Genomic DNA, 55,659 nt, shown 5'->3' with positions numbered 1-55,659 from the left:
CTTGGCGGTGCGGCCGGCGCGGGCGAGATTGCCGAGCTTGTTCATGGCCATACCGACACCGCGGTAGAGGATGAAGGTCTTGGCCATCTGGCCGAGCAGGCCGGGCTGCGCCGCGCCCCAGATGCTGCGCGCCACCCATCCCGGAATTTTGATCATCACCAGGAGCAGGGCGATGACGAGGAGGATGTCGATCGCGTCGGCCTTGGCTGTCGGTACTCCGAGGAACGGGTCGTTGTTCTTGGAGGAGGCGAACAGCACCTGCAGCGCGGTGATCAGGACCAGGGCTTGGCAGACCTGGATGGCGAGCATTCCGGCCATCGCCCGCCACCACAGCCGCGCGATGCCGCCCGTGGCCGGGAGGGCGTGGCAGATCAGAGCGAGGGGTGCGGCGGCGATGAGGACCATCGTGATCGCCAGCCGTGACACGTAGATGAACGCCACGATCAAGGCCAGGATCACCGCGACCAGCGCGACCAGGACCAGGAAGGTTCCGCCGGTGGCGAGGCTGGCCTCGATCCCGCCGGTCAGCGTCTTCCCGGCCTCCTTGGGGTCGATCTTCGCTCCGCCGGCGTGCAGGAACGCGGCCGCAAGGCCGTTGGCGAACCCGATGGCGTACTTGATCGCGATCAGGCTGAGGTTGGCGGCCAGGAACGCCGTCACCAGCCGGGGCAGCACCTGCTTGGGCTCGTGCTCGCCCGGCAGCGCCTGCCCGGTGACGAGCAGCACGCCCGCCGCCGTCACCAGCAGTACGAAGACGGTGTTGGCGATGGTCTGGGAGGTGCTCCAGATCTCGCGCGGGCGCTGCATCTGGGGCGAGTTCAGTTCGGGCGTGCCCAGGATGGTGACGGTCAGGAAGGCGAAGACGGGCTTGCGCGCCGACTCCACCAGCCGCTTGAACCAGCCGGTCACCGCTTCTCCGGCTTTGCAGCCCAGGTCGATGGCGTCGCAGTGGTCGGGGTCCAGGTCCATGACGGTGTTGGAGGGAGGCAGCAGCGAGGAGGGATCGCGGACCCACTTGTGGGGGCCGAGCTGGCACCAGGTGTCGGGGAACGGCGACATCGGGTTGTAGACGAACTTCTGCTTGCCGTTGCACTGCCCCGGCGCCGGGATGCTCCCGGCCGGAGGATGCGTTGGCGCGGGGTTCACCGGTGCGCCGGGGGCGCCGCCCGGCGCCTCGATCCAGGGCGCCTGCGTCGGCCCCGGCACCCAGGCGCCCGGAGAGGCGGCCGAGGAGGGTTCGGGGGCCGGCGGCGCGAAGGGCGCGGCGGGCGAGGCCGACGCCTCGGCCCCGCCGCACAGCAGCAAGGCCAAGGCGAGCACGGCCATCACCAGCGCCGCCACCGGGACCGCGCCAGGTACACCGCTCGGGCGATGCGGGCGGGCGGGGCGCGGGGGCATCAGCCGACCACCCGGCGCAGCAGCTCGACCAGCACGGGTGCCAAGACGGCGACGCCGTAGCCGATCCCGGCGCTGCGCAGGGAGCGCTTGGCGCCCTCGACCTCGCCGGGGTCCAAGCCGCCCAGCAGCATCCGCACGCCGCCGACGGTGGCGAACAGCGTCGCCAGCCCGACCAGCAGACCGACCATGACGTCGCGCAGGTTGGTGATGACCTGGTCCAGGCTGGCGGCGGCTGCGATGCCGGTCGCGGCCATCGCCACTCCCGGCACCATCACGCTCGCGCCGACACAGCCGACCACCCAGGCGGCCGAGGCGACCAGCAGCCGCCTCGTGCCCGGCCCGCGCCGCCGCGCCCGGTGCCTGCCGCGCGCCGCGCAGTGCGGAGCGCGGCCCAAGCCCGGGGCGTTGGTGTTGCCGAAGGCCGCCGGGGGCGCGGGGACGGGCGAGGCCGGGCGCGGCGGGCACGGCAGCCGGGGCACCAGCGCGAACGGCAGTCCGGTCGGCAGGCGGGTCGGAAAACCGGTGGGGAGAGCGGGCAGGAGACGGCGGATGTTCATGACGGTGACCTCCGGCGGGCGCGGTCGAGCACGGTGGATGAGGTGCGGGGCGGGTGAAGGGGCGGCGGCGGAGCCGGACCGGCGGGGCTTCTGGGCCGTCCTCCTTCGAGGCGTCTCAGATCCGGTGAGCGGTGGGGACCGGGTGAACCGTGCGCCCGGCCAGTCCGGCTCCGCCGCCGCGCCCTTCAGCAGGTAGAAGAGGGCGCCGAAGCCCGATTCCCGCCGCGCCCGCCGGGCTTTACCGGGACTTGACCGTCGAGGATCGCCGCCGCGAGGCGGGCCTCGGCGCGCTCGCGCTGCCCGTACAGCCGCCGCCGCGGCACCTCCAGGCGCTTGGCCAGGTCGGTGACGTTCACCTTGCCCAGCCGCGTCACGGTGATCAGGTCGGCCTCGTGCCGGGTGAGCACCCCCAGCTCGACGGCATCGGCGATCGCGGCCGAGGGATCGATCTCGGTGTCGTGTCGGTGCGCCTCGGCGGGCGTCGGTTCGTGCGGCGCGGGGGCGCGCAGCAGTTCCCCGGTGACGGGGTCGTCGGGGTCGGTGGGGTCGAAGACGTGCTCGCGAGTGAGGCGCTGGCGGGTGCGGTTGGCGGCGTGGCGGGCGCTCCACACCAGGCGGGAGATGATGCCGGGCCGGTCCAGGTCGACGGTGGCGAGCGCGGCCACGAACGCGGTGACCATCTCGGCGGTGATGTCGGCGGTGGTGTCGCGGTCGCAGCCGCGCACGGCGCGGGCGGCGGCGCGCCGCAGTCCGGGCAGGGCGACGCCGAAGCATCCGATCACCCAGGCCGCCTTGCCGGTGCGGGCGTGCTGCACCAGCGCGCGCCAGACCGCGTCGATCGCCTCGCCGTCGGCGGTGGTGCCGCCGGCGCGGCGCAGCAGCAGGCCCTCCAGCTCGTGCAGCCCCATCACCTGGCACGGCAGGCCGTGACCCAGGGGCGTCAGGTCCAGGGAGAGCGGGGCGGGGCCGGTGGTGAGCAGCCGGAAGGCGTGGGCGACCTGCTCGATGGCGTTGCCGAAGCACCGCTCACTCCACAGCAGGGAAGGGACGAACGTCAGGGCGGAAACCGTGGCGGGGGTGGGGAGCGGGAACGGGGGGCAGATGTCGCGGTCGGGCAAGGCAACCTCCGAGGTGAGCCGGATGAGTTGCCACCACAGATCCACCACGACCAGGAAGGCACTAGGAGGGGTGAGGGAGGAAACAGGGAAGGATGTGGCGGAGCGGCTTCACTCGAAGACGGCCTTCCATGAGACCCCTGACCTGCACGAACGAGAGAAGACCGCGCTGAGGTGATGCCTGATGGGTAAAGGCCACCTCAATCCTTCATGAGGACGCCGAACTGGGCCGACACCCCGAGCTTGGGGTCGTCGGCAAAGAGATGTTCAACGATGAAGTCGTGCTGGTGAAGGGCTTGCCGACGCCGTGTGCGAAGGCACGACACCACCCGTGCCCTCGTCGCCGATCTTCCTCAAGGGATAGCACTTGTGATCATCATTGAGTTGGTTGACACCTTCGCCGGCTGCTGGGCGTGAAGCCAAAACGGGCATCTTTAGCAGCGGCGAAGTCTCAGATGGCATCACCGGTTTGTAAGTCGAGGTCCATCGGCGGACCGTCCACTCGGTGTCGATCGCTTACTCGAAACCCTCAACTACCCGATCCCGCGTTGCCCGGTGACGGCTGGCTCAGCGGCTGGAGCCTCGGACCAGAGTGGACAGGAATCGAATCGAATCCTCGACACGGTGCTTGATCGTGCGAAGGGCGGGGATGTCGTAACGTCCGGCCGTGCCATGTGTGCCCTTGTTGAACTGGGAGAACAGGTTCATTACGTCATTGACGTTGGTCTCTACGAAGTCGCCCAGAGCTTCGTAGTCAGCCCCGTTCAAATCGAGCAGGTAGCCGATCTTCTCTCGCCGCGCGACCGCCTTGCCATCGGGTCCTCGCTCGCAGTTGGGCTTGGCTTGCAGCACCGCGGCGTCGGGAGCCTTCATGTTGATCAGCTCTACGATGACCTCGCGAGCACTGGTGCAGAAGTGTCGTGCAGCGTCAGGATTTCGTGGATTGATTGCGAACCGGGCGCCCTCCCAGCGGTTATGCAGGTCTAGTGACAGGGCGGACAACTCGTCAGTGAGTGACGTTTCCTCGATCTCTTCCTCGTGGGCGGCTGTCTCGCCCAGAAGGGCGTTAGCGACGTATGCGCTGTTGGCCGTCTCGGCTTCCGCCAAGTCGGCCAGCTCTTGCCCGCGCTCATTCCACAGTTCAGACTGTTCATCGACGTGAGAGTACGCGGTGTGCAGCGCGATAGTAGAGGTCTGCACCGTGATGTAACGGGTCGTTGAGCGCTGACGGTTGAACCGCGAGATCTCGGCGGCGAGTCGCTGTTGATTGGATCGCACGCGCGCGTTGTGCGCGCGTACTTCGCGGTTGTAGTCGTCGATGGCGCGGTTCACTTTGCGGTTGTGTGCGGCGGCCTCGCGGTTGTACTTGTCGATGGCCTGTTTCTGCTTACGGTTGTAGTCGTCAACCATGCGTTTGTACTGAGCAGGAGTGACCTTTCGCGGCATATCAACCCTCCATGCGTAATGGTATCGACTGACGTACGACAGAAAACAGTGGGCAGCGCTCTGGAGCGCTTCCCGCTCACTACGTCACTCAGAATAACTCTCCGTACCGACAGTCCGCCGCTGGTTATCGAGCGGACCACTCGGCTTCAGGCTCGGCCTGCTGACGATGGTCTCTACAGCCCGGCGCCGAGCATGAAGTAGTCCTCGAACCCGTCAGCACCGTTCCACCGAGATGGAGGACTCGGGACCACTGACCAACGATCTGGCTCCCGACCTCAGCGGGATAGCTACGGGTGGAAGCTCAGGAGCCTGCAAGGTTTTACCCGGCTGGCGCGGGAATCGGGCCGACCGAGGTGCTTCTACCTGACAGGGACCGGGTGACCGTTGCGGGTCACTCACGATGAACACCACACCGCCCGACCAGCCCGACCCGACCAATCCCTCCAACCCACCGGAGCGATCCGGCACCGGCCACTCCGGCCGCGCCGTCACCGCGCGGAGTCTGCTGCCGCTGACCGTTTGGCTCGCCGCCGACACCTCGCCCACCGCGCCACCCGCCTCCTCGTCCGCTTCACCTGACGGCGGACCGCGTGGACAGGGCACCGCACGGCTGTGCGGGCTGCACCAGCGCGCCGTCGGCGCCGAACTGGCCCGCCAGCTCATCACCACCTGCACCGCCCCCGGCGACGTGGTCGCCGAAGGGTTCACCTGCAGCGAGGCGACCCTGATCGCGGCCGCGCAGACCGGCCGGCGCGGTGTGGCGCTGGTGCCGCACTTCCCGCTCGCCCAGCACATCGGCGCCCGCCTGCGCGCGACCCTGCCCGCCGAACAGCTCGCGGCGGTGGCGATGCGCCCCACGCGCCCCGACCAGATGGCGCGCGGACTGGCCGACCACCTCGGCGAGGTCGCCCTCGTCGTGGCCGCCCCGCCGCCGTACGAGGTCGGCGGGCAGCACAGCGCCAAGGGCGGCGACCTGCGGTGCCCGGCGTGCCGCGCCGAGCTGTGGATGCTCTCGCACGAGCAGCTCGCCTTGTTCCTGGCCGGGGCGTGGAAGGTGCTGCGGCCCGGCGGAACCCTGGCCGTCATCACCACCGCCCGCCACGAGCCCACCGGACGTCTGGCCGACCCCGCGCCGCGCGTCATCCGCCAGGCGAGCTTGCTGGGGTTCCACTACATCCAGCACGTCATCGCGCTGCGCGTCCCCATCGACGGCGACGCCTTGGTCGTACAGGCCGGCCCCGACCAGATCGCCGAACTGCGCCCACCACACTCGCCCGCACTGCCGCCCATCGCGCGCGTGCATGCCGACGTGTGCCTGTTCACCAAACCCGCCACCGCCGGACAGCAGGGAGACGCGCGATGACCGGCGACCTCACCCCGCCCAGCCCCTCCACCCCCGGCGCCGGGGAGCGGCTGCTGCTGTCGGTGCTGGCCACCGCGCAAAAGCCCTCGCGCGACCAGCGCAAGGGCCGTTACACGCCCGAGTCGATGCGCCACCCGGGCAAGATGCTGCCTGCCATCGCCGCCCAGGTCATCACCGCCTTCACCCGGCCCGGCGACCTGGTCGTCGACCCCATGTGCGGGATCGGCACGACCCTGGTCGAGGCCGCTCACCTGGGACGGCACGCCATCGGCATGGAGTACGAGGCCGACTTCGCGCGCATGGCCGCCGCCAACATGGCCCGCGCCTACCACCAGGGCGCCTGCGGCACGGGATCGGTGGTCTGGGGCGACGCCCGCACCATCACCGGCGTCTTCCCCTACCACCACCGCCAAGCCGCGCTCGTGCTCACCTCACCGCCCTACGGGGCGCACACGCACGGGCACGTCACCACCGGTCGCGACAACGGCGGCAAGGTCACCAAGGCCAACCACCGCTACTCCCGCGACCGCGCCAACCTCGCCCACCAGCCCCTCCCCGGACTGATGGAGGGCTTCGAGCGCATCCTGACCGGCGCCGCCGAACTGCTGAAGCCCGGCGGCATCGCCGCGATCACCGTCCGCCCGATCCGAGTGCGCGGCGTACTGGTCGACCTGCCCGGCGCCGTCATCGAGGCCGCCGAACGCGCCGACCTGGTCCTGACCGAGCGACTGGTGGCGCTGCTGGCCGGGCTGCGCGGCGGCGGCCTGGTCCCGCGGACCTCCTTCTTCCAGGGCCTGGAGACCCGCCGCGCCCGCGACCGCGGCCTTCCGGCCTGCGCCACCGCCCACGAAGACCTGCTGGTCTTCCAACGCCCCATCTACCCCAAGGGAGAGCGGTGATGAGCCGCCGTATGCGGCTGAGGCGTGGCCAGGCGCCTCGGCGCGCCGGCACCGATGAGAGCTTCAGCAAGACCACCGAACTGGTCGCCCGCCTGCAGATGGGGGCCTGCGGACGATGCGGAAGCGCCAAGTACCTCTCCCGCCGCGACGCCCGCAGGGCCGCCCGCATCGCCTCGCCCGGCACCCGACTGCGCGCCTACCGCTGCGGCGTCTTCTGGCACCTGACATCCCCATCCGGCCGTACCCAGCACACCGCCTCCACGGTCACCGCGCATCCGCGCAGGTCGGCGGTATCTCGCGGGCTTGACAATCCGGATGAAGGGGAGCGGTCATCGACCCGCCACGCCCCCGGCCGAACCCCGGCCGCGACGGCGCGGCCCGGCCACCGGAACCCACCGGCGACCGGACACCTCCGGCACACCGGCCGCCCTCGGGCGGGCGGTGACCGCCTCCGACCACGAGCCACACCCAGCAAGCCGCCGCGCACGGTCACGTCGGACGAGCCGCCTCGGCTCACCCCCGCCGCGGCCCGCGCACTGCGGCCCCTGCGCGGCAACTCGTCCGCACAACTCCACCCACCGCACCCGCAAGGAGACCCGACCATGCCCCAGCTCCGCCCCGGCGACCAGCACCGCCCGGCACCGACCCGGTTCGCCTTCTACGGCTACACGTGCACCGGCCCACTGGTCGAAACCCCCGGCCGCGACCAGCAGTTCTGCGACCTCACCCGAGCCCAGACCCTGACCGAACAGCTGGGCGGCCAGATCATCACCCAGTACTACGACATCGACTCCGACCACCGCCTCCACCCCCGACTCCGCCCCTGGACACAGCGCCCCCAGGCCCGCCTCATGCTGGACGCCCTGCCCAGCCACGAGTTCGACGCCCTCATCGTCGCCAACATCACCCCCTGGCTCTTCGCCGGGGACGACGTGTGGGACGTGGTCGCCCTGCTCGCCCGCCACGGCATGACCTTGTGGACGCCCGGCATCCACCGCCCCTTGGACCCGACGAACCCCGAACACGCGTTGATGGCGAGCATCTACACCGGCACCGCAGGTGAGGGGAACGGCCCAACATCCCGCCCGGATGCCGACGGCTCCTCGGCCGGAGGCCGATCGTGACGCCGAGGCCGACCGCCGCCGACGTGAAGAATCTGCCCGCCGCCGTCGACCTGGTGACCGCCGGACGCGCCCCGGGCATCGGCCACACCCGCGCCCACAAGCTCGCTCAGACCGGCGACCGGACGCGCGCAGGCGATCGACCGCCTTCGGGCGGGCGGTGAAGGCGCCTGACAGGAAGGCACCGCGCGTGGTCGTGCCGGACGAGCCGCCTCGGCTCACCCCCGGCGCGGCCCGCGCTTTGCTTGCCCTCCTGCGCACCGCACATGACCAGCTCCACCCCGATCACAGCGAGGAGAAGGCCGAGTGTCCCGACCGAACTCACCGTCGCCAGAGCCCATGATGCGATTCGCCCTCTACGGACACGCGATCATGCGCGGCACCGAGAGGTTCACACCCCGCTTCCACGAATGCCGCTGCCTGGCCGCGGCCGAAGAACTGACCGCGCCCCATGGCAGCATCGTCGCCCGCTACTTCGATCTCGATCGCGAACAGCAGCCGGGCACGAGCCGGCGCGGCCGACCGACCTGGGACCAGTGCCCGCAGGCCCGCGCGCTCACCCAGGCCGTCGGCACCGACCTGTTCGACGCCGTCGTCATCCCCGAACTCAACCGCCACACCTTCCACGGCGTCACCCTGTGGGACTTCAACGCCTACCTGCGTCTGCACGGCAAACAGCTCTGGACGCTGGGAACCGCCGGACCCGTCGACCCCACCAACCCGACGCACGTCCTCTACCTCCTGCTGTTCGCAGGAGTGGCCGCACCGTCCCCGCCGGTCTGCCCGCAACACATCACGGACTGTGGGAAGGACGGTGACGCTCGATGAGCGGACGCTTCGCGTTCCTCGGCAGGGTCTCCACCGAGGACAAGCAGGACCCCGACGCCTCGCACGCCTGGCAACTGGGCCGGGCGCGCGCGCTCATCGAACCCCGCGGCGGGGAGATCGTCGCGGAGTTCTTCGACATCGACAAGTCCCGCTCGATCCCCTGGCAGCGGCGCCCGCACGCCTCCGCCCTGCTGGCCGAACTGGCCAATCCCGATCGCGGCTATGAGGCCGTGGTCATCGGCGAGCCGCAACGCGCCTTCTACGGCAACCAGTACAGCCTGACCTTCCCGGTCTTCGAGCACTACGGCGTGCAGCTGTGGGTGCCCGAGGTCGGCGGCCCGATCGACCCGGCCAACGAGGCCCACGACATGATCATGGGCGTCTTCGGCGGCCTGTCCAAGGGCGAACGCAACCGCGTCAAGCTGCGGGTGCGAGCCGCGATGAACGCCATCACCGCCACCGAGGGCCGCTATCTGGGAGGCCGACCGCCTTACGGCTATGAGCTCATCGACGCCGGCCCGCATCCCCATCCCGCCAAGGCCGCCGACGGGAAGCGGTTGCACAAGCTGAAGGCGCACCCGGCCCACTCGCTGGTGGTCACGTGGATCTACGAGCAGTACCTCAAAGGGCGCGGCCTGCTCGACATCGCCGAGGAGCTCACCCGCCGCGGCGTGCCCTCGCCCTCGGCCGCAGACCCCGACCGCAACGGCCACCGCTGCCAGATCGCCTGGTCCAAGAGCGCCATCCGGACGATCCTCACCAACCCGCGCTACACCGGCCACCAGGTCTGGAACAAGCAGCGCAAGGACGAGGTCCTCATCGATGTCACCGACGTCGCGCTCGGGCACGTGACCAAGCAGCGCTGGAATGACAAGGAAAAGTGGATCTGGTCCCAATCTCCCGTGCACGACATCCTCGTCCCGCTCGAACGATTCGAGCAGGCGCAGCAGCTCCGCGAGTCCAAGGGTCGGGGCCCCACCAGGCACAAGCTCCATGCAGCCACCCACCCCTACACCTACCGGGGCTGCGTGCGCTGCGGGTACTGCGAACGCAACATGGAGGGCACCTGGAACAACGACCAGGCGTACTACCGGTGCAAGTTCCCCCAGGAGTACGCCCTGACCAACAAGATCGAACACCCCAAAACCGTCTACCTGCGCGAAGCCGAGATCGGAAACGAAATCGACGGATGGCTCGCCACCGTCTTCGCCCCCACCCGCATCGCGGCCACCATCGAGATCCTCACGGCCGGCGACGACGCCGGAGAACTCGGCACCGCCGCGCTCCGCAAGGAGATCAAAAAGTGCGAGACCAAGCTCAGGCAGTACCGGGCCGCCCTGGACGCTGGTGCGGACCCCGCCGAGGTCAGTGAATGGATCAACAACACCAAGCAGGTACGCGCCCGGCTGGAGGGGCAGCTCCGCAGCTCAGAACACAACCGAGCGCCGCGGGAACGCATCGCGGAGATACTCCACCACCTCGGAGACCTCGCGAAAGTCGTCGCGTCGGCCGACCCGCACGACAAGGCGGACCTCTACAACCGGCTCGGCCTCCGGATGACCTACTACCCCCAGAAACACCTAGTGGAGGCCCGGCTGGCGCCTGACCTCCACATGGGGGAATGGTTTGTGTCCGAGGGGGGACTTGAACCCCCATGCCCCGTAAAGGGCACTAGCACCTCAAGCTAGCGCGTCTGCCTATTCCGCCACCCGGACAGGTGTGCTCGCCGCGGTGCCCCGCAGCGTGCTTCACCATACCAAAGGTCAGGAGTCGCGGCGAAGTCGATCGAGCGGGCACCATGGTCGGGTACGTGTGTTCCCAGGCGCGAAGGTGATGAACGTGGGCCAGCAGCCGACCGCGGAGGACGAGGTCGTCCGGATCTGCCAGGAACTGATCCGGATCGACACGAGCAACCCCGGCGACAACTCCGGGCCGGGGGAGAGGGCCGCCGCCGAGTACGTCGCCGAGCAGCTGGCCGAAGTCGGGCTGGAGCCGCAGATCTTCGAGTCGCACGAGAAGCGGGCCAGCCTCGTCGTGCGGCTGGAGGGCGAGGACAGCGGGCGGGACGCGCTGTTGCTGCACGGGCACCTGGACGTCGTGCCGGCGCGCGCGGAGGACTGGACGCGCGACCCGTTCGGCGGGGAGATCGCCGACGGGTGCGTCTGGGGGCGCGGCGCGGTCGACATGAAGGACATGGACGCGATGATGATCGCGGTCGTCCGGCAGCGGATGCGGGAGGGGCGGCGGCCGCCGCGGGACGTGGTGCTGGCCTTCCTCGCCGACGAGGAGGCCGGCGGGTCCTGGGGCGCGCAGTGGCTCGTCAAGGAGCACCCCGAGCTGTTCGAGGGCTGCACCGAGGCCGTCGGCGAGGTCGGCGGGTTCAGCCTGACGGTCCCCGGCGACAAGCGGATGTACCTCATCGAGACGGCGGAGAAGGGCATCGCGTGGATGAACCTGACCGCGAAGGGCACCGCCGGGCACGGGTCGATGGTGCATCCGGACAACGCGGTCACCGCGATCGCCGAGGCCGTCGGGCGGCTCGGGCGGCACGAGTTCCCCGTCCGGCTCACCGGGACGGTGCGGGCGTTCCTGGAGCGGGCCTGCCTCGCCTACGGCGTGGAGTTCGATCCGGAGGACCCGGAGAAGTGCCTCGAGGAGATGGGGCCGCTGGCGCGGATGATCGGCGCGACGCTGCGGCACACGCTGAACCCCACGCGGCTGGACGCGGGATACAAGACGAACGTCATTCCGCAGACCGCCGGCGCGCAGGTCGACGGGCGTTATCTGCCGGGTTATGAAGCGGAATTCTTCGCGACCGTGGACGAGCTTCTCGGTCCGGATGTCCAGCGCGATTTCGTCTATAACGACATGGCGCTGGAGACCGGGTACGACGGCGCCCTCGTCGCGGCCATGGAGGCGTCGCTGACCGCGGCGGACCCGGGCGCGCTGCCCGTCCCGTACTGCCTGAGCGGCGGGACGGACGCCAAGCACTTCGCCAAGCTCGGCATGCGCTGCTTCGGGTTCGCGCCGCTCCGCCTCCCCCCGGAATTGGACTTTTCCGGAATGTTCCACGGGGTGGACGAGCGCGTCCCGGTCGACGGATTGCGCTTCGGCGCACGGGTTCTCGACGATTTCCTCGGACGCTCTTGAGAATTCCTTGGTGAAATGCCGCCGGGGGTGCGATGCGTGGTGCTAGCGTCACCGAACGTGAGGAGCGGTCGACCCGCTCTCGATGATCGGTGACGGCGAGGGAGAGACCACGTGGCGAGCGACCCGGTGGCGAGGGCGATCATCGCCCTGCCGCGCCGTGTCGCGTCCGGCCGCCTGGCTCAGCGCCTCCTCGTGGTCGCCGGCATCCTCGCGGCCGGGTGGCTGCTCGGCGGCGCCGCGCAGGCGGCGCACGCCGACACCACGCCCGTCGCCGACGCCGTCGGCGTCGCGGCGGACACCCCGGTCGTCGGCGACGCGCTGCGCGCCGTCGACCCCGGCGGCGCCCTGCGCGCCGCCCGCGGCGGCGCCGAGCGCGCCGCGCACGACGTGACCGCCGGTGCCGCGCAGCGGCAGCCGGTCGCGTCGCTTCCGCCGGTTCGGGACGAGGCCGGGCGTCCGGCCGCGGACGTGCCCGCGAGGCACGCCGCGCCGCGCGCCGAACGGCCCGAGGTCCCGAAGCGGGTGCACTCCCCGGCCCAGCGGCGCACCGCGCACCAGCGGCGCGCGGTCACGCACCGGCGCTCCGCGCACGGGCGTCCCGCGCACCGTGTCGCGCACCGCGCCGTGGACCGTGCTGCGTCCATGGCGGGGATCCCCCGCCCCGGGCTCGACCCGATCGGTGCGGACGCCTCGTCCTCGCACCAGGCTGAGGCCCCGCTCGCACCCGTTCCGGCTCCCGCGCAGGCGGGCCCGGCGCTGCCGGCCCCCGGGCTGATCATGCTCGGCGGCCTGGCCGGCGCCGTCACCCGCCGCCCGCCGGCGCTCGCGCGCCCGTCGGGTGTGCTCCTGCGCGTCTTCGGTGCGCTTCCGCCGGCCGTCCGCACCGCCGCGGACGAGCCGTCCTTCGCGCCCGACTAGTTCCCGACCGCCGACCCCCGGCACGGCACCCGAGCGGCTTCGGGTCCGGCGCCCCGGGGTCCGTCGCCGTCCCCTGGCGGCCGTAGGTCACCTTCCCGATCGAGACGAGCGCGCGAGCGTGCGCTGACGCGCGCCTCCACATCTCGATTCGTCCTGAAAAATCATCTCCCCCGAACGGAGCATCATGCGTACCTGGGCTACTGGCACGGCGCGTGCCACCCTCCTCACCGCCGGTTTCGTCGCGCTCGGCGTCTCGGTCGTCCCGACCGCGGCGCTCGCCGACACCACCTCGGGCGAGTCCGGCGTGCTGAGCGGCAACCAGATCAACGCGCCCATCTCGGCGCCCATCAACGTCACCGGCAACTCCGCCGCGGTCGCCGGCAAGGCCGCCGGCGCCTCCAAGGGCGGGGCGACGGTCGGCAACGGCGGCAGCGGCGGCGGACAGACGACCTCCGGCAAGTCCGGCGTCGGCTCGGGCAACCAGGTCAACGCCCCGGTCTCGGCGCCGGTCAACGCCTGCGGCAACGCCGTGGCGGTCCTCGGCAAGTCCGGCGCGGGCTGCGAGGGCGGCGCGTCCGTCAAGAACGGCGGCGGCCACGGCGCCGGCGGCCACCACCGCACCGGCGGCGGCGCCGGCGGCGGGCAGACCACCAGCGGGCAGAGCGGCGTCGTCGCGGGCAACCAGGTGAACGCGCCGGTCTCGGCGCCGATCAACGCCTGCGGCAACGCGGTGGCCGTCCTCGGGACGGCCGGCGCCGGCTGCGAGGGCGGCGCGGGCGTCGCCAACGGCGGCGGCAGCGGCGGCGGGCAGGCCACCTCCGGGCAGAGCGGCGTCCTCGCCGGCAACCAGGCGAACGCCCCGGTGTCGGTGCCCGTCAACGTGTGCGGCAACTCCGCCGCGCTGCTCGGCGACGCGGTCGCCGGGTGCAAGGGCGGCGCGTCCGTCAAGAACGAGGGCGGCAACGGCGGCGGCCAGACGACCTCCGGCAAGTCCAGCGTCGGCGGCGGCAACCAGGTGAACGCGCCGGTCTCGGCGCCGATCGACGTGTGCGGCAACGCCGTCGGCAACGCCGCCGCGGCCTGCCAGGGCGGCGCCTCCGTGCACAACGGCGGCCGGTCCGGGGGTGGGCAGACCACCAACGGCGACTCCAGCGTCCTCGGCGGCAACCAGGTCAACGCGCCGATCTCGGCGCCGGTCAGCGTCTGCGGCAACGCGATCGCCGTGCTCGGCAAGGCCGGCGCGGGCTGCCAGGGCGGCGCGACCGTCCACAACGGCGGCAGCGGCGGGGGCGGGCAGACGACGTCCGGCACGTCCGGCGTGCTCGCGGGCAACCAGGTCAACGCGCCCGTCACCATCCCGGTGAACGTGTGCGGCAACGCCGTCGCGATCCTCGGCGACGCGGCCGCCGGGTGCGACGGCAGCGCGACGGTCAAGGGCGGCTCGAACGGCTCGGGCAACCACACCCAGGGCGGCAACCAGTCCAACACGCCCGTGCAGACCCCCGTCGACGTGTGCGGCAACACCGCCGCCGTCGCCGGGCACCCGCAGCCGCAGTGCGACGACGGCCCGAGCTGGGGCGGCGTCCACCCGGGCCAGCCGCACCACCCGGGCCAGCCGCACCAGCCGAGCCACCCCGGCAAGCCCGTCCACGGCAAGCCGTCGCACCCCGGCAAGCCGCACCACCCGGGCCAGCCGCACCACCCGGGCCACCCCGGCAAGCCGGTCCACGGCAAGCCGTCGCACCCCGGCAAGCCGCACCACCCGGGGCACCCGGGCAAGCCGGTCCACGGCAAGCCCGCGCACCCGGTCAAGGGGCACCCGAAGAACGACTGCGACCGCGTGCCGGCCAAGCCCGCCGCGCAGTCCCCGGCGCCCGCGCACGCCGTCCTGCCCGCCATGCCCGGCCAGGGCAAGGCCCTGCCGCTGAGCCCCGGCGCCGCGATGCCCGCGCTGCCGCAGCTCCCGGCCACGGCCGGCGCGCGCGGCACCGGCCTCACCGGCCTGCTCGGCGGCGCGCAGGGGTTCACCCGCACCCTGCCCCTGCGGACCGCCAACGCCCGCTACTCCGGTAACGGCACCGGCGCCGGGCTGCCCCTGCTCGACGGGCTGAAGGCGCAGGACTCCGCGCCCGCGGCCGTCTCGGCGCCGCTGCTGTCGAACTCCCGCTACAGCCGGCCGAGCGACCTGCCGGGCCTGGACGGCGTGAAGCTGCCCGCGACGTCCAAGCTGCCCGCCGGCGAGAACGTCCAGCCCACCCTCGGCGGCCTGGACGGCTCCCGGATGAAGCCGGTCGCGGCGAGCGACCCGATGGCCGGCGGCGGGAAGGGCTCCTTCCTGGTGCTCGCCGCCGCCGCGGCCATGGCCGCGCTGTCCGGCGCGTTCGGCCTCACCCGCAAGATCGGCCGCCGCTGACCCCGCGTCCGGCGCGGACCGCGGCGACGCGGCCCGCGCCGGACGCTCCCTGACCCGGCCCGCACCAGCGCGCCGGACCGGGGACGGCGGCACCGCACGGACGGCGGGCCACTCGGAGGCCCGCCCCCAGGCGGTCCCGCCGGCCCTGTCACATGATGTCCGCGGGACGCGGTACCGCCGCCCGTCCCGCGCCTGGGCGCTTTCCCTGCTCGGCCCGCGCGAGCGCGTCGAGCAGGGGAGAGCGCGAGACCACTTCGGCGCAGGGCCACTCGGAGGCCCACCGTCAAACGGTCCCGCGAGCCCGCTACGTAATGTCCGCGGGGCGTGGCACCGCCGCCCGTCCCGCATCTGGGCGCCTTTCCGGCTCGGCCCGCGCGAGCGTGCTGAGCCGGGAAGAGCGCGGGACCGCTTCGACGGCGGGCCACTCGGAGGTCCACCGTCAAGCGGTCTCGCGAGCCTTGTTGCGTAATGTCCGCGGGACGCGGTACCGCCGCCCGTCCCGCACCGGACGAGCTCGGGCCCGGCACGCATGTGCGTGCCGGGCCCGAGGCTTTGGGGCCGGCGGGTGATCGCTCGTTGTCCCGGCCGCCACCCGATCACCCGTGTCGAGATGCGGCGTGTCGGGCGCTTTGAAGATCGAAAGTGCCCGACACGCCGCATCTCGACGGTGGCGACCGGGTGGTCATTAGGCGCGCGACCGTCCCAGCCGCGCGGGCAGATCGTGGAGCGATGTCGCGCTCGCCCCAGGCGCGGTCGAAGGGCGAGCCGCCAGGCGAGTGCTTCGGGCCGGGACGTAATGAGCGAGGCCCCTCGGGTAAAATGATTACCAGGGGTCATGGATTTCGTACCTAGTGCTACGATCCGGGCGGGGCCGGGCGGAACGTGCGGACCTGGCGAATGATCTTGCGGCGCAACCGGATGCGGCGGCTGCCGTCGGAGTAGAGGCGCAGCCGGTCGAGCTCCCAGCCGCCGTACTCGGCGTGCTCGGCCATGATCTGCCGGGCCTCGTTCCGAGTGGTGCCGCGGGGGAGCCGCAGGACCAGGTAGGTGTACTCCACCATCGCTGTTCATTATGGCCCGGCGGGGAACGGCGGGGCACCCCGAGGTGACGGCCGCGGTCGGCACCCCCGGCGGTGACGTGTCATCCTGTCGGGGGCCGTGGCGGGGAGCCCGTGGCGGCCCGTCCCGCAGGGGGCGGGCGGCGGGATCCGCGGCGCGGTCCGCGGGGCGCGGGCATGAACGCGCCGTGGTGGGACGTTGTAGCGAGTCCGTGCACGAAGACCAGACAGCGAGGTTGGAGCGACTGTGCCAGCCAAGAACGGCACCGCGAAGAGTGGCCAGGCCGGGGGCAGCGGCACCCGGCTGGTGATCGTCGAGTCGCCCGCGAAGGCGAAGACGATCGCCGGGTACCTGGGGCGTGGCTACATCGTGGAGTCCAGTATCGGCCACATCCGTGACCTGCCCGGGAGCGCCTCGGAGGTACCGGCCAAGTACAAGGGGGAGTCCTGGGCCAAGCTCGGCGTGAACGTCGAGCACGGCTTCGAGCCCCTGTACGTGGTCAACACCGACAAGCGCCAGCAGGTGGCCAAGCTCAAGAAGCTGCTGGCCGAGGCCGACGAGCTCTTCCTCGCGACGGACGAGGACCGGGAGGGCGAGGCGATCGCCTGGCACCTCCAGGAGGTCCTGAAGCCGAAGGTCCCGGTGCACCGGATGACCTTCAACGAGATCACCAAGGACGCCATCCAGGCCGCCGCCGCGAACCCGCGGGAGCTGAACCTGCGGCTGGTGGACGCCCAGGAGACCCGGCGCATCCTCGACCGGCTGTACGGCTACGAGGTCAGCCCGGTCCTGTGGAAGAAGGTCATGCCGAAGCTGTCGGCGGGCCGCGTCCAGTCGGTGGCGACGCGCCTGGTGGTCGAGCGGGAGCGCGAGCGCATCGCGTTCGTGCCGGCGCACTACTGGGACATCGCCGCGGAGTTCGACACCGGTACCGGCGAGGAGCCGCACGCCTTCAAGGCGGGCCTCGTGGCGGTGGACGGCAAGCGCGTCGCGCAGGGCCGCGACTTCGCCTCGGACGGCACCCTGAAGACCCGCGACGCCCTGCACCTGGACGAGTCCGCCGCGCGCGCGCTGGCGGGACGTCTGCAGGGCCGTCCGTACGCGGTCCGTTCGGTCGAGCGGAAGCCCTACACGCGCAAGCCGTACCCGCCGTTCCGCACGACGACGCTGCAGCAGGAGGCCAGCCGCAAGCTGGGCTTCTCGGCCAAGTACACGATGTCGGTCGCGCAGAAGCTGTACGAGAACGGCTTCATCACCTACATGCGCACCGACTCGATCACGCTGTCGGAGACCGCGATCAACGCGGCGCGACGGCAGGCGGCGACGCTGTTCGGCGGCGAGTACGTGCCGGACAAGCCGCGCGTCTACACCTCGAAGGTGAAGAACGCGCAGGAGGCGCACGAGGCGGTCCGTCCCGCGGGTGACAGTTTCCGCACCCCCGGTGAGACGGGTCTGTCCGGCGACCAGTTCCGGCTCTACGAGCTGATCTGGAAGCGCACCATCGCCAGCCAGATGAAGGACGCCGCGGGCCAGTCGGTGTCGATCCGCGTCGCCGGCGAGTCCACGCAGGGCGAGACGGCCGAGTTCGGCACGACCGGCAAGACGATCACCTTCCACGGCTTCCTCAAGGCGTACGTGGAGGGCGCCGACGACCCGGCGAGCGACCGCGACGACGCCGAGCGGCGGCTGCCGAACCTGACCGAGGGCGACGCCTTGTCGGCGAACGCGGTCGAGGCCGAGGGTCACTCGACCCGCCCGCCCGCCCGCTACACCGAGGCGAGCCTGGTCAAGGAGCTGGAGGACCGCGAGATCGGGCGGCCGTCCACCTACGCCTCGATCATCGGGACGATCCTGGACCGCGGCTACGTGTTCAAGAAGGGCACGGCGCTGGTGCCGTCCTTCCTGGCGTTCGCGGTGACCAACCTGCTGGAGCGGCACTTCGGCAACCTGGTCGACTACGACTTCACCGCGCACATGGAGGACGGCCTCGACGAGATCGCCCGCGGCGAGGCCGAGCGGGTCCGCTGGCTCGGCCGGTTCTACTTCGGCGACGAGGGCGAGGACGGCCTGCGGGAGCTGGTCGGCGACATCGGCGACATCGACGCCAAGGGCGTCAGCTCGTTCCCGATCAAGGGCAGCGACATCATGGTCCGGGTCGGCCGCTACGGCCCCTACCTGGACCGCGACGGCGAGCGCGTCAACATCCCTGAGGACCTGGCGCCCGACGAGCTGGACGCGGCGAAGGCCGAGGAGCTGTTCGCGCAGCCGTCCGGCGACCGGGAGCTCGGCGCCGACCCGGCGACGGGGCACACGATCGTGGCGAAGTCGGGCCGGTTCGGCCCGTACGTCACCGAGATCCTGCCGGAGCCGCCGGCGCCCGCCGAGGGCGAGAGGAAGCGGGCGAAGAAGGCCGACGCCGCCAAGCCGCGCACCGGGTCGCTGTTCAAGTCGATGAGCCTGGACACGGTCACGCTGGACGACGCGCTGAAGCTGCTGTCGCTGCCGCGCGATCTCGGCGAGCTGGACGGCGAGCCGGTCACCGCGCAGAACGGCCGGTACGGGCCGTACATCAAGCGCGGGACGGACTCGCGGTCGCTGGCGGCCGAGGAGGACCTGTTCACGGTGACGCTGGAGCAGGCGAAGGAGCTGCTGGCGCAGCCGAAGCAGCGCGGGCGGGGGCGGGCCGCGGCGGCGCCGCCGCTCCGCGAGCTCGGCACCGACCCGGCGTCCGGCAAGCCGATGGTGATCAAGGAGGGCCGGTTCGGGCCCTACGTGACCGACGGCGAGACGAACGCGAGCCTGCGCAAGGGCGACGAGATCGAGAAGATCACCGATCAGCGCGCCGCCGAGCTGCTCGCCGAGCGTCGCGAGAAGGTCGCGGCCGGTGGCGGCCCGAAGAAGAAGGCCCCGGCGCGCCGCCGCACCTCCACCAAGTCACCCTCATAAGGACATCCGCGTCGATACCCTGACCGACATGACCAGAACGGGCGCCAACCGGTCGCTTCCCGCCGAGCCGCCGGACGTCGCGTCGACCCAGGCGTTCCGGCGGCTGCGCACCGCGCTGTCGCTGTCCAGTCTCGGCCGGTGGCTGAGCCTGCCGGCACTGACGGCGGTCGCGGGCGTGCTGACCCGCGGCGACGACGTCCCGGCCCGCCTGCGGGCGGCCGGGCTGGTCCTCGCGCTGATGCTGCTGCCCGCGCTGCTGCTCGCGCCCGCGGTGGGCGCGGCGGCGTCCCGGCTGGACCGGCGCCTCGCGCTGGCGGTCGGGGACGGCGTGCGGTTCGCGCTGCTGGTGTCGGTGCCGCTCGTGCACAACCTGGTGTGGACGTTCGTCGCGGCGCTCCTCGTCGCGTGCGTGACGCCGCTGTGGGAGCCGGTCGTCGCCGGGAGCGCGGAGGCCGGCGACGAGCGGGCGCCGTCGCTGCTGCGCGCCGCCTACGGGACGGCGCCGGTCGCGGCCGTGCTGTTCGCGGTCCTGGCGCTGATCGGTGACGCGGCGTTCGGCGACGCGCACCGCGCGGACCTCGCCGCCTACGCGACGGCGGTGGTGTTCCTGGCCGCCGCCGCGCTGACGGCGACGCTGCCCGGCGGTCCGGCGGACGCCGTGCCGTCGCCGCTGAAGCTGCTCGTGCGGGGCCGGGACGCGGCGGGCCTCGCGGTCGCCGGCGCGGCCCTGGCGGCGGGCGCGGTCACCTCGGTCGCGCTGGTGTACGCGAACGAGCTCGGCGGCGGGGACGCCGGGTACGGGTCGGTCCTCGCCGGGCTCGCGGCGGGGCTGGTCGCCGGGCGGTTCCTCGGCCCGCGGATCCTCGGCCCGTTCTCGCGGCGGCGGCTGCTCGGCCTCGCCGCGATCGCGACGCCGCTCGCGCTGCTCGTCACCGCGCTCGTGCAGAACCTGGTGGTGGTCGTGGTGGGCGCCGCCGCCCTCGGCCTGCTCGCCGGGATCGCCTGGGCGGCCGCGGCCGGCGCCGCCGGGTTCGGGTACGCGCGGGCCGCCGCGCTCGTCGCGGCCCTCGTCGCGGCCGCCGCGACGCCGGCGCTCGCGGGCGTCCTCGGCGACCGCCGCCTGAAGGTCGGCGGCGCGTCCTACGACCTCACCGGGGTGCACGCCGCGCTGCTGATCGTCGCGGTGGTGGCGCTGGTCCTCGGCCTCGCGGCGTTCCGGCGGGTCGACGACCGGCGCGGCATCCCGCTCGGCGCCGACCTCGCCGCCGCGCTGCGCGGCGAGGTGTACGCGCCGCCCGTCCCCGAGCGCGCCCCGGCCGCGCGCACCGAGCGCGGCGTGTTCGTGGCGTTCGAGGGCGGCGACGGCGCGGGCAAGACGACGCAGGCGCGGCTCGCCGCGATCTGGCTGCGCGACCACGGCTACGACGTCGTCACCACGCACGAGCCGGGCGCGACCAAGACCGGGATGCGGCTGCGGGCGCTGCTGCTGGACCGCGAGACGACGGGCCTGTCGTCGCGGGCCGAGACGCTGCTGTACGCGGCCGACCGCGCCGACCACGCCGCGAACGTGATCCGGCCGGCGATGGCGCGCGGCGCGATCGTCGTCACCGACCGGTACGTGGACTCCTCGCTGGCCTACCAGGGCTACGGGCGCGGCCAGTCGGTGCAGGAGATCGCCGAGCTGAACGGGTGGGCGACCGGGGGCCTCGTGCCCGACCTCACCGTCCTGCTGGAGCTGCCGCCGGACGTGGCGCTCGCCCGCATCACCGGCACGCCCGACCGGATGGAGGCCGAGTCGGCCGACTTCCACGAGCGGGTGAACGCCGGGTTCCGCGCCCTCGCGCAGGCCGACCCCGACCGCTACCTGGTGCTGGACGCCTCGCGCCCGCAGTCGGAGCTGAGCCGCGCGATCCAGGACCGGATCCGGGCGATCCTGCCCGACCCGGTGCCGGCCGGGACCGAGGACGTCACCAGCACCTTCCCGGCCATCACCGACGTCTGAGCCGGTTAGCCTGGTCGGCATGAGCGTGTGGGATGACCTGGTCGGCCAGGAGCGGGTCGTCGAGCAGCTGCGGGCGGCGTCGGACGGGGGCGTGCCCGCGCACGCCTGGCTGTTCACCGGGCCGCCCGGGTCGGGGCGGACGACGGCGGCGCGGGCGTTCGCCGCGGCGCTCCAGTGCACCGAGGTCCCGCGCGGCTGCGGGCACTGCGCGGCCTGCCACCAGGTGCTGCAGGGCACGCACGCCGACGTCGAGGTGGTGCGCCCGGCGGGCCTGTCGTACGGGGTGCGGGAGACGCGGGCGCTGGTGCTGCGGGCGGCGTCGTCGCCGGCGGGCGGCCGCTGGCAGATCGTGCTGTTCGAGGACGCCGACCGCGCCACCGAGGCCGCCGCGAACGCGCTGCTGAAGGCCATCGAGGAGCCGCCCGCGCGGACGCTCTGGCTGCTCTGCACGCCCTCGCCGGAGGACCTGCTGGTGACGATCCGCTCCCGGTGCCGCCTCGCGACGCTGCGGACGCCGCCGGTGGAGGCGATCGCACGGATGCTGGTGCAGCGCGAGGGCGCCGACCCGCAGGCGGCCGAGACCGCCGCGCGCGCCGCGCAGGGCCACATCAGCCGGGCCCGCGAGCTCGCCACCGACGCCGAGGCCCGCGCGCGGCGCGGCGAGGTGCTGGGGCTGCCGCGCCGGATGACGGGCGTCGGCCCGGCCGTCATGGCGGCGGAGCGGCTGGTGAAGAGCGCCGAGGCGGACGCCAGGGCGCACACCGAGGCGCTCGACGAGACCGAGACGTCGGCGCTCCGGCAGGCGCTCGGCGAGAGCGCCAAGGGCCGGATGCCCCGGGGCACGGCCGGGGCGATCAAGGAGCTGGAGGACCGGCAGAAGTCGCGGGCGACGCGGCTGAAGCGCGACTCCCTCGACCGCGCCCTGCTCGACCTGGCGTCCTACTACCGGGACGTGCTGGCGCTCCAGCTCGGCGCGGGCGGCGCGCTCGTCAACACCGACCTCGCGGCCGAGCTGCGCGGCGCCGCCGGGGACGGGACGCCCGAGGCGACGCTGCGCCGCCTCGACGCGATCATGGAGTGCCGGGAGCGGCTCGGCCAGAACGTCAACCCGCTGCTCGCGGTCGAGGCGATGACGGTGGCGCTCACAACGGCTGGCCGGCGGTGACCTTGGCGCGCGGCCGCTCCGGCTCGGGGGAGCGGTCCGGGGCGGACCCGATGACCGACCCGGCGCCGGGCCGCAGCGGGAACGCGATCTCCTCGCCGGTGGCGGGCGCCACGTCGTCCGCCTTCGGCGAGGTGCGCAGCGACACGGCGACGAGGGCGGCGAGGACGAGCAGGTAGGCGCCCATGACGACGGCGCCGACGGGGTTCGGGCCCATCGTGGTGCCCCAGTAGGCGAGGGCGCCGATGAGCGCGGCGACCGGGATGGTGAGGATCCACGCGATCGACATCCGGCCGAAGATCCGCCAGCTGACCGTGGCGCCGGAGTTGGCGGTGCCGACGCCGGTGATCGCCCCGGAGACGGTGTGGGTGGTGGAGACGGGGGCGCCGGCGGCGGTCGAGCCGAACAGCGCGGCGGCCGCGGCGGTCTCGGCGGTGAAGCCGCTGACGGGGCGGAGCGCGGTGATGTCCATGCCCATGGTCCGCACGATCCGCCAGCCGCCCGAGTAGGTGCCGAGGGCGATCGCGGTCGCCGCGCACACCGCCACCCAGAACGGCACGTCGAGCTTGCCCCCGTGCTCGGTGAGGTGGCCGGTCGCGACGAGCAGCGCGGCGATGACGCCCATCGTCTTCTGCGCGTCGTTGCCGCCGTGGCCGAGGGAGACGGCCGCCGACGAGGCGAGCTGCGCCCACCGGAACCCGCGCTCGGTGCGCTCGACGTCGCGGCCGCGCAGGACGAGCCGAAGGACCAGCATGAGGACGGCGCCGATGAGCATCCCGGCGATCGGCGAGACGACCATGAAGACGAGCGCCTTCCGCACGCTCGCCGCCTTGATCGCCTCGGTGCCGCCGGCGGCGAGGCCCGCGCCGACGAGGCCGCCGATGAGGGCGTGCGAGGAGCTGGTCGGCAGCCCGAGGTGCCAGGACCCGTAGTTCCAGGTGATCGCGCCGAGCAGGGCGGCGAACACCACGGGCTGGCTGAAGAACTCGGTCTTCACGGTCGAGCCGACGGTGTTCGCGACCGCCGTCCCGAAGATGAGGAAGGCGACGAAGTTGAAGAACGCCGCCCAGGCGACGGCGAAGCGGGGCCGCAGCACCCGCGTCGCGATGACGGTGGCCACCGAGTTGGCCGAGTCGTGGAATCCGTTGGTGTAGTCGAACAGCAGGGCCAGTGCGATGAGCCCGACGAGGCCGAGCGTGGTCACGTCCATGTCCGGCTGATGCCCGTCCGTCCCGTGCCCTCGCGCGCCCGGAGGTGAACAATGGCGGAACAGGCGGGAGGCGATCATGAGGCTGTTCGGGCCCGCGCCCTGGGAGGGCGAGCCGGCCGTCCACGGCCCGGTGGGACGGGTGGCGGTGCTGGCGGACGTGCACGCCAACGTGCCCGCGTTCGAGGCGGTCCTCGCCGAGCCGGACGTGCGGTCGGCCGACCTCGTCGTGCTCTGCGGCGACCTGACGTGGGGGCCCGAGCCCGAACGCGCCCACGAGCTGATCGCCGGGCTCGGCGGGCGGGCGCTCTGCGTGCGCGGCAACGCCGACCGCTGCGTCACCGAGATCCGCGCGGGCGGCCGTCCCGTCGCGACCGCCCGGGAGGGCTGGCTGCCGGGCCTGCACTCGCCGCGCGCGGCGGCGTTCCTGGAGAGCCTGCCGTTCAGCGTCGTCGTGGACGTGGCGGGGCTCGGGCCGGTGCGCTTCTGCCACGGCTCGCCGCGCAGCGACCACGAGGCGGTGACTCCCGGGACGCCCGCGGAGCGCTTTGCGGAGCTCGCCGGTTCCGCGCGCGTCCTGGTGACCGGGCACACGCACCTTCAGTTCGACCGGCGGGTCGCCGGGCGACGCAGCGTGGGCCCCGGCAGCGTCGGCCTGCCGTTCCACGACGGGGAGCCAGGCACGGCCCACTGGGCGCTGCTCGGCCCGGACGTCGAGCTGCGGGCGTCCCGCTACGACGTCGCGGAGGCCATCGACCGGGCCCGCGCGTCGGGCGATCCGGCCGCGGAGCGCATCGCCGCCATGCTGCTGGAACCGCCCGAACCGGCGGGGATCGTGGAATACGCCGAGGCGCGCGTGTTCGTGGACTGAGCCGGGGGCGCGCGTCAGGACGGCGCGGACGGCAGGCGGAGGACGAAGTGCGCGCCCGGCAGGTCGGCGGTGCCGCCGATGAGGGTGAGGGTGCCGCCGTAGGTTTCGGCGATCTGGCGGGCGATGGGCAGGCCGAGGCCCGTGCCGCCCGGGTCGCGGTCGCGGGACTCGGGGAGCCGGGCGAACCGCTCGAAGACGCGCTCGCGGGCGTCCGGCGCGATGCCCGCGCCGTCGTCGGCGACCTCGGCGACGACGCCGTCCCCGTCCGCGCGGACGGTGAGGACGACGCGCGACGCGGCGTGCCGTTCGGCGTTGCCGAGCAGGTTGTTCAGCAGCCGCGCGAGACGGAGCGGGCTCGCCGTGACGAGGGCGCCGGGAGTCAGGCGCGCCTCGATCGGGACGCGGCCGGCGGGGCGGCGCTCCAGCTCGCGGGCGGCGAGCGCGGCGAGGTCGAGGCGCTCCTCGGGGACGGGGGCGCAGGCGTCCAGCCGGGACAGCACCAGCAGGTCGTTCACGATCTCGTCGAGCCGCTCCACGTCGCCGATCGCGGTCCGCACGCCGGCGCGCAGCACGTCGGGGTCGGGCTCCTCCACCGCGTTCTCCAGGCAGGCGAGCAGCCCGGCGATGGGGTTGCGCAGGTCGTGCGAGGCGTCGGAGACGAACCGCCGCTCGCGGTCGGTCGCGGCCTGGAGGCGCGCGAGGGTGTCGTTGACGGTCGCGGTCAGCCCGGCGAACTCGCGGGCGCCGCCGCCGTCGCAGGGGACGCGCTCGGCGAGGTCGCTCGTGCCGGTGATGTGGGCGAGGCGGGCGCGGATCTCCTCGACCGGCTCCAGCGTCGTCCCGGTGACCCGCCACGTCCAGAGGCCGGTCAGCGCGAGCAGGCAGGCGAGCAGGGCGAGGACCGTCAGCCGGTCGGCCCAGCCGTCGAGCTGCGGCGGGCGCTCCTCGGCGGCGAACACCATCACCCGGTCGCCGAAGAGGGTGCCGTGCGCGTGCGTGCCGATGACGACGGCGCGGTACCGCAGGAAGGACCGGTGGATCTCCGTGACGACCAGCGCGTTGCCCTCCTCGGTCACGTCCGGGCCGAGCAGCGCGGGGCAGCCCTGGAGGCGCGCGCTGGCGGCGAGCACGGCGCCGTTCCCGCCGATGACCTGGATGAGGTCGGCCTCGCCGCGGCGCGGCTCGGCCGGTTCGGGCGGCGCCGGGACGGGCTCCCGGGTGCCGCGCGGGCCGGGCAGCGGCGGCGGGGCGGGCAGCGGGGCGCCGTGGATGTCGGCGACGACGCGCTCGGCGGTGCGGCGGACCTTGTCCCAGGCGCGGTCGTCGGCGGCCCGGTCCAGCACCGTGACCGTCAGCGCGAGGCCGAGGCCGAGCACGGCCGCGGCGGCGGCGACGGTGAGCACGGTGACGCGGCAGCGCACCGAGCCGAACAAGCACGTACACAGGTACCGGACCGGTCTGTCCACCTCGTCCCACCACGCTCGACGCACCTTAAGTAATGATCATCCTACGGTGGGTGACCGGCGGGCCGCCGGGCGGCCCGCTAAAGTCCGGCGGATCGGGCAACCCGGACGGCCGCACGGTGTCTCTGGGGCATGGATGGTGAAGTGTTGACGATGGCGCGCGCCCGCGACGACGCGGCCCCGGCCGTCACCGACCTCTACCGCGGGCACGCGCTCGGCCTCACGCGCCTGGCGTTCGTCATGGTGGGGGACCGGCAGACCGCCGAGGACGTCGTGCAGGACGCGTTCACGGGCCTCTACCGGAGATGGGGGCACATCGAGGACCGCGAGAGGGCCCTGAACTACGTGCGCTCGGCGGTCCTGAACGGCTGCCGCAACGCGCTCCGCGCACGGCGGCGCCCGCTGCGCGTGACGCACCAGCCCGCGGTGTGGTCGGCCGAAACCGCCGCGCTCGTCGGGGAGGAGCGCCGGGAGGTGCTGGCCGCCCTGGCCCGGCTGCCGGCCCGGCAGCGCGAGGCGCTCGTGCTGCGCTACTTCTCCGGGCTGTCGGAGCAGGAGATCGCCGCCGCGATGGGCGTCAGCCGCGGCACCGTCAAGTCGACCACCTCCCGGGCGCTCGCCGCGCTCGGCCGCCTGCTCGGAGACGACCAGTGAACAGCACCGAAGCCCGGCTCGCCGACGCCCTCCGCGCCGCCGGCGACACGATCGGCCCCGCCGACGTCGCGGACCCGACCCTGACCCCCGGCGGGGCGCGCCGCCGCTGGAAGGCCCCCGTCGCCCTGCTCTCCGCCGCCGCGGCCGCCGCCGTGATCGCCGGCGGTACGCTGCTCGGCCCCGCCGGCCACGACGCCCGGCCTGCCGCGGGCGGCTCCTCGCCGACCCCGTCGGCGACCCCGGCCGCCGAGGTCAGGGTCAGCATCGTCCTCTGCGGGAGAAAGTCCACCGTTCCCCGCTGCCGCCGTTCCCCCGCCACGGAGAACGATCGGAAGCGGCTCCTGAACGAACTCCAGACGTTCGCGTACGTGCGGAGCATCGACGCCAAGGCCGATTACGAGATCGCCCCGAAGAAGGGGAGCAACCTCATCTGGGCGCGGGTGGCCACCCAGGACGACGCGCAGCGGCTCGCCCGGGCGCTGCTCGGCCGGCCCGGCGTGGAGTCGGTGGTCGTCTACCGCTGAGTTCCGTCAGCGGGTGCGGGCGGTGCCGAGGGACCAGGTGACGAGGCGGCGGACGGCGACGATCGCGGCGGTGGCGAGCAGGGACGTCCAGCCGGGGTCGGCGCCGAGGCGCAGCAGCCCGGCGGCCAGCCAGAAGTCCAGGGCGACCGGCAGCCCCGCCCGCAGGCTGCGGGTGGCGAGCCCGACGGCGCCGCCCGCGACCAGGCCCGCGACGACGCAGCAGAGCGCGGCGAGCTGCAGCAGCGCGGTCATTCCGGGGGAGCCGCCGAGGTCGCCCCGGAGGCCGCTGCGGCGGCCTTGGCGAGCTCGCTGCGCTCCTCCTTGATCTCGCGGCCGAGGAAGTAGTTCAGCGCCGTCCGGATGGCGGCGATCGCGGCCAGCTCGCCGATCTCGCGCAGCGTCGGCGCGATCGCCGTGCGCAGGATGTCGGAGGCGAGCTGGAACTCCAGGCCGAGGGCGAGGAAGCGGCCGAGGTTCAGGCGCACCGGGACGAAGCGCTCGGCGTCGCGGGTCCGCACCGCCGTGACGAGGAAGCGGGCGAACGCCACCGCCGCCCCCACGAAGATCACGACGGCGCCGGCCAGCTCGACGAGCCGCACCAGCAGGTCGACGGTCTGCTTGAGCCAGTCCTCGCTCAGGAGCGCATCCATGGATGATCAGTGTGCCGTGCCGGCCGCCCGCCCGTCACGGACCGGCGGCCGGAGCGGGCAGGTAGGGCAGCGGCGACGGCAGGCCGAGGTCGCCGGGGAGCAGGGAGGCGACCCGGACGTCCCGGGCCGTCCCCGCGTGGACGTGGGCGGCGCGGCGCGCCGCCCGCCCGCCGGGCCACCGGTATCGGCGGGCACGATGGGAGGCATGAGCTACCGCGTCACCTTCGTCTGCACCGGCAACATCTGCCGCTCGCCCATGGCCGAGGCCGTCCTCCGCCGCCACGCCGAGGAGGAGGGCCTGGACGTCGAGGTGGACAGCTCCGGCACCGGCGGCTGGCACGCGGGCGACGGCGCCGACCCGCGCACCGTCGCCGCGCTCCGCCGCGCCGGGTACGCGTCGGCGCACACCGCCCGGCAGTTCGGGGACGGCTGGTTCGACCGCTACGACCTGATCGTCGCGCTGGACGCCGGGCACCGCGCCGAGCTGCACGCCCTCGCGCCGGACCGCGACGCCGCCGCGAAGATCCACCTGCTGCGCGAGTACGACCCGGACGCGGCCGGCGACCTGGACGTCCCCGACCCCTACTACGGCGACGACGCCGGTTTCGACGACGTTCTGACTCTTGTCGAGGCCGCGATGCCCGGCCTGCTGGACGCGATCCGCGCCGGCCTGAAGGAGCGGGACGGGCGTGCGTGATGTCCGCGACCTCGGCTCCAGCCACTCCTGGACGCTGCATCAGGCGGTGACCGGCGACGGCCGCCAGGTGTTCGTCAAGCGCGCCCGCGGCGCCGGCGACGTCTTCGCGGCGGAGGCGGCCGGCCTGCGCTGGCTGAAGGAGGCCGGTCCGCGGGCGCCCGTCGCGGACGTCCTGGAGGTCGCCGGCGACCACCTCGTCCTGCCCTGGCTGGAGGAGACAGCCCCGACGCGGGAGGCCGCCGAGCGCTTCGGACGCGACCTCGCCCTCCTCCACCTGGCCCGCCCCGATCGCTACGGCGCCCCCTGGCCGGGCAAGATCGCCGATCTCGACCTCGACAACACCCCGGACGGCGGCCCCTGGTCGCGCTGGTACGCCGAGCGCCGCCTCGCGCCCTACCTGCGCCGGGCCGCCGGGACGCTCGGCCCCGGCCTCACCCGCCGCGTCGAGCGCGTCCTGGAGCGGATCGGCGACCTCGCCGGGCCCGAGGAGGGACCGGCCCGCATCCACGGCGACCTGTGGTCCGGGAACGTGATGTGGACCACGGGCGGCGCCGTCCTCATCGACCCCGCCGCGCACGGCGGCCACCGCGAGACCGACCTCGCGATGCTCGGCCTGTTCGGCCTCCCGCACCTGGCCACTGTCCTCGCCGCCTACGCCGAAACCGCCCCGCCCGCCGCCGGTTGGCGCGAGCGGACGCCGCTGCACCTGCTGCACCCGCTGCTCGTCCACACGGTCCTGTACGGAGCGGCCTACGCGGGCCGGGTGGACGAGGCGGTCAGGAACCTTTCAGGGTGATAAATGCGCCAACATGGGTGTTTGTCCCGCCCGGGATGAGATAGAAACGACGGGCCACGCACCGCGAGAGGTTGGAGAGCGAACACCCCATGGACGGCGGCAGCACCGAGGGACCGGCCCGGGGGCGCGCGCCCCTCTTCCGCCTGCGCGGCCTGCTGCCGCTCGGCGCCGCGGCGGGCGCCTGCCTCTGCCTGTCCGGCGCGCTCGACCTCGTCCACCACCACGAGCGGATCGTGCACCGCGACCACCGCGCCAAGGTCGCCGCGGAGAAGGTCGCCGCGGCGAAGGCCCCGGCCGGCAAGGTGCGCGGCGAGTCGCGCTACGTCGTCGGCGTCCGGCGCACCGGCACCGCGCTCGTCGTCCGCGACATCGGCACCGGCAAGGACGTCGGCGTCCCGGTGGCCGCCCCGCCCGGGCAGCGGTTCCAGCGCATCGCGAGCGGCGGCGACGGCAGCTACGTGGTGGCCGCCGCGTCCGCCGGCAAGGTCGCCTTCCAGCGCCTGCGGCTGGACGGCAAGGGCCGCCCGACGTCCCTCGCCCCGATCCCCGGCGTCGCGATCAGCGCGGCCGCCCGCCCCGGCGCCGACATGGCGGTGAACCGCGGCGACGGCCGCATCGCCTACGCCGTCCCCGCGTCCGGCGGCGCCCGCCTGGCGGTGCTGGACCCGAAGGCGGGCGGCACCAAGGCGTGGACGGCCCGGGGCGCCGGGCGGATCACCAGCCTGTCGTGGGCGGGCCCGACCCTGTCGTTCGTGTGGACGCCCGGCGCCGGCAAGGCCGCCCAGGTGCGGACCCTGGACACCCTCGGCGCCGCCGCCGGCAGCCTGAAGGCCAGTAAGGTCGTGCTGAGGCTGCCCGAGGGCGGCCCCGCCGTCCTCAGCCCCGACGGCGCGACCGTCTTCGCGGGCGTGCCCGCGGCGTCCGCCGCGACCGTCCGCGCCTACTCGGTGTCCACCGGCAAGCCCACCAAGGACGTGTGGAGCAGGCCCCTGGAGGGCGGCCTCACCCGCCTGGACGCCGGCCGCGCGAACGGGCACCTGCTGGTGAGCGCCGCCGACGGCCGCCTCTACGTCCCCGGGGCGCCCGCCGCGGTCCCCGCCGCCGACCTCTCCGACGCGGCCTGGTGACGCGTTAGGTTGGAGGCGCGTACCCGGGCGGAGGGAGCGGATCCATGGGCATGGTGATGGCCGTCAGTTTCACCAGGTACGGCCGGCTCTACTACCTCGACCCCGGGGAGCACTCCCCGCGCGTCGGCGACAAGGTGCTCGTCCCGACCGACGGTGGCCCCGAGGTCGCCGAGTGCGTGTGGGCGCCGCAGTGGGTGTCCGACGACGTGGCCGGCCTGCCGGTGTGCGCCGGGCCCGCCACCGCCGAGCACCTCGGCCGCGACGAGGCGAACCGGCGCCGCCGCGCCGAGGGCCGCTCGATCGCCAAGCGGCTGATCCGCGAGCACGGGCTGCCCATGAAGGTCATCGGCATCGACTACCTGGACGCGGCCGAGGTCTTCAAGGTCTACTTCACCGCGCCGCAGCGGGTGGACTTCCGCGCCCTGGTCCGCGACCTCGCCCGCGCCATGCGGGCCCGCGTCGAGCTGCGGCAGGTCGGCCCGCGCGACGAGGCCCGGCTGCAGGGCGGCATCGGGCCGTGCGGCCGCGACCTGTGCTGCGCGACGTTCCTGAAGGACTTCGAGCCGGTCTCGGTGCGGATGGCCAAGGAGCAGGACCTGCCCGTCAACCCGCTGCGCATCGCGGGCGCCTGCGGCCGGCTCATGTGCTGCCTGAAGTACGAGCACCCGCTGTACGTGCAGGCGCACGAGCGGATGCCCGCGCTCGGGTCGCGGGTGGAGACGCCGCAGGGCGGCGGGCAGGTCGTCGGCCGCAACGTGCCGGGCGACACCGTCACCGTCCGGCTGAGCTCGGGCGGCCGCTGCCAGTGCCCGTCGGCGTCGGTGTGCTCGCCGCGCCGGCAGCACGACGAGCACTACGGCGACGGCGGCGACGGCGCGTCCGGGGACTGACGCCCCCGCCCGTCCCGGCCCCCGGCGGGACGGGCGGGCGGGGACTGGTCAGGCGGCCTTGGACGCGCGCGCCTGCACGGCCGGCATCGGCGACGGCGGGACCACCTTCGGGCCGGGCAGCGCGTACCGCCAGATCTTCTTCCAGGTGCTGGTGACCTGCTGGGTGAAGCCGCCGGTGTGGTACGGCAGGTCGTACTTCTCGCAGAGCGCCCGGATGCGCGGCGCGATCTCGGCGTGCCGGTTGCTCGGCATGTCGGGGAACAGGTGGTGCTCGATCTGGTGCGACAGGTTCCCCGTCATCAGGTGGAAGAACCTGCCGCCGTCGATGTTGGCCGACCCGAGGAGCTGGCGGACGTACCACTCGCCGCGCGTCTCGTCGGGCATTTGACGCTCTTCCAGCTCGAACACCGAGATGTTGCCGGGGAAGTGCCCGCAGAAGATCACCGCGTGCGCCCACACGTTGCGGACGATGTTGGCGGTGACGTTCGCGCCGAGCGTGGACAGGAACTGCGGCCCGCTGAGCAGCGGGAACGCCAGGTAGTCCTTGCCCCACTGGCGGCGGATCTTGCGGCCGATCGCGCGCAGCTTGCGGTCGGTCTCCTCGGGGTCGTTCCTCCCGGCCCGGATCTTGTCGATCTCCAGGTCGTGCAGCGCGACGCCGTACTCGAAGAACATGGCGAGCAGCGTGTTGTAGAGCGGCTGCCCGAGGTTGGCCGGGTGCCACGGCTGCTCGGGCGTGACGCGCAGGATGCCGTAGCCGACGTCGTTGTCCTTGCCGACGATGTTGGTGTAGGTGTGGTGCACGAAGTTGTGCGAGTGCTTCCACTGCTCGGCCGGGGACACGTTGTCCCACTCCCAGGTGGTGGAGTGGATCTTGGGGTCGCGCATCCAGTCCCACTGGCCGTGCATGACGTTGTGGCCGATCTCCATGTTCTCCAGGATCTTGGCCACCGACAGCGTCGCGGTCCCGGCCCACCAGGCCGGCGGCAGTGCGGACAGCATCAGCAGCGCGCGGCCGGTGATCTCCAGCCCGCGCTGCAGCTTGATCACGTTGCGGATGTAGGCGGCGTCGCGCTCGCCCAGGTCGGCGAAGACCTCCTCGCGCAGGGCGTCGAGCTCGGCGGCGATGGCCTCGAAGTCGGCGGGCGTGAGGTGCGCGGCCGGGTTCTGCGGGTCGCGGGCGACCTTCGGCCGCACCGGGGCGGGGGTCGTGCTCGTCATGTCTGGCTCCCCTCGTTCCGTTCGGGGTGGATTCGGGTGGAAGGTCGTTAGAGGTCGATCTCGACGGGGCCGGCGGCGGCGGAGACGCACGTCTGGATCATGTGCCCCTCCTCGCCGTGCACCTCGCCGGTGCGCAGGTCGCGGACCTGCCCGGACCGGAGGCGCCCGACGCAGCTGTAGCAGATGCCCATCCGGCAGCCGCTCGGCAGCAGCGCGCCCGCGTCCTCGCCCGCGACGAGCAGCGGCGTCGCGCCGTCGGCGTCGGTCTCCACGCCGCTCGCGGCGAACCGGACATGCCCGCCCTCGCCGCCGCCGCCCGCGAGGACCGCCTGGAACCGCTCGACGCGGAGCAGCGCGGGGTCGCCCTCGGCGGCCCAGTGCGCCTCGGCCTCGTCGAGCAGGTCGGCGGGGCCGCAGACCCAGGCGTCGCGCTCGGCCCAGTCGGCGCAGGCGGCGGTGAGGTCGGCGAGCTTGAACCGGCCGTCGGCGGCGGTGTGCCGCTCGATCAGGGTGAAGTTCGTCGTCCGCTCGGCGAGGCGGCGCAGCTCGGCGCCGAAGATGACGTCGCCGGGCGTCCGCGCCGAGTGGACGAGGACGGTGTCGGGCATCGGCCCGGCGGCGTCCAGGTGCCGCAGCATCGCCATGACCGGCGTGATGCCGCTGCCCGCCGTCAGGAACAGCAGGCCGCGCCCGCCGGGGGCGTCCGGCAGCGTGAAGTCGCCGCCCGCGGGCTCCAGCCGGACGATCGTCCCGGGTTCGGCCCGCTCGACCAGGTACCGGGAGACGAGGCCGTCGGGGTTGGCCTTCACGGTCACGGTGATCCGGCCGTCGCGGCGCGGCGGCGAGGACAGCGAGAACGAGCGCCAGTGGCGGACGCCGTCGATGTCCACGCCGATCCGGACCCACTGGCCGGGCACGTGGCCGGCCCAGTCCGGGCCGGTCCTGATCTCGACGGTCGCGGCGCCGGGCGCCTCGTGCCGGATCCCCTCGATCCGGCCGCGCAGCTCCGCCGTCGACCAGAGCGGGTTGACGAGCCCGAGGTAGTCCTCGGGCAGCAGGGGGGTGGTCAGCCACCGCGCGGCGGACGCGAGCCGCCGCACGGGGGATCGCCGCGCCACCGCGTGTGTCGTGGTCAAGGTGTCCTCCCCGAGCGCTCCCAACTTACGCTTGCGTAACCTACGGTGGCGTAAGTACGGGACGTACGCAAGGAGGAAAGCCGCAAAGCGACGGGTATCACACCATCGCACGATGTCACATACAGCGGTGTCAACCGGACTGCCAAAGTCGGCCTCCCTTTTTGTCGCCGGGGGAGGGAAATGCTCAACGGGCGACGGAGCCGGCCCGGAACCGCCGTTCCGGACGCGGCGGGGCGGGCGCCTCTCCGGGACGCGGGGGCGCGGCCGCGCGCGGACGTCCGTGCAGGTCAGAGGTCGGGGGATCGGGGCCGGAGTGGTGGGGTGCCCCGTTCGGGAGCGTTGAAACGCCCCTTCCTCCGCTCTCTCATCGAACTCTCACATTCGGCTCAGGAACCCCCCAGATCGGCCCGGCAGCCTTCGGACCATGAAACGGCCGCTTCGCCGCCGGACCCTGCTGATCAACGGCGCGCTCGGCGTGCTGCTGGCGGGCGGGGTCGGCATCGCCTACCTCTCGCTGTCGGACGACGACGCCGGCGCCACCGCCTCGACCCGCCTGGTGGCGGTCACCCGCGGCACGGTGTCCTCGTCGGTCTCGGCCTCGGGGTCGGTGGAGAGCGCGCGCTCCAGCGCGCTGTCCTTCGGCACCTCCGGGACCGTCGCCAAGATCTACGTGAAGGCGGGGAAGAAGGTCGACAAGGGCGACCTGCTCGCCCGCCTCGACCAGACCGAGGCGCTGGAGGGCCTGAACGCCGCCAAGGCCAACCTGGACGCCGCGGCCGACACCGACACCACCACCGCCAAGGGGTACGCCAGCTACCTCCAGGTGAAGAACGCCTACAGCGCCGCCCAGCGCACCTACGCGGGGACGATCCTGCGGGCCCCCTGGGCCGGCACGGTCACCGCGGTCAACGGCACGGTCGGCGGCTCGTCCAGCGGGTCGGGGTCGTCCTCGGGGTCCTCCTCCGGCGGCTCGTCCGCGGGCGGCGCCTCGGGCGGCTCGTCGTCCTCGTCCTCGTCGTCCACCTCCTCGTCCTCCTCGGGCTTCATGCAGCTCGACGACACCGCGCACCTGCAGATCGAGGGCGACTTCACCGAGGCCGACACCACCAAGCTGAAGACCGGGCAGTCGGCGACCGTGTCCTTCGACGCGCTCACCGGCAAGACCGCCACCGGCAAGATCAGCGCGATCGGGACGTCCCCGACGACGACCGACAACGTGGTGAAGTACCCGGCCACCATCACCCTCACCAAGGTCCCCTCGGGCGTCCGGCTCGGGCAGACCGCCACCGTCGAGATCGCCACCTCCAGCGCCGAGGACGTGCTCTACGTCCCGACCGCGGCCGTCCGCACGATCGGCGGGCAGAGCACCGTCACCGTCGACAAGGACGGCAAGCGGAGCAGCGTGCGGGTCGAGGTAGGTGTCAAGGGCGACCAGGGCACCGAGATCAAGTCCGGCCTGAACGAGGGCGACAAGGTCGTGGTGACCGTGGCGACGCAGAGCGGCTCGTCCGGCGGCACCGGCAACCGCACCGGTACCGGGTTCCCCGGCGGCGCGGGCGGCGGCTTCCCCGGCGGCGCGGGCGGCGGGTTCCCCGGCGGCGGCGGGGGCCGGCGGTGATCGACGTCCCCGTCCTCGACGTCCGTGGGGCCACCAAGGTCTACGGCAGCGGGGAGACCGAGGTGCACGCGCTGCGCGGCGTCTCGCTCACCGTCGAGCGCGGCGACTACGTGGCCATCATGGGCGCCTCCGGCTCCGGCAAGTCCACGCTGATGAACATCATCGGCTGCCTGGACGTCCCCTCCGGCGGCACCTACCTGCTCGACGGCGTGCACGTCGGCGACCTGGACGAGCGGCGCCTCGCGATCCTGCGCAACCGCCGGATCGGGTTCGTCTTCCAGTCCTTCAACCTCATCCCGCGCATGTCCGCCCGCGCCAACGTCGAGCTCCCGCTCGCCTACGGCGGGGTGAAGGGCGGCGAGCGCAAGCGCCGCGCGCTCGCCGCGCTCCGCGAGGTCGGCCTCGCCGACCGCGGCGGGCACGAGCCGAACGAGCTGTCGGGCGGCCAGCAGCAGCGCGTTGCCATAGCGCGCGCGCTCGTCACGTCCCCGACGCTGCTCCTCGCCGACGAACCGACCGGCGCCCTGGACTCCAAGTCCACCGCCGACGTCCTCGGGATCTTCGACCGGCTGGCCCGGCAGGGCCGCACCATCGTGGTCATCACCCACGAGGACGAGGTCGCCGCGCACGCCAAGCGCGTCGTGCGGCTCGTCGACGGCCGGATCGTCGAGGACCGCCGGCAGGCCCCGGTGGGGGTCGCATGAGCCCCCTGGAGGTCCTGCGGTTCGCGCTGCGCGGGCTCACCGCCAACAAGCTGCGGAGCGGGCTCACCACGCTCGGCATCCTCATCGGCGTCGCCGCGGTCATCCTGCTGATCGCCTACGGCAACGGCTCGTCCGAGGCCATCAAGAAGAGCATCCAGCGGCTCGGCGCGGACTCGCTGACCGTCTCCACCAGCACCACCAGCAGCAGCGGCGGGGCGCGCACCCAGGCGCGCGACCTCACCGTCAAGGACGCCGAGGCGCTGGCGAAGTCGCCGTCGATCAAGAGCGCGTCGCCGGTGGTGTCCGGCCAGTCGTCCACCGCGACCTACGCGGGGACGAGCAGCACCATCGACCGGTTCGTCGGCAGCACGCCCGACTACTTCGCGGCGGCGAGCAAGACGATCGCGGCCGGGTCGGCGTTCGCCGAGACCGACGGCAACGTCGTCGTCATCGGCAGCACCGTCGCCTCCGACCTGTTCGCCGGCACCGACCCGCTCGGCAAGAAGATCAACGTCGGCGGGATCAACTTCACCGTCGTCGGCGTGCTGAAGGCGTCCGGGTCCACCTCGGGCGGCTTCAACGACCCCGACAGCGTCGCGGTCGCGCCGCTGACGGCCGTCCAGGCGAGCGTCACCGGCTACGGCGCGCTCGACCAGATCGTCATCCAGGCCAAGAGCAGCGAGCAGGTCGACGCGGCGCAGGCCGAGGCCGAGTCGATCCTCCAGCAGCGGCACGGCACCACCGACTTCACCGTCGCCAGCCAGGCGAGCGCGCAGAGCGCCGTCGCCGACTCCAACAAGACCTTCACCGTGCTGCTCGGCGCCGTCGCGGCGATCAGCCTGGTCGTCGGCGGCATCGGCATCACCAACATCATGCTGGTCACCGTCACCGAGCGGACCCGGGAGATCGGCATCCGCAAGGCCATCGGCGCCCCGCGCGGCGCCATCCTCGGCCAGTTCGTCGCCGAGGCCACCATCCTCAGCCTCATCGGCGGGCTGCTCGGGGTGGCCGTCGGGGTGGCCGGCAGCCTGTTCACCATCGCCGGGGTGAAGCCCGTGCTCGTCCCGTCGTCGATCGCGCTGTCGCTCGGCGTCTCGGTCGTCATCGGGCTGTTCTTCGGTGGATACCCCGCCAACCGCGCGGCACGGCTGCGCCCGATCGAGGCACTGCGCCATGAATGAGGCCCGGTCATGAGCGACCACAGGAAGGACGAGCGGGCGCCCCGCGCCCCCGAGTCCGACGCCGAACTGCTGTCGAGCTCCCCCTTCGAGGGCGACCTCGACGAGGAGCTCGCGGCGCAGCCCGCCCGCTCGGTCAAGCCGGGCGCCGCCGTCTACCTCGGCGCCGCCGTGCTGGTGGTCGCCGGGTTCATCGGCGGCATCTGGGCCGACAAGCAGTGGTCGGACGGCGGCTCCGGCTCCGGCCAGCGCGCCGGCGGCGCGCCCGGCGGGCCGAGCGGCTACGGCGGGCTCGGCCAGCGCGGCGAGGGCGGCGGCTTCCCCGGTGGGGGCGAAGGCTTCCCCGGCGGCGGTCAGGGCTTCCCCGGCGGGGGGCAGGGCTTCCCGGGCGGCGGCCAGGCGGCGGGCGGCGGGCAGGGCGGCGGCGCCACCGTCGGCACCGTCACCAAGGTCGGCAAGGGCGTGCTCTACATCAAGACCGCCGACGGCAAGACCGTCAAGGTCAGCACCAGCGGCAAGACCACCATCCGCGTCACCAGGAACGGGACGCTCAAGGACCTCGGCTCCGGCACGACGGTCATCGTCCAGGGCACCGCCGGGAGCGACGGCAGCATCGCCGCGACCAGCGTCAGCCAGGGGACCGCTAGAGGAGGACAGCGACCATGAGGAAGATCGCAGTGGCCGGCGTCGCGGCCGCGCTGATGCTCGCTTCGGCGTGCGGGGGCGGCGGCGACGGCAAGAAGGCGGACGCGTCCTCGACGGGCGGCGCCCAGCAGTCGATGCAGGCGTACCAGCAGTGCCTGGAGAAGCAGGGCGTCAAGCTGCCGCAGTTCGGCGGCGGCCGCAACGGGCAGCGCCCGAGCGGGGCGCCGACGGCGCGGCCGTCGGGGATGCCGTCGGGCCGCCCGTCCGGGATACCGTCGGGCCGGCCGAGCATGTCGGCCGCGCAGCAGAAGGCCATGCAGGCGTGCGCGTCGCTCCGGCCGCAGCGCGGCAACGGCGGCGGGGGCTACGGCGGCGGCTGGGGCGGCGGGCCCGGCCAGGGGCAGCAGCCGCCCGCCGGCTGATCCAGACCCCCGGACGGACGTCCCCCGCGCCCGCCCGGGACCGGTGAGGACCCGGAACCCCCAACCCGGGTCCTCACCGGATCACCTCCCCTTGCGGGGGATCGCCAGCATCGGCAGGACGGCGACCGCGAGCAGCGCCGCCGAGCACCAGAACGTGCCGGTGAAGGCGTCCGACAGCAGGTCCGGGCGGTGCGCCGCGGCCGCCTCGCGCAGGTTGCCGCTCGCCCCCGGCAGCCCGTCCCTGATCATGATCTGCAGGACCACCGCCGTCACCGCGGTGCCGAACGAGCTGCCCACCCGGATGAGGATGTTCGACGCGGTCGTCGCGGCGGGCACCGCGTCCCGCGGCAGCCCCCGGTAGAACGCGGCCTGCACGGCCGGCATCGCGGTGCCGTGGCCGAGGCCGACGACCAGGCCCATCCCCATGATCGCGAGCCGTCCGGTGCCGGGGTCCACGGTCGCCAGCAGCGCCGCGCCCGCGAGGACCAGCAGCGTCCCGGCGACGGCGAGGGGGCGCTGCCCGAGCCGGTCGGTCAGCCTCCCGCTGACCGGCATCGTCACCATCGCGCCGAGGCCGAGCGGCGCGAGCAGCCAGCCCGACTCCAGCGGCGTGTCGCCGCGCACGATCTGCGCGTACAGCGGGACCAGCACCATCAGCCCGAACAGCGACAGGCAGTACACGAACGCGCCGCCGGACATCGCGATGAACGAGCGGCTGCGGAGCGCCCGCAGATCGACGAGCGCCCGCTCGCGCTTGCGCAGCGCGTGCGCGACGAACCCGGCGACGAGCGCCGCCCCCGCGAGCACCGGCACCAGGAACCGCGCGCCCGACAGCGGCACGCCGTCGCCGGCCTGCGCCAGCCCGTAGACGAGCGCGGCGAGGCCGGGGGACAGCAGCGCGAGCCCGGCGACGTCCAGCCGCGCCGACGCGTCCCGCTCGGTGTCGCGCGGCAGCATCAGCACGGCCGCGGCGAGCGCGGCGGCGCAGAACGGCACGTTCACGTAGAACAGCCAGCGCCAGCTCAGGTGGTCGACGATGCCGCCGCCGACGAGCGGCCCGAGCACCGGCGCGATCATCGCGGGCACCGCGACGACGCTCATCACCCGGCCCATCCGGTCCGGGCCCGCGGCGCGCGCCAGCATCGTCTGCCCGACCGGCATGATCATGCCGCCGCCGATCCCCTGCAGCACCCGGAACGCGATCAGCGCGGGCACCGACCAGGCCAGCCCGCAGAGCACCGAGCCCGCCGCGAACAGCACCAGCGACGCCAGCCACATGCGGCGCGGCCCGAAGCGGCGCACCGCCCAGCCGGTCAGCGGGATCGTCATCGACAGCGCGAGCGTGTAGCCCGTCAGCACCCACTGGATGGTCGACAGGGAGGTGTCGAAGTCCTGGCCGAGCGTGGTGACGGCGACGTTCACGATGGTGCTGTCCAGCACCGTCATGAACGCGCCGAGGACCACCACGACGGCGAGCCGCCGGATCTCGGGGCCGAGCCGCGCGTCCTGCGCGGGGGCCGTCACGGTATGCGTCACGAGGGGTCTCCTGCCGTTTCCGTACGCTGTATCGGTTCAACCGTACGCTGTATCGCTCATTCTGTACACCGTATCGGTCGAGCCGTACGCCGTACGGGTAGGATCGGGGGGTGCCCGGAACCCCGCGCGAGCGCCGCGCCCCCTCCGACGTCTGGACGCGCCCGCCCGCGGGCCGCCGGCCGAAGCTGACCCGCGACGCCATCGTCGAGGCGGCCGTCGCGATCGCCGACGCCGAGGGCCTGGACGCCGTCTCGATCCGCCGCGTCGCCGCCGAGCTCGGCGTCCGCGCGATGAGCCTCTACACCCACATCGACGCCAAGGACGACCTGCTCGCCCTCATGTACGACCGCGTCGCCGGCGAGGTCCTGTTCCACGGCGACATGCCCGACGGCTGGCGGGAGGCGTTCCTGGAGATCGCCCGCCGCGAGCGCGCCGCCGGCAAGCGCCACCCGTGGATGTTCGCGGTCCTCGGCCTGCCGGTCTCCGTCGGCCCGAACGGCCTGCGCCACGGCGAGCAGTCCCTGGAGGCGGCGGCCAAGCTCACCACCGACCCGCGCGCGATGCTGGAGATCGTCGGCGCCGTCGACCACTACATGCTCGGCTACGTCGTCCGCGAGACCGCCCGCTCGCCCGAGGACGACACCGCCCTGCTCCGGCGGGTCGCCGCGCACGGCGACTTCGCCCGCCTGAACGCCGTCCTCGACACGGGGCTCTACAGTCAGGAGGGCTACGAACGCGGCGTGAACTGGCTGCTGGACGGCATCGAGCGCGAGTACGGGGCGTAGCGCCCCGGCCGCGGGGAACGGGGTACCGGGTGCGAACCCTGCGAATCACCGGAGCGGCCCTGCTGGGCCTGGCGCTCCTGACGGCCTGCGACGGCGGCGGCGACGCGCCGGCGAAGAGCGCCGCGCCGTCCACGCCGCCCGCCGCCGGCCTGGACGCCTTCTACCACCAGAAGATCGACTGGAGGTCCTGCGACGGCGGCTTCCAGTGCGGCACCGCGCAGGTCCCCCTCGACTACGCGAAGCCGGGCGCCGAGCGCGTCACGCTCTCCCTCATCCGGCTGCCCGCCACCGACACCGCGCACCGCATCGGCTCGCTGCTCACCAACCCCGGCGGGCCGGGCGGCTCGGGCGTCGAGTTCATCCGCGACAGCGGCCGCGCCTTCGACGAGAAGCTGCGCGCCCGCTTCGACCTCGTCGGCTTCGACCCGCGCGGCGTCGGCTCCAGCGCCCCCGTCCGCTGCCTGGACGGCGCCGGCCTGGACCGCTACTTCGCCACCGACTCCTCGCCCGACGACCAGGCCGAGGTGGACGCCCTCGCGTCCGTCAGCAAGGGCTTCGCCGACGCCTGCAAGGCCAAGGCCGGCGCCGAGCTGCCGCACGTCGGCACCCGCGACGCCGCGCACGACATGGACGTCCTCCGCGCCGCCCTCGGCGACAGCAAGATCAGCTACTACGGGGCGTCCTACGGCACCTACCTCGGCGCCGTCTACGCCGACGAGTTCCCCGGCAACATCCGCGCCCTCGTCCTGGACGGCGCCATCGATCCGCGCACGTCCTCGACCGACATCCTCGTCGAGCAGGCCAAGGGCTTCGAGACGGCCCTCCAGGCGTTCATCGCCGACTGCGTCAAGCAGTCCTCCTGCCCCCTCGGCACGAGCGCCCCCGCCGCCACCCAGAAGATCTCCGACCTCCTCACCGCCGCCGACAAGACCCCCCTCGCCAACCGCCGCGACTCCCGCAAGGTCACCGAGTCCTGGGCCGCGATGGGCATCGCGACGTCCCTCTACAACAAGGACTTCTGGCCGATCCTGCGCCAGGCCCTCACCCAGGCCCTCACCCAGCGGGACGGGACGCTCCTCATCACCATCGCCGACCAGATGGTCGAGCGGAAGCAGGACGGCACCTACAGCAACCAGACGGACGCCAACATGGCCGTCAACTGCGTCGACAAGCCCAACCCGGCCGACCTCGCCACCTACAAGAAGGCCGCCGACGAGGCCCGGAAGCAGTCCCCCCGCTTCGGCCCGTTCGTCGTCTGGGGCGGCCTCCCGTGCGTCTACTGGCCGGCCCAGACGAAGCAGGCCCCCAAGCCCATCACCGCCGACGGCTCGCCGCCGATCCTCGTCGTCGGCACCCTCCGCGACCCCGCCACCCCCTACAAGTGGGCGCAGGGCCTCGCCTCCCAGCTCACCAAGGGCGTCCTCCTCACCCTCGACGGCGACGGCCACACCGCCTACCTCCAGGGCAACGCCTGCATCACCAAGGCCACCGACGCCTACCTGATCGACGGCACCCCGCCCGCCAAGGGCACCACCTGCCACTGACCCGCCGAAACCGATGCACACTCCGCCGCCGAGACCCGGTAGACTGCTCCCCGCCGCACCCCGCACGGGACGCGGCACGCCGCCTTAGCTCAGTCGGCAGAGCGATTCACTCGTAATGAATAGGTCATCGGTTCGATTCCGATAGGCGGCTCCAGGTCGAAGCCCCCTTCCGATCATCGGAAGGGGGCTTTTGCTAACGGCCTTGCTAACAGGGCGCCCCTAGCCGGTCTCCTCCATGACCGCCGCGAACGTCTCCGCCGCCGACACCTCCGCCGACCGCACCACGTGCGCGTACACCCGGAGCGTGATCGCGGGGTCCGCGTGCCCCAGCCGGGCCGCGACGATGTGCACCGGCACCCGCGCCAGCAGCAGCGCCGTGGCGTGGATGTGGCGGAGATCGTGTACCCGCGCGTGGGGGAGCGGCTCCGCCGGCCGAGGCCCGTCCTTGGGTGCGTTGTAAGCCCGGATGGTCTTGGTCATGAGCCAGCCCACCGAGTCGGGATGGATCGGTTCCCCGAGCGTCGTCGCGAACACGTAGCCGTCTTCCGCACCCTTCCATTCGTCCCCGACGAGCAGCTTCTCCGCCACCTGCGCCTTGCGGTGCGCCTTGAGGACGGCCGCCGTCTCGGCGTCGATGGTCACCACGCGCGACCGCCCGCTCTTGGTCGTCCCTTCGACGCGCTGTCCGGCGACCACGCCCGTGGACCCGGTGATCGTGATCCGGAGGCCGTCGAGGTCGACGTTCGACCACCGCAGGTTGAGCAGCTCACCGCGCCGAGCGCCGGTGTAGGCCGCCAACCGGTAGAAGGCGAACAGCCGATGCCGCCGCACGGCCACCAGGAACGTCCGAAGCTGCTCGATGCTCCAGACCGCTCCGGGTTCGGCGTGGTCGGCCCGAGGCCGCTTCGCCCGCTCGACGGGGTTACTGGGGAGGATCTCGTCCACGAGCACCGCGTCCCCGAACGCCTTACGAAGGATGGCGTGCGTCCGCGTCACGGTCGCGATCCCGAGCGGCTTGCCGCCCTCTCCGCCGTGCGCCCGGAGATCGCGGTAGAGCTTGCTGACGGTCGCCGGCCGAACGGCCTGGAGACGCATCCCGCCGATGTGCGGCTTCACGTAGAGCCGGATCATCGTCCGGTAGCTCGCCAGCGTCCGCGGCTTGATCTCGACCTCATGCGCTTCGATCCACTGGTCGAGGTACTCGCCCACAGTGATGGCGTTGCGGTCGATGTACTCCCCGCGCCGCGCCTTCACCCGAGCTTCGTCGCGGGCGGCCTTGGCCTCGTCTTCGGAGGCGTAGCCGCCGACCCACTTGGGCTTGGAAAGGCCCGTCTCGGGGTCGGTGACGCGGATGACGTAGGACCAGGTCTTGCCGCGCTTCATGACGCCGTCGCGGAGCTTGGGCTTGCTCGCGTTGTCCTTGGGCATCAGGCGGCCTCTTCCAGGAGGGAGTCGATGTAGGCGTTGAGCGCGCTCAGCGGGACGCGGCGGGAGCCGTCGACCCGGACGGAGCGGATCGCGCCGGCGGCGAGGAGTTCGTAGAGCTTGCTGCGGGAGATGGCCAGGGCCTTGGCCGCTTCGGGGACGGTCAGGAGGAGCTTGGGCACTCAGAACCTCTTTCGTCAGAGAACAGGGCAGGCAAGGGCTTGCCGGTGAGGGCGGCGGAGAGGAGTGCTTCGCCGGGGGTGAGGCCGCGGCCGGCGTAGGCCCAGTGGGCGACGGTGAGGACCTGGTCGTCGTCGAGGGGCAGGCGGCCGGTGGTGATGTCGTCGTGTCGGTGCTGGTTGTGGGTGGCGCGGGCGGAGCGCAGGGCGCCGAGGGTGGTGGAGTAGCGGCGGCTCTTGGTGGAGAAGTGGCCGCGGAAGCCGAGCATGTGAGCCCACTCGGCGAGGCGGAGCCCGGCGAGTTCGGGCAGGGCTCCCAGGCGCAGGCACTCGGCGATCAGGCGGCGCGCGTGATCGGTGATATGCAGGGCGGCGAGGTTCTCGCCGGGACGGACCCGGCGGTCGAGGGTGCCGACGCATTCGGCCGCCTTGGTGGCGTACTTGGCGATGTAGCCGGCGACGGCGGTATCGGTGAGGTGGCCGGTGGTGGTGATGGGCCGGATGTCGAGCTGGCGGCCCCAGGCGAACGAACGGGCGGGGACGCCGGGCGCGGCGGGGGGGGTGGCGGTGACGGCGGGCGCGGCGTGGCGGACGGCGTCAGCGAGCAGGGCGAAGGCGGCCCATGCGGGTGGCGGCGAGGCGGGGCCGTCGGGTCCGTCGAGGCGGATGACGGCGTGGAAGTGGACGAGGCCGCGCCTTTGGTATTCGGAGACCTTGGCGAACGACACGGTCGTCTGCTCGCGCAGTTCGGCGAGGGTGAGCCCGGCGGCGCGGGCGAGGCGGCGGCGCAGGGCGAGGGTGAAGCGGCGCCACAGTTCGGGGGCCAGGGCGTTGAACAGCACGGTCCCGGTGCGGTCATAGCCGTCCGGGCACAGCGGGGTTCCGAGGCGGGGATCGTCGGCGCCGTGCCGGACGGTGCAGGACAGGCGGACCCCGTGCGGGCAGGGCGCGGCGTTGCGGCGCGGGTGGCAGGGCGCGACGGCGCCGCCGGACTCGCGGCGGGTGTGGACGGTGCCGAAGGACGGTGCCGTGAGGGTGACGAACGCGGCCGGGTGGGTGGTCACCGAGTCCGGGACGCCCTTGCCGCCGGCCAGGCCCGCGCGGATGAGCTGGTAGGTGTCGGCGCGGTAGGTCTCGGCGCAGGACGGGCAGCGGGACGCGCGGCGCGTCTTGCAGGCGACCCGCAGCACGCCGCCGGGTTCGCGGGTGGTGGTGTAGCGGTGCAGCAGGCGGCCGGTGAGCGGGTCGCGGTGTTCGACATGGCCGCGTAGGTGGACGGGCTGTCGGCAGCCGTCGAGGTGGCGAAGGCGGGCGACGAGGCGGGGGTAGTCGGGGCTGTCGAGGGCGGAGGAGAGGGAGGCGGCGGCGAGCGGCGTGACGAGCGAGGGGGCCGCAGTGGTGGGGCCGGTGGTGGGCTCAGCGTCGGGCACGGTCGGCGGTTCTCCTCGGAGTGCCGGAGGCGGGGTGCCGAGGCCGGCGGGGGCGGCCCCGGCGCGAGCGGGCGGCGTCGTCGGGTGGGTCAGAAGGCGGAGGCGAAGCGGGCGAGGCCCTGAGCGAGCAGGCCCAGGAGGGTGAACAGGTTCTTGGTGGTGTGGGCGGCGACGGTGGGGCTGTTGATCACGAACAGGGCCAGGACGACCCAGCAGAGGGCGAAGCCGAGGCGGCGCATGAACATGGCGGTCGGGTCCTTTCGGGCTAGATGAAGCCGGCGCCCAGGCAGGCGGGGCAGGTGAGGCAGTCGGAGGTCAGGCCGGTGGTGCCGCAGTCGCCGCACCGGTAGCGGACCGGCGGCACGACCAGGGGGCGGGGCAAGCGGACGGTGGCGCGGGTGGCGGTGTCGTGGGCGGTGATGCGCGGCGAGGCGCACGAGCCGCAGCGCACGGCGGCGAGGGTGGTCTCCCGGCAGGGCCAGGCGCGCCAGGGCAGGGGGCGGGAGTGGCCGCAGTCCCGGCACCGGTACCAGAACCGGGGCGTCGGTTCCGGCGCCGGGAAGCGCAGCACGAGGGCCGACATCAGGCGGCGCGCCGGTCGCCGGCCGAGCCGGTCACGGGCGTCGAGGGGTCGGCGTTGTCGGTGGCGTTGGGAGCGGGCGGGTCGAAGTTGGGGGCGTAGGTCATGAGCGCGCGGTGGGCGTGCTGTCGCTCGGTGGGGATGTGGATGGCCTGGTAGGCGATGGGGCCGAAGTGCTTGGCAGCCGTGTAGTGGCCGCCGTCGTGGGTCTCGTCCTGGACCGGGACGCCCAGGAGCGCGGCGACGCCGTCCACGGCGGCCCGCTGGCAGGTCTGGGAGTCGCCGCGGGCGAACATCGAGACCGTCACCGTCCCGCGCGGGATGGGCACGGCCGGGTTGTCCTCCAAGAAGTCGGCGAGGGCGCGCAGGCCGGTGATCAGGTTTCGGCGGTTCATGAGGCGCCGGGGGTGGGTGAGGTCGGTCATTGCCGGTCTCCCTTGATCAGGTGGGGTGGTGGTGGTCAGGCGGCGGGTTCGGTGCGCAGGTGGCGGAGGAGGTCCGAGGCGAGTTGGTTGGACACCCCGAGGCGGGCGCGCAGCGCGTCACGGGTGATGGGGCGGCCGTGGCGGTGGTGGTGTTCGTCGGCGACGCGGCGGGCGAAGTCCAGTAGCGGCCCGGCCGGAGCCCCGGCCGATCCCGGCGAGGTGTCGCCGGCGGGCGAGGACGGGACGGGGATCGCGGTCTGTCCGTCCTGAGGCGGGGCGGTGGCGGCGAGGTCGGGACGGTCGTCCTGCGCAGCGGCGGCGGCCGGGGACGGCGCCGGGGACGAGGCGGCGACGGCGACCGGGCGCGGGGACGAAGCGACGGTGTCCGGCGTGCTGTCGGGGACGAGGCGGGGGACGCCGCCGGAAGTGGCGGGACGGCCGAAGGACGGCGGAACGGTCCGTCCGCTGGCGGCGGCGCCGTCACCGGCGGGGGCCGGGGTCGAGGCCGGGCGCGGGAGGGGCGCGGCGCGGCGTTCGAGCATGGAGACCGCGACCAGGAACGCGCCGGCGGGAGTGGCGGCGACCGTCCAGCCCCACGCCGTCGCCTCCGCTTGGGCGAGGTTGGCGGCGAGCGAGAGCAGGATGCCGCCGGTCAGGACGAGCGTCGGCCACGACACCGGCCAGGACGAGCCCGCCGACGTCCCCGAAGACGAGGGCGAACGCGGGGACGAGGACGGGCGCCGCCCGGTCCGCCGGTCGCGCTGGCGTTCGCGGGCCGCCATGACGCACGTGAGGTCGATGCAGACCGCCACCGCCCACGCCATCGGGCCGTGCTGTCCGTGCTGGGTGGCGGTGTCACGGATGTGGGTGAAGGACCCGGCAGCCGCGATCAGCGCCAGCACCACTACCGGCGCGGAGTCGGCCAGGACGGCGCGGAGGCGTCGCATCAGGCGGCCCGCCCGCCGGTCGGGGCGGCCGTCGTGTTCAGCAGCGCGACCATTTCGGGGTCGCAGCGGTGGGTGTCGGCCCAGTCGTAGGCGGCGGTCTCGCGGGGCGTGGCGTAGGCGGCCACGCAGCGCGGGCACAGCACGGCGTACACGTCGTAGGAGTCGTTCCACTGCACGTCGATGAAGCGGCGGGGGAAGGCGATGATGCGGGCGGTCACGGCGACACCTCCGAAGATCGTTTTTGGGCATGGGCGGGGTAGGGACCTGGCGTGATCGCGGCTCACGCCGAGCCGATGAGGGCGGTGGCCCGAGGGGGCCGAGGCCGGTCTAAGCGGCCGAGGGCAGGCCCGGCGGCGGTCCGGTTGGCAGCGCGGCGGGCGGCTCGACCGGCGGGGCCGGGGCGAGGTCGGGGCGGATTAAGTCCGCCCAGGCGGGCGCGAGGTGGGCGTACTGGCGGGCGGAGGTTTCGGCGGCTTCCTCGGAGACGTAGACCGAGCGGGCGCGGTGCCAGGTACCGTCAGCGCCGGCGACGATGCAGACGCCGGGGGTCTCGGCGGGGATGGCGCGGGCGGCGTCGAGGGCGGCGGGGTCCATGTCGCCCAAGGTCATGTTCGCGGTCTCGGGGTCGTTGACGCGGTGGCAGACGCGGCCGGAGAGCTGCGCGCGGAGCGCGGTGACGCCGGGACCGAGGTCGGAGCCGATGCGCTGTCCGCAGATCACCAGGTGGACGGCGAACGCGCGCCCGAGCTGCGCGACCCGCAGCAGCGCCGTCCCGGTCTTGGCGATCTCGTCCTTCTCGCTCTTGTCGGCCATCAGGAACAGTTCGGCGACCTCGTCCACCAGGACCACGATGGGCACCGGCCGCAGTTCCTCGGGCAACTTCCAGACGTTGCGGGCGCCCTGGTCCCTGCACAGCGCCATGCGGGTTTCGACTTCGCCGACCAGGTCGCCGAGCAGGATGACGCACTCGGCGCGGGTGGTGGCCAGCGCCGACAGCCGCGGCGCGTAGGGGGTGAACTCGACGCCGCCCTTGAGGTCGAAGCCGACCAGCGCGACCGGCTGAGGCGCGAGGCCCTTGATGAGGGCGTTGGCGAGGTTGGACTTGCCCGACTGGGTAGCGCCGGCGTTCATCACGTGCGGCACCGTGCGGAAGTCCATGACCCAGTCGGCGCCGTTCTCCAGCTTGCCGGGCCGCACCCGCAGCAGTTCGCCCGTCTCGGGGACGGTGTCCACTTCGGTGAGCGGGTCGCGCATGGTCGCCCACAACGTCACCCGGCCTGGCCGGACGTCGACCACGCGCACCGAGTGGACGCGCCAGGCGTGCGCGATGCCCTCGGCCGCCTTGTCGTAATCGGCGGGGACCTGTCCGTCCGACAGGCGCACGCGCACCCGCCAGCCCAGCCGCGTCGGCCGCAGACACCCCAGGTGCGGCGCTTTCTCCACATCGACCCGCCGCATCCGGCGCTTGTGCTGAACGACCGTGGCGGCGCCGCGCGAGGCGGGGCCGACGACCGGAAGGGCGTCGAGGGTGAGGCGGAACCGTCGGCGGTTGCGCGTCAGCCCGCAGCCGGACGCGACGTGATGCCAGGTCAGGTAGACCAGCACGGCCCGCGCCGGGAAGCCGACGCCGTACCAGTACGACGAGGGGTGGAACCTGCGCCAGGCCCACAGCCCGACCGCCACGACGGCCAGGCCCACCAGGGCGAGGAGGGAGTTGGTCATCTCGACTCGCCCTTTCAGGCCGCGTCGGCGGTGTCGGCCGAGGTGACGGGCGAAGGGACGGCGACGGGCGCGACCGGGGCCAGGTCGGCGGCGCGGTAGGCGATGCCCCACCGCATCTTGCCGCCCAACTCCGCCTCCCAGACCATCCCCGCCAGCCCGACCGGCCGGACCACCTGCCCGACCGCCAGGCCCGGGTCACGCGACAGCGAGACGTTCACCAGCTCGACCCGCCCCATCTCGTCGGACGCGGCGAGCCCGACCGTGAACACGGTGTTGCCGTCCTTGTCGGTCTTGATCTCCCCCGTCTCCTGGCTGATCAGCTTGGGCCGCGCCGGGGAGACGCAGACGAACGTGAGGACCGAGACGTCCACCGGGATGTTGCGCATGAGCCCTCCAGAGGGTTCGGAGTGAAGTCCTAGACAACATAGTCGACTTAGTCGTCTAGGTTGTCAAGGACTTCCTTGTTCACTTGGTCGCCGGGGTGTGCTGAACTTGGAGGCGAGCCACGACGGAAGGCGGCAGATGGTCAAGCGGACCGGGCGCCCTGGGTACCTCCAGATCGCCGATGACCTGCGCGGGCAGATCGAGGACGGCACGCTCACGCCCGGTGACGCGCTGCCGTCGATCGCCGAGCTGGTCAGGCAGTACGAGGCGTCTACCGGCGTGGTGAAGTCGGCCATCAGCGTCCTGCGCACCGAGGGCCGGGTGATCGGCCAGCAGGGCAAGGGCGTGTTCGTCAGCGACGCCACGGCCGGCGACGGCAACGGTGACGCCGTCCGTACCGGCGACGAGGCCCTGATGAAGCAGCTCACCGAGATCCTGGGAGCGGTCCGGGACCTCGGCGAGCGTGTCGCCCGGCTGGAGCAGAGCGTTTTTCCAGAGCCGCCCCGAGCTCCCCGACCCGGCAAATGAGGTCGTCGAGCTCAGCCGCGATCAGCCCCACCAGCTCCTCCGCCGTGAGGCCGACCGCAGCGCCGTCCGCCGTGGACCGCCGCGCGTCCTGATCCGTCGTCCGCTCTTCCTTCATAAGGAAATTCCAGCTCAGGAGGCTGACGGGGACCATCACAGAGTGTTCCCCGGGTTGTTGCACACCGGTTTACACATCCGCTTTCACACGCCCCCACGCGGACCCGCGCCAGGCTTCACGCGGACCTGCGGTGAACGGAAAGGCCGACCACGATGACCACGACCAAGCAGCGTCCGGGATGGCACCCCGAGCGACTGCGGGAGCGCCGCGAAGCCCACGGGCTCAGCCTGGAGGCCGCCGGCGAGTGCCTGCGCGAGGTCGCCGAGCGCGCCGAGCTGCGCCTTGCGGCCAACTTCCAGACGATCTGGAGTCACGAGAACGGCAACGTCTACCCCGGACCGCACTACCGGCGCGCCTACTGCTTGCTCTACCAGGCCACCGAGCCCGATCTTGGTTTCCGTCTTCCGTTGCCCAGCGAGCAGGCAGGAGCCTCCGACGTGCTACCGGTCCCGACCCCGACGACCAACCCCGTCGTCACCGAAGAGGCCGCCGCCGCCATCGCGATCGGGCTCAACCAGGTCACCGACGCCGGGCAGCGGCACGGCCAGGCGGACGGGGAGGTCCTCAAGAGCCGGGTCGTCAGCGCGTGGCGCGGCCGGATGCTCACCGACGGCGTGAAGAACCCCATCCTGGTCCTGGTCGGCGGCTACGCCGGGTCGGGCAAGACCGAGTTCGCGCGCTTCCTCGGCGACGTCACCGGATGGGCGTTCCTGGACAAGGACTCCCTCACCCGCCGCCTGGTCGAGCGCCTCCTTGTCTCGCTCGGCGGCGACCCGCACGACCGGCACACCGATCTCTACATGAACGAGATCCGGCCCCTTGAGTACAAGTGCCTGATGGACACCGCGAACGACAACATCGACTGCGGCATCTCCACCATCCTCACCGCCCCGTTCATCGCCGAGCTGAACGACGAGGCGTGGATGAGCAGGCTCACCAACCGCTGCAAGGCCAAGGGGATGGACGTCGCGGCGATCTGGGTCCGCTGCGACACCGAGTCCATGCGCGAGTACATCGAGTTCCGCGACGCGCCCCGCGACGCCTGGAAACTCGCCAACTGGGACACCTACGTCCAGGGCATCGACACCGAGCACGCACCGCCCGGCGTCCACCTCACCATCGACAACCGCCACGGCGCCGCCGTCAGCATCGCCGACCAGACGCGAGAGGCACTCCGTAAACTCCTCGGGTGACTCCCCGAGGCGTGATCCTGTACGGCCCGCCGGCCAGCGGCAAGGACACCATCACCGCAGCCCTCGCCGCCCGTGACGAGCGGTTCGTCCAGCTCACCAAGCTCAAGGTCGGCAGCGGCCGCAGCACCGGCTACCGCTACGTGAGCGCCGAAGACCTCGCCGAGCTGCGCGACGCGGGCCGCCTGGTCGTCGAGACCGAACGCTACGGCAACCGCTACGCCGTCGACCGGAACGCCGTCGACGCCCTGACCGAGGCCGGGTACGTCCCCGTCATCCACGCGGGCAGCGTCGCCGATGCGCGAGCGCTGACCGCCGGCGTCCCGCTGGATTGGGTGAGGGTCGAACTGCGCGTGCCGCGCGAGGTGTGCGCCGAACGGTCCCGAGGGCGCGGGGACGTCGACACCGCCGCGCGGTTGCGGGCATGGGACGAGGCCGCCGACGAGCGCGAGCGCAACGCCGACGGCCCGCCGTTCGACCTGACCATCCGGACCGACCAGGCCGCCCCCGACGAGGCGGCGCGGCAGATCATCGACGCGGCCGCCGTCCGCTCGCCCTGATCTCCCATGCCAGCATCTCGGCGTCCGCCGCTTCCAGCAGCCGAGAGCGACCGCCGACGCCGACCAGCGCCCAGAAGCAGCGGGTGTGCAGGCCGTACCAGATCATGACGCCCGGGAACTGGTCGCGCAGGACGCCGACCACGTGCGGCGGCGCCCCGTAGGGACTCACGACGCCTGCCGGTCCGGCAGCCCCACCCAGGCCGCCAACTGCGAGGAGAGCGCCAGCCCGGCCAAGCCCGACCGCGCGCACGGCGCCAGGAACTCCTCCGTGCTGGACCGGTACCACCAGCCGCCCGGCCCCCGGATGACGGACACGCTGTCCCCGAAGCCCGGCGTCTGCGGCGAGTACACGTACAACACCAGCGCCGACCCGCGCCGCCGGAACGACGTAGTCCAGCCGTCGCGCCGAAGGTGCCGAGCCAGCCGGGCCAGGTGCAGCCGCGCCCGCTGGACCGTCCACCAGGACGCCAGAGACGACGCGGCGCGCAGGACGGGGGAGCGTCCGGGCGTCCGCGCCGCCTCTGGCGTTCCCCTCCGGGACGAGCGCCGTCCCGCCGCCCTCTCCGGCGACGAAGCCGACCGGCTCACCCGCCTCATCACCGGCGCTCACCCCTTCCGCCGGCGGCGCGCCTCTCGGCGAGCGCTCGCTCCCGCTGGTCGATCAGCGCGCCCCGCAACTCCGACGGCGAGTTGCGGATGACGGTCGGGTCGACTCCGGCGGCCGGGTCGAGGAGCGTCGCGGCCCAGTCGCCGGGCCGTCCGTCCCAGCGCTTGGACCGCCAGATCTTATGACCGGGGAAGTCCGCGCGAAGGCGCGCCAACACCTCGTCCTCGGCGCTGTTCTGCACGTCGTTCATCAAGGGAGTCCTCACATCGGGCCGCCCGGTCGCACCCAGGGCTACAGAACCGGACAGCAGGGCGGAAACGTGCTCCCCAACATCCCGCCACCTCCTGATTCTCAGGAGGTGCCTGACAAGGGGCCAGGAGGGGGCCAGACTGGACAGTCAGAAGGGGGCGATCTGGTGAGAACCCAGCAACGCAAGGAGTTCGGCGCCTACCTGATCCGGCTACGGGGCAGCCGCAGCCAGACAGCCGCCGCCGCCCTGCTGTGCGAGATCGCCGGCACCCCGACCCTCACCCGCAACGAGGTCTCCCGCTGGGAGCGCGGCGACCGCGTCCCCGACGAGTGGCTACCGCACATCGCCCGCGCCTACGGCGTCCCGCTCGCCGTCCTGGAGCGCATGGCGGCCGTCGCCCGCGGCGAGGAGCCCGGACCGTCCGCGCCGCCCTACGACTTGTCGTCGTTCTTCCCGCCCGGCAACATCCTGCGCACCCATCTGGGCGCCGCATGGCACAGCCGAGCCACCGCCGGCGCGGGCAGTCGTCCCACCCTCGTCCTGGTCGGTGGCTACGCCGGATCGGGCAAGACCGAGTTCGCCCGCTTCCTGTCGGAGTTCTCCGGCTGGGCGTTCCTCGACAAGGACGCCCTCACCCGCCGCATGACCGAACGCCTACTGCTGTCGCTCACTGGCGACCCGCACGACCGCCACACCGACACCTACCGCGCCGAAGTCCGCCCCCTGGAGTACAAGACCCTCATCACCGCCGCACTCGCCAACGTCGAGTGCGGCGTCTCCCTCATCCTCGCGGCCCCGTTCCTCGCCGAGCTGCACGACCGCGCATGGCTCACCCGCCTCACCCACCGCTGCCAAGCCAAGGGCGTCGAAGTCGCCCCCGTCTGGATCCACAGCGACATCAACACCATGCACGACTACCTAGAACACCGCGCCGCCGCCCGCGACGGCTGGAAGCTCACCCACTGGGACCAGTACGCCGACACCATCGACCCCGACGCCGTCCCCGACCAGGCCCACACCATCGACAACCGCCACGGCGCCGCCCTCAGCCTCGCCGACCAAACCCGCCGAGCCCTCACCAAGCTCATGCCCTGACACCGACGTAACCAACGAGCCCACAGCGCCGGATGAGAACTTTCTCTACGTCTTCAAGGGCGCCCGCTTCGCGGGCGCGGCCGGTCCGTCCGGGCCGGGCGTGCGGCCTCTCCGGGCCGACCCGCCCCGGCCGACCGGCCGGTGTCGTTGTTTTGATCCGTTCGGGGTCGTCGCGCGTCTAATGTCGTGGCTGGGTTCGGGGTAGGAGATTGGGGAGGGCGCGGGGTGTCGGGTGTGGATGTGGTGCAGGTGGCCGAGCAGGTGACGCCGTGGGTGGTGTCAGCGGCGGGTGCCTATGGTGCCGCAGTGCTGGCGGGGGCGCAGGACCAGGCGGCAGAGGCGACGGTGGGGTGGGGCCGACGGATCGCGTTGCGGGTGTTCGGGGTCCGGGCGGACGGCGAGGAGACACCGGAGGTGTTGGCGGACGTCATCGCCGACCCGCAGAACGCTGACGGGGTGGCAGCGTTGCGTAAGGCGATCAGGAAGGCGCTGCTGGCCGATCCGGAGTTCGCCGCCGAGCTGTCGGCCGTGGTCGACAGCAAGACGGAGCTGACGTTCAACTCCTACGACCAGTCGCGGCAGTTCAACGCCCCTGGAGGAACGATCAACGTCAACGATCCCGGCCCCTCCTGATCCGGGCGGGACGGCCATGGACTTCGACTCTCATGACGGCTCCCGCCTGTACGCCGCACCGGGCGGAACGGTCAACGTCAACGAGGCGGCAGGGCCGCCACGGGTGGGATTGTTCACCGTCCACGCTCCGCCGGAGATGGTGGGCCGGGACAGGGAGGTGACGGAGCTGGTCGAACAGATCAGTTCTGCACGCAGGTCGGGCCGTCCGGTGGTGGTGTCGGCGGTGTCGGGAATGGCGGGTGTGGGCAAGACCGCGTTGGCCCGTGCCGCCGTCGCCCGGCTGGAGGAGGCGTTCCCCGTCGCCCGGCTGGAGGTGGACCTGCTCGGCTTCACCCCTGGCGAGGAACCACGAACCGCCGATGACGTCCTGACAGAGCTGCTGAGCATCGTCGCACCGGGCATGGCGCCGCCTGGTGTGGACGCTAAGAGCCAGTGGTGGCGCGGCTGGCTGGCGGCACGGTCCGTACTGCTCCTGTTGGACAATGTGCGCACGATCGACCAGATCACCCCACTGCTGCCGGGCGCGAACAGCCACTCCACCGTGGTACTGATCACCAGCCGTCTCGGTCTGGACGACGACCTCCCCACCGCAGTCCACACACGCCTAGATCTCCTCCCGCAGGCTGAGGCGATCGCCCTCCTCCAACGCCATGCCCCCGACCCGGCACGAACCAGCCAGGCAACCTGGGCGGAGCTGGCCGAGGCGTGCGGCCGGCTACCGCTTCTCCTCACTCCGGTCGCCGCCCTGCTACGACGCCGCACTCCTCATATGGTCCTGGTCGAGCTGCATACGAACCGGAGCGCTGAACCGGCGTTGCCCAAGATCGAGAAACTGGCCCGTTCAGCGTTCGAGGTCTCTTTCTCCGCCCTACCCGAACATCTACCGGACGTCCTGCTCGCCTGCGGCCGGCACCCCGGCCCGGACTTCGACGCCCGATCACTGGCCGCTCTCCTCGACACCACCACCATCTTCACCGCGCCGAGACTTGACGACCTCTATCAACACGGCATGATCATCAGCCTGGGTGGCGGCCGGTACACCCTGCACGACCTGTTCCTGACCTACACCCGCGACCGCCTCACCGATCCCACCACCGACCAGGCCGCACGCGAACGCCTCTACCAGACCATGTCCACCGCCGCTGACACCGCCACGGACGCTGTCACCGGCCCACTACCGGATCGCAGTCCGTTCACCAGCAGTGACGACGTCCGTTCCTGGCTGATCAGCGCTACCAACGAACTACGCACCATCACCCACACGGCCATCTCCGACCGCTCCCCCCACACACGCCGGCTTGTCCGTTCAGTGGGCTGGTGGCTCACTTTCCTCGACCGCCACGACCACGCCGAAGACCTCTACGCCCAGGCCACCGACCTCTACCAGCAGATCGGGGACCGGCTCGGCCAGGCCAACACCCTCGACGGGCGCGGCGACATCGCCTTGATGCGGAACGACTACGACCGGGCCGAAGACCTCTACGCCCAGGCCACCCACCTCTACCAGCAGATCGGGAACCGGCTCGGCCAGGCCAACACCCTCA

The 55,659-nt window shown here is 73.0% G+C and carries 56 protein-coding genes, 2 tRNA genes and 1 pseudogene (1 of these 59 only partly in view); 33 read left to right on the top strand and 26 right to left on the bottom strand.

What is annotated here, in order from left to right; genetic code table 11:
- The 4 genes from K1Y72_RS33395 to K1Y72_RS33380 form a co-directional block, all read right to left on the bottom strand.
- Positions 1-1,341 carry the 5' portion of a TrbL/VirB6 family protein gene (locus K1Y72_RS33395; protein ID WP_220170524.1) on the bottom strand. The gene continues 639 nt to the left of window position 1, outside the view, so 1,341 of the gene's 1,980 nt are visible here — the first part of the coding sequence; its start codon is at positions 1,339-1,341; the stop codon falls past the left edge of the window.
- A 56-nt stretch (positions 1,342-1,397) separates the two neighbouring features.
- Complete coding sequence (locus tag K1Y72_RS36840; protein ID WP_258574422.1) at positions 1,398-1,955, bottom strand: pilin; 558 nt, start codon at positions 1,953-1,955, stop codon at positions 1,398-1,400.
- A 185-nt stretch (positions 1,956-2,140) separates the two neighbouring features.
- Positions 2,141-3,073, bottom strand: a complete 933-nt coding sequence (locus K1Y72_RS33385) for a hypothetical protein (RefSeq protein ID WP_220170523.1) — start codon at positions 3,071-3,073, stop codon at positions 2,141-2,143.
- 564 nt (positions 3,074-3,637) lie between these two features.
- Positions 3,638-4,516 carry a pPIWI-associating nuclease domain-containing protein gene (locus K1Y72_RS33380; RefSeq protein ID WP_220170522.1) on the bottom strand — a complete coding sequence of 293 codons (879 nt, stop codon included), beginning with the start codon at positions 4,514-4,516 and terminating at the stop codon, positions 3,638-3,640.
- 400 nt (positions 4,517-4,916) lie between these two features.
- Between K1Y72_RS33380 and K1Y72_RS33375 the strand changes: the two genes are divergently transcribed.
- From K1Y72_RS33375 to K1Y72_RS37675, 6 genes and pseudogenes are all read left to right on the top strand, one after another.
- Complete coding sequence (locus K1Y72_RS33375; protein ID WP_220170521.1) at positions 4,917-5,879, top strand: class I SAM-dependent methyltransferase; 963 nt, start codon at positions 4,917-4,919, stop codon at positions 5,877-5,879.
- Complete coding sequence (locus K1Y72_RS33370; protein ID WP_220170520.1) at positions 5,876-6,778, top strand: TRM11 family SAM-dependent methyltransferase; 903 nt, start codon at positions 5,876-5,878, stop codon at positions 6,776-6,778. The genes K1Y72_RS33375 and K1Y72_RS33370 overlap by 4 nt, the downstream gene beginning before the upstream one ends.
- A gap of 602 nt (positions 6,779-7,380) precedes the next feature.
- A complete protein-coding gene (locus K1Y72_RS33365) occupies positions 7,381-7,902 on the top strand; it encodes a recombinase family protein (protein WP_220170519.1) in 522 nt (173 codons plus the stop codon).
- Positions 7,899-8,063: a hypothetical protein gene (locus K1Y72_RS33360; RefSeq protein WP_220170518.1), complete on the top strand. Its 165-nt coding sequence runs from the start codon at positions 7,899-7,901 to the stop codon at positions 8,061-8,063. The genes K1Y72_RS33365 and K1Y72_RS33360 overlap by 4 nt, the downstream gene beginning before the upstream one ends.
- Before the next feature lie 175 nt (positions 8,064-8,238).
- Complete coding sequence (locus tag K1Y72_RS33355) at positions 8,239-8,727, top strand: hypothetical protein (RefSeq protein ID WP_220170517.1); 489 nt, start codon at positions 8,239-8,241, stop codon at positions 8,725-8,727.
- A pseudogene (locus K1Y72_RS37675) lies at positions 8,724-9,629 on the top strand (recombinase family protein); the annotation flags it as partial. The gene K1Y72_RS33355 and the pseudogene K1Y72_RS37675, both read left to right, overlap by 4 nt.
- 727 nt (positions 9,630-10,356) lie before the next feature.
- On the opposite strand, the gene K1Y72_RS33345 reads toward K1Y72_RS37675, so the two are convergent.
- Positions 10,357-10,442: transfer RNA gene (locus K1Y72_RS33345), tRNA-Leu, on the bottom strand.
- Between the two features lie 118 nt (positions 10,443-10,560).
- Here K1Y72_RS33345 and K1Y72_RS33340 point away from each other — a divergent pair.
- The 3 genes from K1Y72_RS33340 to K1Y72_RS36830 all read left to right on the top strand — a co-directional run bounded on the left by K1Y72_RS33340 (position 10,561) and on the right by K1Y72_RS36830 (position 15,208).
- Entirely contained in the window at positions 10,561-11,877 is a 1,317-nt protein-coding gene (locus K1Y72_RS33340; RefSeq protein WP_220170516.1) for a M20/M25/M40 family metallo-hydrolase, read from the top strand.
- Between the two features lie 111 nt (positions 11,878-11,988).
- Entirely contained in the window at positions 11,989-12,795 is an 807-nt protein-coding gene (locus tag K1Y72_RS33335) for a hypothetical protein (RefSeq protein WP_220170515.1), read from the top strand.
- A 184-nt stretch (positions 12,796-12,979) separates the two neighbouring features.
- Positions 12,980-15,208, top strand: a complete 2,229-nt coding sequence (locus K1Y72_RS36830; RefSeq protein WP_258574419.1) for a chaplin family protein — start codon at positions 12,980-12,982, stop codon at positions 15,206-15,208.
- 854 nt (positions 15,209-16,062) lie between these two features.
- Here K1Y72_RS36830 and K1Y72_RS33310 read toward each other — a convergent pair.
- Entirely contained in the window at positions 16,063-16,269 is a 207-nt protein-coding gene (locus K1Y72_RS33310; RefSeq protein ID WP_220170514.1) for a DUF5703 family protein, read from the bottom strand.
- A 244-nt stretch (positions 16,270-16,513) separates the two neighbouring features.
- Between K1Y72_RS33310 and topA the strand changes: the two genes are divergently transcribed.
- From topA to K1Y72_RS33295, 3 genes are read left to right on the top strand one after another with little or no spacing between them, the layout of a single operon-like run.
- A complete protein-coding gene (gene topA, locus K1Y72_RS33305) occupies positions 16,514-19,213 on the top strand; it encodes a type I DNA topoisomerase (protein WP_220170513.1) in 2,700 nt (899 codons plus the stop codon).
- A 28-nt stretch (positions 19,214-19,241) separates the two neighbouring features.
- Positions 19,242-21,215, top strand: a complete 1,974-nt coding sequence (gene tmk, locus K1Y72_RS33300; RefSeq protein ID WP_220170512.1) for a dTMP kinase — start codon at positions 19,242-19,244, stop codon at positions 21,213-21,215.
- A gap of 19 nt (positions 21,216-21,234) precedes the next feature.
- The gene (locus tag K1Y72_RS33295) at positions 21,235-22,380 is read left to right on the top strand and encodes a DNA polymerase III subunit delta' (RefSeq protein WP_220170511.1); all 1,146 of its coding nucleotides are present in this window, start codon (positions 21,235-21,237) and stop codon (positions 22,378-22,380) included.
- On the opposite strand, the gene K1Y72_RS33290 is transcribed toward K1Y72_RS33295, so the two are convergent.
- The gene (locus K1Y72_RS33290; protein WP_220170510.1) at positions 22,358-23,587 is read right to left on the bottom strand and encodes an inorganic phosphate transporter; all 1,230 of its coding nucleotides are present in this window, start codon (positions 23,585-23,587) and stop codon (positions 22,358-22,360) included. The two genes, K1Y72_RS33295 and K1Y72_RS33290, sit on opposite strands and share 23 nt — an antisense overlap.
- A 76-nt stretch (positions 23,588-23,663) precedes the next feature.
- Between K1Y72_RS33290 and K1Y72_RS33285 the strand changes: the two genes are divergently transcribed.
- Positions 23,664-24,455 carry a metallophosphoesterase family protein gene (locus K1Y72_RS33285; protein ID WP_220170509.1) on the top strand — a complete coding sequence of 264 codons (792 nt, stop codon included), beginning with the start codon at positions 23,664-23,666 and terminating at the stop codon, positions 24,453-24,455.
- Between the two features lie 14 nt (positions 24,456-24,469).
- On the opposite strand, the gene K1Y72_RS33280 is transcribed toward K1Y72_RS33285, so the two are convergent.
- Complete coding sequence (locus tag K1Y72_RS33280; protein ID WP_220170508.1) at positions 24,470-25,921, bottom strand: sensor histidine kinase; 1,452 nt, start codon at positions 25,919-25,921, stop codon at positions 24,470-24,472.
- Positions 25,922-26,071: 150 nt separating this feature from the next.
- On the opposite strand from K1Y72_RS33280, the gene K1Y72_RS33275 reads away from it, so the two are divergent.
- Positions 26,072-26,572 (top strand): SigE family RNA polymerase sigma factor, encoded by a 501-nt coding sequence (locus tag K1Y72_RS33275; RefSeq protein ID WP_258574434.1) that lies wholly within the window; start codon positions 26,072-26,074, stop codon positions 26,570-26,572.
- A complete protein-coding gene (locus K1Y72_RS33270; protein ID WP_220170506.1) occupies positions 26,569-27,096 on the top strand; it encodes a hypothetical protein in 528 nt (175 codons plus the stop codon). The genes K1Y72_RS33275 and K1Y72_RS33270 overlap by 4 nt, the downstream gene beginning before the upstream one ends.
- A 6-nt stretch (positions 27,097-27,102) precedes the next feature.
- Here K1Y72_RS33270 and K1Y72_RS33265 read toward each other — a convergent pair whose 3' ends face one another.
- Both K1Y72_RS33265 and K1Y72_RS33260 read right to left on the bottom strand, forming a co-directional pair.
- The gene (locus K1Y72_RS33265; protein ID WP_220170505.1) at positions 27,103-27,348 is read right to left on the bottom strand and encodes a DUF1622 domain-containing protein; all 246 of its coding nucleotides are present in this window, start codon (positions 27,346-27,348) and stop codon (positions 27,103-27,105) included.
- On the bottom strand, positions 27,345-27,746 hold the full coding sequence (locus K1Y72_RS33260; protein WP_220170504.1) for a DUF1622 domain-containing protein: 402 nt from the start codon (positions 27,744-27,746) through the stop codon (positions 27,345-27,347). The genes K1Y72_RS33265 and K1Y72_RS33260 overlap by 4 nt, the downstream gene beginning before the upstream one ends.
- Before the next feature lie 205 nt (positions 27,747-27,951).
- On the opposite strand from K1Y72_RS33260, the gene K1Y72_RS33255 reads away from it, so the two are divergent.
- From K1Y72_RS33255 to K1Y72_RS33240, 4 genes are all read left to right on the top strand, one after another.
- Complete coding sequence (locus K1Y72_RS33255) at positions 27,952-28,443, top strand: low molecular weight protein-tyrosine-phosphatase (protein WP_220170503.1); 492 nt, start codon at positions 27,952-27,954, stop codon at positions 28,441-28,443.
- Positions 28,436-29,239 (top strand): fructosamine kinase family protein, encoded by an 804-nt coding sequence (locus K1Y72_RS33250; protein ID WP_220170502.1) that lies wholly within the window; start codon positions 28,436-28,438, stop codon positions 29,237-29,239. Before K1Y72_RS33255 ends, K1Y72_RS33250 begins: the two co-directional genes overlap by 8 nt.
- An 89-nt stretch (positions 29,240-29,328) precedes the next feature.
- Entirely contained in the window at positions 29,329-30,366 is a 1,038-nt protein-coding gene (locus K1Y72_RS33245) for a hypothetical protein (RefSeq protein ID WP_220170501.1), read from the top strand.
- A 44-nt stretch (positions 30,367-30,410) separates the two neighbouring features.
- A complete protein-coding gene (locus tag K1Y72_RS33240; protein WP_220170500.1) occupies positions 30,411-31,256 on the top strand; it encodes a PSP1 domain-containing protein in 846 nt (281 codons plus the stop codon).
- Positions 31,257-31,304: 48 nt separating this feature from the next.
- On the opposite strand, the gene K1Y72_RS33235 is transcribed toward K1Y72_RS33240, so the two are convergent.
- Entirely contained in the window at positions 31,305-32,477 is a 1,173-nt protein-coding gene (locus K1Y72_RS33235; RefSeq protein WP_220170499.1) for a fatty acid desaturase family protein, read from the bottom strand.
- A 47-nt stretch (positions 32,478-32,524) separates the two neighbouring features.
- Positions 32,525-33,613: a ferredoxin reductase gene (locus K1Y72_RS33230; RefSeq protein ID WP_220170498.1), complete on the bottom strand. Its 1,089-nt coding sequence runs from the start codon at positions 33,611-33,613 to the stop codon at positions 32,525-32,527.
- Between the two features lie 424 nt (positions 33,614-34,037).
- Between K1Y72_RS33230 and K1Y72_RS33225 the strand changes: the two genes are divergently transcribed.
- The 5 genes from K1Y72_RS33225 to K1Y72_RS33205 are packed head-to-tail and all read left to right on the top strand — an operon-like array spanning position 34,038 to position 38,180.
- Positions 34,038-35,231: an efflux RND transporter periplasmic adaptor subunit gene (locus K1Y72_RS33225; RefSeq protein WP_220170497.1), complete on the top strand. Its 1,194-nt coding sequence runs from the start codon at positions 34,038-34,040 to the stop codon at positions 35,229-35,231.
- Positions 35,231-35,935: an ABC transporter ATP-binding protein gene (locus K1Y72_RS33220; protein ID WP_220170543.1), complete on the top strand. Its 705-nt coding sequence runs from the start codon at positions 35,231-35,233 to the stop codon at positions 35,933-35,935. Before K1Y72_RS33225 ends, K1Y72_RS33220 begins: the two co-directional genes overlap by 1 nt.
- Positions 35,932-37,116 (top strand): ABC transporter permease, encoded by a 1,185-nt coding sequence (locus K1Y72_RS33215; RefSeq protein WP_220170496.1) that lies wholly within the window; start codon positions 35,932-35,934, stop codon positions 37,114-37,116. Before K1Y72_RS33220 ends, K1Y72_RS33215 begins: the two co-directional genes overlap by 4 nt.
- A gap of 9 nt (positions 37,117-37,125) precedes the next feature.
- Positions 37,126-37,779 carry a hypothetical protein gene (locus tag K1Y72_RS33210; protein WP_220170495.1) on the top strand — a complete coding sequence of 218 codons (654 nt, stop codon included), beginning with the start codon at positions 37,126-37,128 and terminating at the stop codon, positions 37,777-37,779.
- Positions 37,776-38,180: a hypothetical protein gene (locus tag K1Y72_RS33205; RefSeq protein ID WP_220170494.1), complete on the top strand. Its 405-nt coding sequence runs from the start codon at positions 37,776-37,778 to the stop codon at positions 38,178-38,180. Before K1Y72_RS33210 ends, K1Y72_RS33205 begins: the two co-directional genes overlap by 4 nt.
- 81 nt (positions 38,181-38,261) lie before the next feature.
- Here the strand turns inward: K1Y72_RS33205 and K1Y72_RS33200 are convergent, their stop codons facing one another.
- The gene (locus K1Y72_RS33200) at positions 38,262-39,716 is read right to left on the bottom strand and encodes a DHA2 family efflux MFS transporter permease subunit (RefSeq protein WP_220170493.1); all 1,455 of its coding nucleotides are present in this window, start codon (positions 39,714-39,716) and stop codon (positions 38,262-38,264) included.
- Positions 39,717-39,826: 110 nt separating this feature from the next.
- Here K1Y72_RS33200 and K1Y72_RS33195 point away from each other — a divergent pair, with 110 nt between their 5' ends.
- The 3 genes from K1Y72_RS33195 (at position 39,827) to K1Y72_RS33185 (ending at position 42,199) form a co-directional block, all read left to right on the top strand.
- Positions 39,827-40,501 carry a TetR/AcrR family transcriptional regulator C-terminal domain-containing protein gene (locus K1Y72_RS33195; RefSeq protein WP_220170492.1) on the top strand — a complete coding sequence of 225 codons (675 nt, stop codon included), beginning with the start codon at positions 39,827-39,829 and terminating at the stop codon, positions 40,499-40,501.
- A gap of 29 nt (positions 40,502-40,530) precedes the next feature.
- Positions 40,531-42,045 (top strand): alpha/beta hydrolase, encoded by a 1,515-nt coding sequence (locus K1Y72_RS33190; RefSeq protein ID WP_220170491.1) that lies wholly within the window; start codon positions 40,531-40,533, stop codon positions 42,043-42,045.
- Between the two features lie 78 nt (positions 42,046-42,123).
- A tRNA-Thr gene (locus K1Y72_RS33185) sits at positions 42,124-42,199 on the top strand.
- A gap of 65 nt (positions 42,200-42,264) precedes the next feature.
- Here the strand turns inward: K1Y72_RS33185 and K1Y72_RS33180 are convergent.
- From K1Y72_RS33180 to K1Y72_RS33135, 10 genes are all read right to left on the bottom strand, one after another.
- The gene (locus tag K1Y72_RS33180) at positions 42,265-43,473 is read right to left on the bottom strand and encodes a site-specific integrase (protein WP_258574416.1); all 1,209 of its coding nucleotides are present in this window, start codon (positions 43,471-43,473) and stop codon (positions 42,265-42,267) included.
- Positions 43,473-43,652, bottom strand: coding sequence for a helix-turn-helix domain-containing protein (locus tag K1Y72_RS33175; RefSeq protein ID WP_220170490.1), 180 nt, complete (start codon positions 43,650-43,652; stop codon positions 43,473-43,475). The genes K1Y72_RS33180 and K1Y72_RS33175 overlap by 1 nt, the downstream gene beginning before the upstream one ends.
- The gene (locus K1Y72_RS33170; RefSeq protein WP_220170489.1) at positions 43,634-45,079 is read right to left on the bottom strand and encodes a replication initiator; all 1,446 of its coding nucleotides are present in this window, start codon (positions 45,077-45,079) and stop codon (positions 43,634-43,636) included. The genes K1Y72_RS33175 and K1Y72_RS33170 overlap by 19 nt, the downstream gene beginning before the upstream one ends.
- Positions 45,080-45,168: 89 nt before the next feature.
- Positions 45,169-45,324: a hypothetical protein gene (locus tag K1Y72_RS33165; RefSeq protein ID WP_220170488.1), complete on the bottom strand. Its 156-nt coding sequence runs from the start codon at positions 45,322-45,324 to the stop codon at positions 45,169-45,171.
- Between the two features lie 20 nt (positions 45,325-45,344).
- Entirely contained in the window at positions 45,345-45,662 is a 318-nt protein-coding gene (locus K1Y72_RS33160) for a hypothetical protein (protein ID WP_220170487.1), read from the bottom strand.
- Entirely contained in the window at positions 45,662-46,084 is a 423-nt protein-coding gene (locus K1Y72_RS33155) for a hypothetical protein (protein ID WP_220170486.1), read from the bottom strand. The genes K1Y72_RS33160 and K1Y72_RS33155 overlap by 1 nt, the downstream gene beginning before the upstream one ends.
- Before the next feature lie 35 nt (positions 46,085-46,119).
- Positions 46,120-47,031 carry a DUF2637 domain-containing protein gene (locus tag K1Y72_RS33150; RefSeq protein WP_220170485.1) on the bottom strand — a complete coding sequence of 304 codons (912 nt, stop codon included), beginning with the start codon at positions 47,029-47,031 and terminating at the stop codon, positions 46,120-46,122.
- Positions 47,031-47,249, bottom strand: a complete 219-nt coding sequence (locus tag K1Y72_RS33145) for a hypothetical protein (RefSeq protein WP_220170484.1) — start codon at positions 47,247-47,249, stop codon at positions 47,031-47,033. The genes K1Y72_RS33150 and K1Y72_RS33145 overlap by 1 nt, the downstream gene beginning before the upstream one ends.
- Positions 47,250-47,358: 109 nt before the next feature.
- On the bottom strand, positions 47,359-48,753 hold the full coding sequence (locus K1Y72_RS33140; protein ID WP_220170483.1) for an FtsK/SpoIIIE domain-containing protein: 1,395 nt from the start codon (positions 48,751-48,753) through the stop codon (positions 47,359-47,361).
- A 14-nt stretch (positions 48,754-48,767) separates the two neighbouring features.
- Complete coding sequence (locus tag K1Y72_RS33135; protein WP_220170482.1) at positions 48,768-49,139, bottom strand: SCO3933 family regulatory protein; 372 nt, start codon at positions 49,137-49,139, stop codon at positions 48,768-48,770.
- Between the two features lie 136 nt (positions 49,140-49,275).
- Between K1Y72_RS33135 and K1Y72_RS33130 the strand changes: the two genes are divergently transcribed.
- From K1Y72_RS33130 to K1Y72_RS33120, 3 genes are all read left to right on the top strand, one after another.
- Positions 49,276-49,665: a winged helix-turn-helix domain-containing protein gene (locus K1Y72_RS33130; RefSeq protein WP_220170481.1), complete on the top strand. Its 390-nt coding sequence runs from the start codon at positions 49,276-49,278 to the stop codon at positions 49,663-49,665.
- A gap of 267 nt (positions 49,666-49,932) precedes the next feature.
- Positions 49,933-50,973, top strand: coding sequence for an AAA family ATPase (locus K1Y72_RS33125; protein WP_220170480.1), 1,041 nt, complete (start codon positions 49,933-49,935; stop codon positions 50,971-50,973).
- Entirely contained in the window at positions 50,970-51,530 is a 561-nt protein-coding gene (locus tag K1Y72_RS33120; RefSeq protein ID WP_220170479.1) for a phosphotransferase-like protein, read from the top strand. Before K1Y72_RS33125 ends, K1Y72_RS33120 begins: the two co-directional genes overlap by 4 nt.
- Here the strand turns inward: K1Y72_RS33120 and K1Y72_RS33115 are convergent.
- From K1Y72_RS33115 to K1Y72_RS33105, 3 genes are all read right to left on the bottom strand, one after another.
- The gene (locus K1Y72_RS33115) at positions 51,499-51,699 is read right to left on the bottom strand and encodes a hypothetical protein (RefSeq protein ID WP_220170478.1); all 201 of its coding nucleotides are present in this window, start codon (positions 51,697-51,699) and stop codon (positions 51,499-51,501) included. The two genes, K1Y72_RS33120 and K1Y72_RS33115, sit on opposite strands and share 32 nt — an antisense overlap.
- A complete protein-coding gene (locus K1Y72_RS33110; protein ID WP_220170477.1) occupies positions 51,696-51,845 on the bottom strand; it encodes a hypothetical protein in 150 nt (49 codons plus the stop codon). Before K1Y72_RS33110 ends, K1Y72_RS33115 begins: the two co-directional genes overlap by 4 nt.
- 281 nt (positions 51,846-52,126) lie before the next feature.
- Positions 52,127-52,387 carry a hypothetical protein gene (locus K1Y72_RS33105; protein WP_220170549.1) on the bottom strand — a complete coding sequence of 87 codons (261 nt, stop codon included), beginning with the start codon at positions 52,385-52,387 and terminating at the stop codon, positions 52,127-52,129.
- 165 nt (positions 52,388-52,552) lie between these two features.
- Between K1Y72_RS33105 and K1Y72_RS36825 the strand changes: the two genes are divergently transcribed.
- From K1Y72_RS36825 to K1Y72_RS33085, 3 genes are all read left to right on the top strand, one after another.
- The gene (locus K1Y72_RS36825; protein ID WP_308287342.1) at positions 52,553-53,482 is read left to right on the top strand and encodes an AAA family ATPase; all 930 of its coding nucleotides are present in this window, start codon (positions 52,553-52,555) and stop codon (positions 53,480-53,482) included.
- A gap of 234 nt (positions 53,483-53,716) precedes the next feature.
- Positions 53,717-54,115, top strand: coding sequence for a hypothetical protein (locus tag K1Y72_RS33090; protein WP_220170476.1), 399 nt, complete (start codon positions 53,717-53,719; stop codon positions 54,113-54,115).
- 16 nt (positions 54,116-54,131) lie between these two features.
- Positions 54,132-55,659: tetratricopeptide repeat protein (locus tag K1Y72_RS33085; protein WP_220170475.1), on the top strand; the 1,528-nt coding region annotated here is incomplete at its 3' end.

Source organism: Actinomadura parmotrematis (assembly GCF_019458805.1).
GTDB lineage: Bacteria > Actinomycetota > Actinomycetes > Streptosporangiales > Streptosporangiaceae > Spirillospora > Spirillospora parmotrematis.
Note: the sequence above shows the minus strand (reverse complement) of the source record. Positions and strands in the feature narration are given on the sequence as shown.

Coding starts and splice junctions, on each gene's coding strand:
- K1Y72_RS33180 (WP_258574416.1), bottom strand. CDS start 43,473: ATGCCCAAGGACAACGCGAGCAAGCCCAAGCTCCGCGACGGCGTCATG.
- K1Y72_RS33130 (WP_220170481.1), top strand. CDS start 49,276: ATGGTCAAGCGGACCGGGCGCCCTGGGTACCTCCAGATCGCCGATGAC.
- K1Y72_RS33135 (WP_220170482.1), bottom strand. CDS start 49,139: ATGCGCAACATCCCGGTGGACGTCTCGGTCCTCACGTTCGTCTGCGTC.
- K1Y72_RS33275 (WP_258574434.1), top strand. CDS start 26,072: ATGGCGCGCGCCCGCGACGACGCGGCCCCGGCCGTCACCGACCTCTAC.
- K1Y72_RS33285 (WP_220170509.1), top strand. CDS start 23,664: ATGAGGCTGTTCGGGCCCGCGCCCTGGGAGGGCGAGCCGGCCGTCCAC.
- K1Y72_RS33265 (WP_220170505.1), bottom strand. CDS start 27,348: ATGACCGCGCTGCTGCAGCTCGCCGCGCTCTGCTGCGTCGTCGCGGGC.
- K1Y72_RS33215 (WP_220170496.1), top strand. CDS start 35,932: ATGAGCCCCCTGGAGGTCCTGCGGTTCGCGCTGCGCGGGCTCACCGCC.
- K1Y72_RS33105 (WP_220170549.1), bottom strand. CDS start 52,387: ATGAACGACGTGCAGAACAGCGCCGAGGACGAGGTGTTGGCGCGCCTT.
- tmk (WP_220170512.1), top strand. CDS start 19,242: ATGACCAGAACGGGCGCCAACCGGTCGCTTCCCGCCGAGCCGCCGGAC.
- K1Y72_RS36840 (WP_258574422.1), bottom strand. CDS start 1,955: ATGAACATCCGCCGTCTCCTGCCCGCTCTCCCCACCGGTTTTCCGACC.
- K1Y72_RS33165 (WP_220170488.1), bottom strand. CDS start 45,324: ATGTTCATGCGCCGCCTCGGCTTCGCCCTCTGCTGGGTCGTCCTGGCC.
- K1Y72_RS33255 (WP_220170503.1), top strand. CDS start 27,952: ATGAGCTACCGCGTCACCTTCGTCTGCACCGGCAACATCTGCCGCTCG.
- K1Y72_RS33150 (WP_220170485.1), bottom strand. CDS start 47,031: ATGCGACGCCTCCGCGCCGTCCTGGCCGACTCCGCGCCGGTAGTGGTG.
- K1Y72_RS33210 (WP_220170495.1), top strand. CDS start 37,126: ATGAGCGACCACAGGAAGGACGAGCGGGCGCCCCGCGCCCCCGAGTCC.
- K1Y72_RS33375 (WP_220170521.1), top strand. CDS start 4,917: ATGAACACCACACCGCCCGACCAGCCCGACCCGACCAATCCCTCCAAC.
- K1Y72_RS33225 (WP_220170497.1), top strand. CDS start 34,038: ATGAAACGGCCGCTTCGCCGCCGGACCCTGCTGATCAACGGCGCGCTC.
- K1Y72_RS36830 (WP_258574419.1), top strand. CDS start 12,980: ATGCGTACCTGGGCTACTGGCACGGCGCGTGCCACCCTCCTCACCGCC.
- K1Y72_RS33290 (WP_220170510.1), bottom strand. CDS start 23,587: ATGGACGTGACCACGCTCGGCCTCGTCGGGCTCATCGCACTGGCCCTG.
- K1Y72_RS33295 (WP_220170511.1), top strand. CDS start 21,235: ATGAGCGTGTGGGATGACCTGGTCGGCCAGGAGCGGGTCGTCGAGCAG.
- K1Y72_RS33365 (WP_220170519.1), top strand. CDS start 7,381: ATGCCCCAGCTCCGCCCCGGCGACCAGCACCGCCCGGCACCGACCCGG.
- K1Y72_RS33260 (WP_220170504.1), bottom strand. CDS start 27,746: ATGGATGCGCTCCTGAGCGAGGACTGGCTCAAGCAGACCGTCGACCTG.
- K1Y72_RS33160 (WP_220170487.1), bottom strand. CDS start 45,662: ATGTCGGCCCTCGTGCTGCGCTTCCCGGCGCCGGAACCGACGCCCCGG.
- K1Y72_RS33340 (WP_220170516.1), top strand. CDS start 10,561: ATGAACGTGGGCCAGCAGCCGACCGCGGAGGACGAGGTCGTCCGGATC.
- K1Y72_RS33235 (WP_220170499.1), bottom strand. CDS start 32,477: ATGACGAGCACGACCCCCGCCCCGGTGCGGCCGAAGGTCGCCCGCGAC.
- K1Y72_RS33125 (WP_220170480.1), top strand. CDS start 49,933: ATGACCACGACCAAGCAGCGTCCGGGATGGCACCCCGAGCGACTGCGG.
- K1Y72_RS33310 (WP_220170514.1), bottom strand. CDS start 16,269: ATGGTGGAGTACACCTACCTGGTCCTGCGGCTCCCCCGCGGCACCACT.
- K1Y72_RS33205 (WP_220170494.1), top strand. CDS start 37,776: ATGAGGAAGATCGCAGTGGCCGGCGTCGCGGCCGCGCTGATGCTCGCT.
- K1Y72_RS33140 (WP_220170483.1), bottom strand. CDS start 48,753: ATGACCAACTCCCTCCTCGCCCTGGTGGGCCTGGCCGTCGTGGCGGTC.
- K1Y72_RS33155 (WP_220170486.1), bottom strand. CDS start 46,084: ATGACCGACCTCACCCACCCCCGGCGCCTCATGAACCGCCGAAACCTG.
- K1Y72_RS33370 (WP_220170520.1), top strand. CDS start 5,876: ATGACCGGCGACCTCACCCCGCCCAGCCCCTCCACCCCCGGCGCCGGG.
- K1Y72_RS33245 (WP_220170501.1), top strand. CDS start 29,329: ATGGACGGCGGCAGCACCGAGGGACCGGCCCGGGGGCGCGCGCCCCTC.
- K1Y72_RS33240 (WP_220170500.1), top strand. CDS start 30,411: ATGGGCATGGTGATGGCCGTCAGTTTCACCAGGTACGGCCGGCTCTAC.
- K1Y72_RS33380 (WP_220170522.1), bottom strand. CDS start 4,516: ATGCCGCGAAAGGTCACTCCTGCTCAGTACAAACGCATGGTTGACGAC.
- K1Y72_RS33355 (WP_220170517.1), top strand. CDS start 8,239: ATGATGCGATTCGCCCTCTACGGACACGCGATCATGCGCGGCACCGAG.